Raw genomic sequence first — 51,766 nt, forward strand, 5'->3', positions numbered from 1 at the left:
TCCACTTTCTTCCCATCCTGCCCCACATATCTTTCCGGCCATATCACGCTCGGCTCCACTCCCAACGCCTCCGCAATCAAATGCTCCCCCTTAGGCCACGGACGCGTAAGCGCATTTGCCAGCGTGGAGGAACTCAATCCCGACGCGCGCGACAGCGCTGCCAGAGACGTCCCTTTTTTACGTAAGCCCGCGATGATGTCCGCCGAATGCCAACCTGTTGTCATAATCCCTCCTGACGTGTCATGTAAGTAAAACCGTTACCGCATAAATGCTACGTTATTCGTAGTATGGAGTCTAAATCTAAAACTACGAATTTCGTAGTTATGCGGATCGACCGAGGTTTTTATGAAATGGAGTGCAAAGGCTATGAGGTGTATGGGAGGCACTACGCAATATTGAATTTCTGCAAATCACAGCCTTTGCGCCAGACCTGCTAACTGCCTGAACTGAAATCAATACTACGATTATCGTAGTATCTGCCGACTGGTAAAACTACGACTATCGTAGCCATGAAAATTACCAGCAATTACTCCGACATCTTTTGCCAGCGGCTCAAAGCGGCGCGTCTTGCGAAAGGGCTATCACAAAAAAGTCTTGGCATACGTGCCGGGATAGATGAGTTTGTGGCGAGTACGCGCATCAATCGTTATGAGAAGGGCGTGCATCAGGCCAGCATTGAAACGGCGCAGCAGCTTGCCGCCGCGCTTGAGGTACCCCTCGCTTATTTCTACATGGCTGATGATGAGTTAGCAGAGCTCACACTTCATTGGGCTACGCTCTCTGGTGCCGACAAAGCGCAGATCCTTGCTTTGGTAAAGAGTAAGTCCGGTTAAACCTCCGTACGACTTTACCCCCGTTTCACCACCCCCATAATCATCACCGTCAGTTCCTCAACCGCCGCGTCCGCATCCAGTTCCCCGGTCTTCGCCGCATAGCTCAGTCCCTCGGCAGCGCCGAAAATCGCCCATAAACCGGCATCGGGCAGCGCCTTGTCAGGAGAGAAGGGCAGCAGAAGGTCGCGGCACAGGTTTACGAAATCCCGCGCGTATTCGAGCTTAAACACTTCCATCTCGGGCGATGCGCTCAGTGCGGCCAGCACTTCGGGGATCTCAATGCCCTGGGTCAGCACGCAGTTGATGTACGCCCGGGCGATGGCGCTGGCTTTGTCGTGCAACGTCGGGCCGCTGCGGGAAATCGATTGGGTAAAGATCTGCGCCTGACGCGCTTCAAAGTCCCGGTACAGCGCAATAAACAGCCCGGTACGGGAGCCGAAATGGTTATACACCAGCGGCTTGGTCACGCCGGCAAACTCCGCCAGTCTGCCGGGCGTCAGGGACTCGGTGCCCTCCTGGCCAATAAGTTTCCAGGCCGCCTCCAGTAATTGCTGAAAACGGTCTTCTTTGCTCATGCGCTTTTGCGTCATCGTCGGGCCTCCTGTTGACAACAGCATCGTCCATCGATAAGTTACTATTGGTAAGTTACTAAAGGTAACTTCAGCTTTAAGAGTAAAAGAGTTCCCCGGCAGAAGCAATGAGGAAAACCTATGCAAACTCTGATCGTCACCTCTCACCCGTCTCTTACCTCGCTCACCCGCAGCGTGGCGAACCATATTGCCGACGGCATCACCAGCGCCGACAGTGCGCATCGCGTGGAGATTGCCGACTTACATCAGGAGAACTTCACGCCAGCGTATCAGGAGATGGATTATCAGGCGTTCAGCGGCCAGCGTACGGTGCCTGACGACGTGCGCCGGGAGCAGCAGCGCATCGACGCCGCCGACAATCTGGTGCTGGTGTTCCCGATTTACTGGTGGTCGATGCCCGGCATGATGAAGGGCTGGATCGATCGCGTGTTTACGAATGGCTGGGCCTATGAAGAGTCGCCCGACGGTAAGCTGCTGAAAAAACTCGGTCGGCTGAACGTCTGGCTGGTGGGGCTGGGGGCGGCGACGGAGGACGTCTACCAGCGGCACAACTATTTTGAGGCGATGAAAACGCAGCTGGAGCACGGCATTTTTGGCTACTGCGGCGCACAGTTCCGGGCGGCGGAGTGGATGTTGCCCTCGCACTTGCCGCGCCCGGAGGATTATCTGACCGCCGCCCGCGAACTGGGGCAGCGTATCGGCAGTGGCGCGCGCTAAACGGCAGCCCCCGTCGCGGGACGGGGGCGTCGGGTTATTTTTTGCCGTTCGGTTTTAACTGCTCGCCCGGTTTGAGTTTAAACAGCTCATCGTCGCGGGTGGAGTAACGCACCGTGCCGTCCGCCAGCAGATACGCGCCCTCGGTGAAACCAGCACCGTTAAGGAAAGGGGCCACCGCGTCGGGTTGATTACGGAAGGCGGCTTCCAGCGCCAGTAGCGCGTAAGGCGCGATATTGTCGATGCTGGCGAACTCCGCCTGCGGGTCGTCGACGAAGAAGCCGTTCAGACGACGGGTATTCAGGATGTTGGTCGCCACGCGGTCCGCCAGCGTCAGATAGTCTTTATTGCCGGTGGACTGCCACAGATCGATAAGCGCGAAAATGGCGTATGGCTCGTTGTTATCGGTGTTCAGGTTCAGCTTAGTGTCCGTGCCGCCGGGCGCGCCGATGTCCCCCAGGCCCTGACCCTGCGCAATGCCGCGCGCCACTATCCACATCGCCGGATCCGGCTCCAGCGTCCAGGCTCTGGCATAAGAGAGCAGGAACTCATTGCCCGCCGGATATGGCTTCAGGATGCTGCCTTTTTTACCGTAGTAGCCGTCACGTTTTAGCTCGTAGCCTGACAGATCGGTGCCGTTCGCCAGCATCGGGCGGAAGGTGTTGGTCTGCGCGTCATAGGCATGAGTGGCGAAGGCTTTCAGGCCGTCGAGCGTCCATTTTTTGATGTCGTCGCCATCCTTACCGAGAGATTTTGCCAGCGCCAGCTGCATCAGCGCGTTCTCGGAGTAAAGCGTGCTGGTGCGGCCTTTCAGCATCATATTGCCTTCCAGCGCGTCGGCGCCCAGCTCAGGCCCGAACTGGCGCTGGGCGCGGTCACCGTATTTCGAGTTGGTGTCCGTGTCGTCGGTGGTTTCCGCGCGTTTGAGCGGCTGCGTGAACTGATAAACGCCCAGGCCGGTCTTTTTATCGCGCGGTAACACATACTGTTCCGCCAGACGCTTCGCCCAGCGCAGCGCCCCTTCATCATGATCGTACTGATAGAGCAGCGAGGCGGAGTAGATCAGATCGTTTCCGGCATTCAGGAAGCTCAGCCCTTTAGTGGCGAAAAACGGCGGCTGTTGCTCAAAATCGTTCTCCCAGAGCTTGCCCATCGCTTTGCCGTAAGCACCGTGGCGGCTGGTTTCCAGCGTTTTCCAGTCGTTAACGTGCGCATTCCAGAACGCTTTGATAAAGCGCGTGGTGGCGGGTTTATCCACGGCAAACATCAGATCGTAATAGGGGTAAGCGTTTTTCAGCTCATGAACCATCTCTTTTTCGCTCGGGCCTTCAGGCTGGAGCGTTTTCAGATCCACAAAACGGTGGCCGCCCCATAACAGCAGGCCACTGGCATCCTGATAATGGTCGAAGTAGTAGCGCACATTGTCTTCGGCGCGCTGTTTATATTTTGCGTCGCCGGTGAGATTGCTCAGGCCGACCAGCACGCGCATCAGGTTCTGCTGGGCAGAGAAGTTCGACAGCACGGCTTTTTTGCCGTCCGGGAAGATCCACTCCATCTGTTTGCCGGTGCGCGGATCGACGCCGTTTGCCAGCAGCGGCACATGGTGCCCGTATTTATCCCCCGCCTTATCAAAGACGGTGTCCGCGAACGTTTTAACGCTGTTCAGGCGTTCGCTCTCCTGCGCCATGGCGTGAGCAGAGAACAGACTCAGACAACTTATCGCCAGTGCTAATCCTGAAATTTTCATTATTTGCCTCTCAGTCAAATAAGGGTTTTATTTTTATGCTGCTGCCCGGATGTCATCAGAAGGAATATTTCACGCCGACGCGGTAACGGGTTTGTCTTTCATCGGTAAATTTGCTGCCGGAAACATTACCAATCGCCATATAAGGGGACCAGTTCTTATCCCATTTGTAGGTCAGCTTAAAATCGTGCGTCCAGTCGTGGCTATCGTTATCTGCCAGCACCACGCCTGCGGAATTCGCTTTTTTATAATCCAGCTCATAATCCAGCTGATAGTCTTTCAGGAATTTCCATGACAGTACGCTGGTCAGGTTGTAGCCGTTCTCTGAGGTGTCTTTCTGCGAGCCGATATTGCCGGAGTTACGCTTGAAGTAAGGCCGGTAGCGCAATGACGCGCTGACGTCATCGGTGAGGTTGGCTTTACCGCGCAGATACGGGCGGTAGTTATTTGATGACGAGCTGGTATCCAGCGAGAAGCCCGGCTCAATCTGAAAGGTTTTATTAATTTTATGAACGTAGCTTGCCACCACTTCGGTGCCATTACTGACGGTTTCGTCAAAGGCTTTGTCTTTATCCTGGGAACCTTTCCATTTCCCTTCCAGCGATAAGCCAAAACCATTGGCAAAACGGTGTGATACCGCCAGACGATCTTTATGATTATTTCCACCGCTGTCGTTCATTTCGTGACGATAATCAAAGGTCACTGCCTGAGCCGCAATACTCACGAAAGGTACAGTTAATAATAACAATGAGCGCAACATAGGATCCCCTATTTTTAGTAGTCCACAGGTATAAGATGTTCTCTGCCAGTCAGCAGTTTGAGGTTATTTTTATTTTGTGGAATAGACTTTTGCACAAAATGAAATGGCGTTTTGAGACTGCGATCAGAGTATTAAAAATGCGCCTAAATTAATTAATATGGCATTTATAAAGATATTCCTGGTGATTTATATTCAATAATATCAATGTGATAAGTTGCTGATCGTCTATTTTTACGAGCCGAATTAACGTGGTTTACAGTAGAGGTCATGTTTGACAATAAATTTATTCCTGGATAATAAGTTATTTCGCATTTGAAAATAGCGTGTCATGGCTGGAGGCATAATATTACTGGTATAGAGACAGCAAAATGTCATCCCGCGCTAACTTAAACAAAGCTTAAACAAGCAGGAACATCACGCCGATGGCCTGCACAAAATTCAAAAAAAGTCTTCCATGCAGAAGGCCAATAACAATATTACCTCTGGAGCCCGAATATGACCGTCTACGGAAAAGATCGTTTCTACATTTACGGAATAGAGAAAATCCTCAATCAACTGTACCAGGAGCGGGGCGGGGGGAGCCGCGCCAGTCCGTCCTGCATCTATGTCACCTCCGGCATGGATATTGTGGAGATCTACGCCCTGTATTTTTCTCACCCGCCCGTTCACCACGCTATTTTCATTACTGATGAGCGCCATTTCGACGCGATAAACCGTCTGTTTCCCGGACTGATAAAACTGAGTCTGGCGGAAAACCTCGGCGTGGAGGCGCTACGCCAGGCATTGACCATCATGCTCCTGCTGGCGGAGCAAAATCAGCGCGCGGGCTACCGTGCCGCGCCCTTTAAATTTACTGCCGCCGAGCAGCAGATCATGCGCTTGTTACTGCGCGGGCATTCGCTGGAGGAGATCGCCCAAATCCGCGGCGTCAGCCCGACCACCGTCAGCGTGCAGCGCAATGGCCTGATGAAACGCACCGGCACCAAAAGCCTGCTTGAGCTGTGTTCGCTGTACAGCGCCATGCGCATCGGGCAGCGCCACGCTAACCCTTGACCCATGACAAGGCGGCCAGGCCTGCGCCCTCTTTATAATCAGGGCCGTTTATCTTCTCGCAGGCAGGATCGTATGGCGTACCAACTGAATCTTAACTGGCCGGAATTTCTTGAAAAATACTGGCAGAAACAACCCGTTGTACTGAAAAACGCGTTGCCGAATTTTGTCGATCCCATCACCCCGGACGAACTGGCGGGCCTGGCGATGGAGCCGGAGGTGGACAGCCGCCTCGTCAGCCACAAGAATGGTCAGTGGCAGGCCAGCAACGGGCCGTTTGAGGATTTCGACGGGCTGGGCGAAACCGGCTGGTCGCTGCTGGCGCAGGCGGTGAACCACTGGCATGCGCCCTCTGCTGAACTGGTTCGTCCGTTCCGCGTGCTGCCGGACTGGCGGCTGGACGATCTGATGATCTCCTTCTCCGTGCCGGGCGGCGGCGTGGGGCCGCATATCGATCAGTACGACGTGTTTATCATTCAGGGGATGGGCAGCCGCCGCTGGCGCGTGGGCGACAAGCTGCCGATGCGTCAGTTCTGCCCGCATCCGGCGCTGCTGCATGTCGATCCCTTTGAACCGATCATTGATGAAGATCTGGCGCCGGGGGACATCCTCTACATTCCGCCGGGCTTCCCGCACGATGGCTTCACCCATGAAACGGCGCTCAACTATTCCGTGGGCTTCCGCGGGCCGAACGGCCGCGATCTGATCAGCAGCTTTGCCGATTATGCGCTGGAAAACGATCTGGGCGGCGAGCATTACAGCGATCCGGATCTGACCTGCCGCGAGCATCCGGGGCGGGTGGAAGAGTACGAGCTGGCGCGTCTGCGCGGGATGATGATCGACATGATCAACCAGCCAGAAGATTTCCGGAACTGGTTTGGCCGCTTTGCCACCACACCGCGCCACGAGCTGGACATCGCGCCTGCTGAGCCGCCCTATGCGGAAGATGAGGTTCTTGATGCCTTACAGGGCGGCGAAGTGCTCTCCCGCCTGAGCGGGCTGCGGGTGCTGAATATCGGCGGGCGGTTCTTCGTCAACAGCGAGCCGCTGGTCACCGTGGATCCCGTTGCCGCCGATGCGCTCTGCCGCTTCACGCTGGTGGGGCAAAACGAGCTGGGCGATGCGCTGAACAATCCGGCGTTCGTCGCCGAACTGACCGCGCTGGTTAATCAGGGCTACTGGTACTTCGACGAATAATCCCGCCATGCCCGGCGGCGCAGCCTTGCCGGGCCTACAGAAATGCTTTCCCCTGTAGGTCGGGTAAGCGCAGCGCCACCCGGCAAAAGATTTCACGACTCACGCCTCCAGCGCAATCTGCACCGCTTCGCCGAGCTGTTTAAGCGCCTGGCGGTGACGCTCGTCGGTGGGCAGGGCGCAGTTGATGCGCAGGCAGTTGCGGTATTTGCCGGAGGCGGAAAACAGCGAGCCGGGGGCGATCTGGATCTTCAGGCGGCTCAGCTGTTTTGCCACGCATACCATGTCGACCGTCTCGGGGAGTTCGATCCACAGCATAAAGCCGCCTTTCGGGCGTGTGACGCAAATTTCACAGGGAAAATACTGGCGCACCCAGCAGGTAAAGGTGTCCATATTATGCTGATAGAACTGCCGCATACGGCGCAGGTGACGATGATAATGCCCGTCGCGGATAAAAGCCGTCATCGCCATCTGCGTGGTGGGCACATTGGTGCCGCTGGCGGCGTATTTCATATGCAATACGCGATCGTGATAGCGGCCCGGCGCGATCCAGCCGATGCGCAGGCCGGGGGCGATAGTTTTGGTAAAGGAACTGCACAGCAGTACGCGGCCATCAATATCAAAAGACTTCAGCGTGCGCGGACGCGGGTAATCAAAAGCCAGTTCGCCGTAGACATCATCTTCAAAAATCACAATATCGTGCCGCTGCGCCAGGGTGAGCATCGCCCGTTTGCGCGCGTCGGGCATGACAAAGCCCAGCGGATTATTGCAGTTGGGCACCAGAATGACGCCTTTGATCGGCCACTGTTCAAACGCCAGCTCCAGCGCTTCCACGCTGATGCCGGTATCAGGGTCGGTCGGGATTTCAATGGCTTTGATACCCAGCCCGCGCAGCATCTGCATGGTGCCGTGAAATGACGGCGACTCCACCGCCACAATGTCTCCCGGTTTACACACCGCCAGCAGCGCAATGGCCATGGCGCTGTGACAGCCGCTGGTGATGATGATTTCGTCGGCGCTCAGCACCGCGCCGTTGTCGAGCATCAGCCGGGCGATCTGTTCGCGCAGTTCACGCCGCCCCGCCAGGTCATCGTAGCTGAACGCATCGTGCATATGGTGCTGCACCACGCGGCTCATCTCACGCCACAGCGGTTTCAGGGTGGCCTGGGCAATGTCCGGCGCGCCGCCGCCAAAAGAGGTGATGGCGGGATCGCTTCGCGCGTCCAGCAGCGTCAGTACTTCGTCCCACTGGGTGATCTCGACCGGACGCTGTACCGGGCGCGACATCGCCGGTACCGGCGGCTGTACTTTGCGGGGAGCCACAAAATAGCCCGAGCGCGGCTGCGGCAGGATCAACTGGAGATTTTCCAGCACCCGGTAGGCTTCCTGTACGGTGCTGATGCTGACGCCGTGCTCCTGGCTCAGGGCGCGCACGGAAGGCAGTTTTTCGCCGCTGCGGTATAACCCCTGCTCAATGCGTTCGGCCAGCAGATTGGCCAGATGTTGGTAACGCGTCATGCTGTATCCTTTATCAGACCCGTACAGATCGCAAGACCAGTACAGAGCAGCGGCAAAAATGCCATTCAACTGCTGTTTTAGCGGATCTGTATGGTTAAGAAAAGCGTTTTGTGCATCTGTATTGCTGGCCGGTGTTTCCCCATGATAAGGCTCTGTTCCGGCGTGGAGAGCAATCATGGAATTCTTTGAAAACCGACCCAAACGGCCTTTTATCGGCTTTGTTCTGATCTGGCGGGCGTTTAAGCAGTGGCGTCTTCGGGCAAGGACGCAGCGCATACTCAGCCAGATGAGCGAAGCCCAGCTGCGTGATGTGGGACTTAAACGCGACGATGTATGCTGATGACATAGCCCGGCGGCGAGCGCTGACCGGGCCTTTTTTTAACGTCTTTATGTGATCACGATCACTTTTTCGCATTCCATGCTCTCTTGTTGCCGCTTTCTTGATCCTTCCCCTGATAACCATTAGCTTAGCCGGCTGCCCGTCTGCACAGTAACCACGAAGATATAATGATGATGACGCCTGAACAAAAATTTGCCCGCTGGGTAAGGGTGAGTATTGCCTCTTTCCTGCTGATGTTTGTCTATTTTATTGTCGCGGACATCTGGATCCCGCTGACGCCGGATGCCACCGTGATGCGGGTGGTGACGCCGGTCTCGTCGCGCGTGGCGGGTTATGTCGCGCAGGTGCACGTGCATAATAACAGCCCGGTAAAGAAGGGCGATCTGCTGTTTGAGCTGGATCCCACGCCGTTCATCAACAAAGTGGAAGCCGCGCAAATTGCGCTGCAACAGGCGCGTCTCACCAATCAACAGCTGGACGCGAAAATCGCCGCCGCCCAGGCGAGCCTGAAAACCGCCACGCTGACCGCGCAAAACGATAAGGTCACTTATGACCGTTATCAGCGTTTAAGCGCCATGCAGAATGTGTCGCAACAGGATCTGGATAAAGTGCGTACCGCCTGGCAGAGCAGCGAACAGTCAGTGAATGCGCTGCGGGCGAACATCAGCGAGCTGATGATTGAGCGCGGCGAAAAGGACGACAGCCGCAACGTGACGCTGCAAAAATACCGCAACGCGCTGACCCAGGCAGAGCTGGATCTGGCGTGGACCAAAGTGCGCGCCGAAGCGGACGGCATGGTGAGTAACCTGCAATTAAGCCCCGGCTGGAACGCCGCTGCCGGATCCGCAGCGCTGGCGCTGGTCAGCGAGCAGACGGATATCATCGCCGATTTCCGGGAAAAGAGCCTGCGCCATACGCATCCCGGATCTGACGCGGCGGTGGTGTTTGACGCGCTGCCGGGCCAGGTGTTTCATGCGCACGTTACCAGCCGCGACGCGGGGGTACTGGCGGGGCAGGAAGCGGTGAATGGCGAGCTGTCTGCGCCGGAGTCCTCTAACCGCTGGGTGCGCGATGCCCAGCGTATGCGCATTCACGTCGCGCTGGATGAACCGCTGGATCAGCGGCTGCCGACCGGCGCGCGCGCCACCGTGCAGCTGTATAACAGCGAAGGTCCGTTCGCCCGCTTCTTCTCCGGGCTGCAAATCCATTTAGTCAGCCTGTTGCATTATGTCTATTAACAACACGCTGACCCGCGTTTTCACGCCGCACGATAAGATCGTCTTTACCGCCAACGATCTGCGTCAGACGATGCGTATCGCGGTGGCGGGGGTGATCGCGCTCAGCATCTCAAGCTTTTACAACACCCAGTACGGCGTCTTTTTCGTGGTCTATCCGCTGATGCTGATGGCGCTGGTGCCGATGTTTAACCGGCACGTGGCCAAACAGTTTATTTTGAGTTCCGCGATCAACTGCATCGAAATGGTGCTGATCATCGGCTATCTGTCACAGTGGCCGGTGATCATGACGCTGGTGGTGTTTGGCCTGTACGTGATCCGTTTTCGCTTTATGAGCCAGGGGCCGCTGTTCCTGTTCGGCTCCATGGGCGTGGTGTGCCAGAGCGTGATGCTCAATTTTATGAGCTACCCCACCAACGACTGGCATGTGCTGCTGTTCTCCAATATGGAGGCCAGCGTAATGGCGGTGTGCCTGAGCGCGGTGCTGCACTACCTGATCCCGGATGTCGAACCGCGCACGCGCCCGCCGCTGATCGAGAAAAACGCCGCCCGCGTGCGGCACGAATCGCTGTTGTCCGGCACGGTGGCGACGATGATTTTTATCGTCTTCCAGGTCTGTAATCTGAGCGATTCGCTGTCGGCGCTGATGGCGGGGATTTTGTCGCTGTTCCCGATGCATTATCGCGGCGCGGTGTTAAGTTCGCTGTGGCGCATCGTCGGCGTGGTGCTGGGCTGTATGTATGTGATGGTGGTGCAGCTGGTGCTCTACGATCACAGCAGCCATATGTTATTGATGATGCCGCTGATTGGCCTCGGCATGGCCTTCGGCGCGCGCCTGCACACCATGGAAAAAGTCGGAGCGGGCGTGGGCTTTGCCAGCGTCACCACCCTCGGCATTATGTTCGGGCAGAATATGCACCCGGATCAGGATCTGGTGTTCAGCGACGTTTACCGCATTGCCTCGGTAACCGTCTCACTGCTGGTCACCCTGACCATGGTTTTTCTGGTGCACCTGATCCTCAATCGCTTTGAGGCGACCCGTTACGTGATCGATCCGCCGCAGGCCGGAGTGTGACAAGGCGCGTTACAGGCTGAAAGAGAAGCGTGAAAACAGCGCCGGAAGCTGTGAAAGCAGGAATAATATCAGCCCGATAGTGCCGCCGACCAGCGTGCCGTTGACGCGGATAAACTGCAAATCCTTGCCGATGTTCAGCTCGATCTGCTGCGACATATCTTTCGCGTCCCAGCTTTTTACCGTGTCGCTGATATGGCCGGTGAGGAAGCGGGCGAACTCCGGCGCAACGCTGCGCGCGGCCTGCTCCAGATGCTGATTGAGCGACGCGCGCAGGGCGCTGTCGGCGACAAGGGTTTCGCCAAACCACAGCCCGGCTTCGGTGATGCGCTGTTTAACGCGGGAGTCGTCACTTTGCATATCCGCTTTCAGCCAGCCGCGCAGATCGCCCCACAGTTCCCCCAGATAGCGGTTAAAGGCCTCATCCTCTTTCAGATAGGTTTTGGTGCTTTCGGCTTTTGCCGCCATTTCCGGATCCGTTTTCAGCCGCTCGATCAGCCGTACCGTGGCGCGATCAAAGGCAAGGCGGATCTGGTGCGCCTGATCGGCGCTGATGTCTGCCAGCAGGGAATTTACCGCGCTGGTGACCAGTTCGGCGCTGTGCTCGCCGAGCCATTCCGTCGGCAGCAGCCGCGCTTTGTTCGGATGTTCGGTTTTGAGCCAGCGCACAATCTGCGCGGCGATAAAGGTGCGGGTGCTCTCGCGGCCTAACAGCGTGACCAGTTGCGCAATAAGCGCGTCCAGCAGCGCCTGATGACGATTGTTTTTGGTCAGGCTTTCCAGCACCAGCGCGGAGGTGCCGCTGAGATCCACCTTGTCGATGGCCTTATGTACTGCGCGTTTGAGCAACTGCTGAATGCGCGAGTCATCAGTCAAATCGAGAAAGCCGCTCATCACCTGCAAAAGGTTCTGCCCAATGCGCGCGGCATTTTCCGGTTTACTGAACCAGTTACCGATGATCAAAGCCGGTTCGTGACGCCGGATCAGATCAATAAGCGACTGGGTATCGAGAAATTTTTCCTGCACGAAAACCCCGAGATTTTCGCCGATGCGATCTTTATTGCGCGGGATGATCGCCGTATGGCGGGAAATGAACGGCAGCGGGACGCGGCGAAACAGCGCCACCACCGCGAACCAGTCCGCCAGCGCGCCGACCATCGCCGCTTCGGCCACCGCCTTTACGCCGCTGACCCAGATCGAGGGCGGCAGAAACAGAGTCGTCACAAAAGTCGCCGCTGCAATCAGCAGTAGCGACAGCGCCAGACGCTTGGCGCGTTTAAGTTCAGCGAGTTTATCCATGGTTTAAGAATAGATCTCCTGACCGTATCCAACAGATTAAATTCTCTCACATTTCTGTCGAAATAAAATCGTGCTGAAAAAACGCGGCATTACAGGTATCGTCTTTTTATGAAACGGAGAGTTTAAAAGATGAAAAAAAGAGTCCTGCTAATCGCCAGCGTCATCCTGTTGTGCTGGGTGATGATTTTTCCGATGTCGCTACTGTTTTCACGCTACAGCATCGGCGAGCCGACCATCAGTTTTTATAATATTTTTAATGTGCTGGTCAGTGCGCTGGCTTTTGCCGGGCTGGTCACCACACTGGTATTGCAGATTGAACAAACACGCCGCAGCAATATCGATAGCATCGAACGAAGCGTATTTGAACTGTTCAATACCTTTACCTCGGACAGTTTTCAGGCCGTCAAAAACGACGCGTTTTTATGCCTGTTAATTGCCGTAAGACATAAGCCTTACGGCATGTTTTTAACGAGCCGACTATTCCCGGTCGGGCGTTTGCCTTTTCCAGAAAAGGCACGGCAGATTTACACGCAATTCCGGCCAGAGCTGGCAACGGCGTCTGATAAAGAACTGGCGGATGTGGATCGTGCTGCCCGCCTTCACCTCGATAACATACTGAACTTTTTTTCAATGCTGGCGCAGCGTCAGGCCGCGCACTCGGTGATCAAACAGGTTAACTTCGCCTATGACTGGTGGCGGCCTACGTTATGGATCATTGCCCAGTTACAGTATGAAATCTGGACGGGATCCGAAACCGTGCGTCAGTCCTGCCGGACGCCGTTACTCCGGGAAACCCTGAAAACACTTGATGATATTTACGGATATGAGCCGCTGGAGCCGGGACCAGCAGTTTATGCTTATTTGCGAAGCCATCCGTGGCTGCGTGAAGAGAAGCTCGATAGCGCCTACTGACTCAGGGCTGCCAGCGGCGAAGCGCAGTGTGCTGTTCATAGGGCATCGGCGAGGGGCGGGTGATCATTTCGATAATGCCGCCCCAGGGCGTACGGCCATAGCAAAAGGCGTTGCCGTCGCCGCGCTCGGGGGGAAAGCTCAGCGCTTTCGGCCCGGTGAACATAGTGCCGCCCGCCTGTTCAAAGCTTTTAATGGCCGCCTCGATGTCATCCACATACACGGCAAAATGTTGCAGACCATAGTCATTCGCCCGGGGTGGCTCCCGTTGATCGTCGCCGTGCATTTCAAACAGTTCAATGCCGGGACCATGATGCAGTTTCAGCATACGCACCGCTTTCACCTGCGTACCGGGCGTTAAACGCAGCGTTTTCTGCTGCGCCTGCTGATCGATCTCATCCCCTGGCGCGACGGAGGTGTATATCACTTCTGCCCCCAGCGCGGCGCAGAAAAAGGCTGTCGCCTGTTCTATATCCGGGACGGTGATCCCGATGTGATCCATTCCCCGAACCGCTGATTGCGACATGATGCCTCCTCTGTTTTCTGCCTTTTTTCAAAGTAGTAAAGGTAGAAGGTAAGCCACGTAAAACGCCATACAGAAATGAAAAATCATAGGTTTATACGAAACTTTACGCTTAATCGCAGTCGTTGCGTCTACCATTAATAACCCAGATAGCATTTTTTACTGCCCATCAGGAGGTATTTGATATGGCGTACCAGACAATGAATCCTTTTACCAACGAGCTTGTAAAAGAGTATCCGCCCCACAGCGATGCCGAGGTTGAAAGCGCGCTGCAAAAAGCCGATGCGCTATATCACTCCGACTGGGCGAAAGGGAATATTGATCAGCGGCTGCCGATCCTGCACCGCCTGGCCGATCTGATGGAAGAGCAGCAGGAAGAACTGGCAAAAATTGCCACCCAGGACATGGGCAAGCTGATTGAACAGAGCCGTGGCGAAGTGGCGCTGTGCGCGAAAATTGCCCGCTATTACGCGGATAACGCCAAAACCTTCCTTGCGCCGGTGAAATATGACTCCGATCTGGGCGACGCCTGGGTTGAGCATCACCCGATTGGCGTACTGCTGGCGGTGGAGCCGTGGAACTTCCCTTATTATCAGCTGATGCGTGTGCTGGCACCAAACCTCGCCGCCGGTAACCCGGTGCTGGTAAAACATGCGAGTATTGTGCCGCACTGTGCTGAAGCCTTTGCGCATCTGGTGCGTGAAGCGGGCGCGCCCGAAGGGGCGTACACAAACCTGTTTATTTCATCCGATCAGGTATCAAACATTATCGCCGATGACCGCGTGCAGGGCGTGGCGCTGACCGGTTCAGAAAAAGCAGGTGGTATCGTCGCTGCGCAGGCGGCGAAGAAACTGAAAAAATCGACGCTGGAGCTGGGCGGTAACGACGTGTTCGTGGTGCTCGACGACGCCGATATGGAAAAAGCGGTGAAAGTGGGTGTCATGGCGCGGTTGCAGAACGCCGGGCAGGTATGTACCGCGGCGAAACGCTTTATCATCCATGAGGCGGTGGCGGATAAGTTCCTTGAAAAATACACCGAGGCGTTCTGTCAGGTGAAGATGGGCGATCCGCTGGATGAAAGCACTACTCTCGGCCCGCTATCCTCGAAAGATGCCGTCGAAACCCTGACCAAACAGGTGGACGAGGCGGTGAAAAATGGCGCGACGCTGCACTATGGCGGTAAGCCAGTCGACCACAAAGGTAACTTCTTTGAACCGACCATTCTCACCAACATCACCCGCGATAACCCGGCGTACTTTGAAGAGTTCTTCGGCCCGGTGGCGCAGATCTATGTGGTGAAAAATGATGATGAAGTGGTGAAGCTGGCGAACGACTCCCACTACGGTCTGGGCGGCGCGATCTTCAGCCAGAACATCGAGCGGGCCAAAGGTCTCGCCTCGCGTATCGAAACCGGGATGGTTTACATCAACTCGCTGACCGACACCGCGCCGGAACTGCCGTTCGGCGGCGTCAAGCGCTCCGGCTTTGGCCGCGAGCTGTCGGATCTGGGGATCAAGGAGTTTGTGAACCAGAAGCTGGTGGTGGTGAGTAAGTAATTACTGATTAGCATCATGGCCCTCCCGCAGGGAAGGGCCAGCCTCCTTCCGTTTTAAGCCTCTTATCCCCCTGATTCAAACGCCATATTAGCGATGTGCTAAAACTGTGAAATAATAACCAGCATCAAGAATGATACGGGAAAGAGCGATGTCGACTGAACTGCTGGGGCTGACCTGGGACGCAAGCGTGATCCCGGAGGTTAAAAACGTGGGTAACCGCGTGGCGTTATTTACCTTTAAAACCCATATGGCAGGTTTTGTGTGGGACGCGGCACAGCTGGAAAATAACCCCTATACCTATGTTGAAGTTAAAACCCTGCTGGATGGCGTTACCGTCGGCGGCCATAAAGTTAGTGATACCGAGCAGGTGTTAAACCTTGCTGACAGCAGCAAAAAGCTGATTGAGCTGGTGCAGACCGGGCGGTTTGATCTCGATAAAAAAACCTTCACGCTGCTACACAGTATTATTGCCCGTAACGAAGCGCTGGAATGGGGCGTTTTCCGGGGCGAAGGGGATGAGGTGCATTATCAGGCCCGCGTTCACCTGGGGGAACTGGGTACGCATTTTCCGCCCGCAACGGCAGCCGGCGCTCCGGAACTTAACCGGATATTTTCAGAAGGTGCCCGCCAGATCAAAACCCTGCCGCCTTTTGAAGGCGCGCTGGCCATGTTCCTTTTTGGCGCTTATTTCCAGTTTTTCTTTGACGGTAATAAACGCACCAGTCGTCATATGATGAATGGCTGGTTGATGCTGCACGGCTTCAACCCTATCAGCATCCCCGCTGCCCGTGCGCTGGAATTTAACGCCCGAATGGTGCGTTTTTATCACAGTAAAGATGCCACCGAAATGATGGAGTTTCTGGTGGAGTGTTATCAGGATTAACGTTATGCCGGATGGCGGCTGCGCCTTATCCGGCCTGGATTATTTCTTCAGCCCCGCAAAGGCCGCTCTGATCTCGTCTTCCGGCAACTGTACCCCGATAAACACCAGCTGGCTGTGCGGTGGTTCGTCGCCCCACGGACGGTCCCAGTCGGCGCTGTACAGGCGCTGCACGCCCTGGAACAGCAGGCGGTTTGGTTCGCCGTCGATCCACAGCATCCCTTTGTAGCGCAGCAGCTTTTCCGCGAAGCTCAGCAGCAGGTTTTCCATTACCCGCGACACTTCGCTGATGTCCACCGGGTAATCCATCTCCACCACAATAGACGCAATATCATTCTGTTTATCGCCCATAAAGTGGAAGCGCGGCTTCGCCGGGACGATGGTTTCTTCCAGCATAAAGCCATGAGTGTTAAACAGCAGCGCCAGATCGGTTTCGCCGTGGATCACGGTGTAGATGGGCGCGCGGGCGTTGATGCGCGCCAGCCGTTCGCGCAGCGGTTCGGCCTCGCCAGCAATATCGGTTTTGGTGAGCAGAATGCGGTCGGCATAGCCCACCTGCGACTGGGCCAGGGTGAACTGATTCATCTGCTCATCGGCATGTACCGCGTCCACCAGCGCGATCACGCCGTCCAGCAGGTAACGCTGGCAGATAATTTCATGATTAAAGAAGGTCTGAATAATCGGGCCGGGATCGGCCATGCCGGTGCATTCGATCACCAGCCGGTCAAATTCGATATCGCCTTTGTCGAGGCTGTCGAGCAGATCCAGCAGCGCGTCCTGTAATTCATTAGAACGGCTACAGCAGATACAGCCGTTGGTCAGGGTTTTGATCTGCGTGGCGCGATCGCCGATCAGCTGAGTATCGACGGAGACTTCCCCGAACTCATTTTCGATGACGGCAATTTTATAACCGTGCTGTTCATTGAGGATGTGGCGCAGCAGGGTGGTTTTTCCTGCGCCAAGAAAACCGGTGAGGAGGGTGACGGCAATCGGGGTCATGAGGTTTCCTTCTTAACAGCAGCTGCTTCCGCCGCTGCCATAGCGTGCTTCCTGACGTTCACGGAAGAACTCGTTATAGGTCATACAGGGCTTGTCCGGGTGATTGGTTTTCATATGCTCGACGTAGTTGTCGTAATCAGGAATACCAATCAGCATACGCGCGGCCTGGCCGAGATACTTTTTTGCTTCGCCTAAGTTACCAAACATTTTCCATCCCGATAAGAAAAAGCCCGGCGGCGCTACGCGTGCCGGACCTGAAGTATTTTGTAGGGCGGGTCAGCGCAGCGCCACCCGCCAGGCTACTTAGTGATGCGAGGAGGTTTTCACGCCGCCTTCCGGCACCGGCACGTACGGCGTTTCTTTATCCGTGCGTACCGTGCTGTTGCGGGCTTTCATCCAGGTTTTGAAACCGTAGAAAATGATGCTGTACACCACCACCAGGAACAGAATGCTCAGGCCTGCGTTGGTGTAGTTGTTCACCACGATGTGGTTCATGTTCGCCACTTCCTGCGCGGTCAGCTCGCCGCCAGCGGCAATTCGCGCTTTGTACTGGCTGGCCATGTAGAAGAAGCCTTCCATCTGCGGATTGTCGCTGAACAGCTTCAGGCCGAGCGCCCAGGTGGTGCAGATCAGCAGCCACACCGCCGGAACCACCGTCACCCAGATGTATTTAGTGCGCTGCATTTTCACCAGCACCACCGTACCCAGCACCAGCGCCACGGCAGCCAGCATCTGGTTGGAGATGCCGAACAGCGGCCACAGGCTCTTCACGCCGCCCAGCGGATCGACCACGCCCTGATACAGCAGGTAGCCCCACAGTCCCACGCAGCCCGCCGTACCGATAATACCGGCCACCAGCGAATCGGTTTTCTTCAGGAAAGGCACGAAGTTACCCAGCAGATCCTGCAACATAAAGCGGCCGGAACGGGTACCCGCATCCAGCGCGGTCAGAATGAACAGCGCCTCAAACAGAATGCCGAAGTGGTACCAGAAGCCCATGTCAGCCCACGGCAGGATCTTGTGGAACACATGCGCGATCCCCACCGCCAGCGTCGGCGCGCCACCGGCACGGTTGAGCACGGATGGCTCGCCGATGTCTTTCGCGGTTTGCAGGATCTGCTCAGGGGAAATCACAAAGCCCCAGGAACTGACGGTGGCCGCCGCGTGCGCGGTGACGTCTTTCAGCTGCGCCATGATCATCGGCCCGTTTTCGCCGCCCAGCTCATGCAGGTTTGGCATCACGATGCCCAGACCGGCAGGCGGGGTGTTCATGGCAAAGTACAGGCCCGGCTCGATAATGGACGCCGCCACCAGCGCCATGATGGCGACGAAGGATTCCATCAGCATTGCGCCATAACCGATAAAGCGCGCGTCGGTTTCACAGGCCAGCAGCTTCGGCGTGGTGCCGGAGGCGATCAGTGCATGGAAGCCGGATACCGCGCCACAGGCGATGGTGATAAACAGGAACGGGAAGAGCGCGCCTTTCCACAGCGGACCGGTACCGTCGATGTACTGGGTCATGGCAGGCATTTTCAGTTCCGGATTAAGGATCACAATGCCGATAGCCAGACCGACGATGACGCCGATTTTCAGGAAGGTCGCCAGATAGTCACGCGGCGCGAGGATCAGCCATACCGGCAGCAGCGCCGAGATAAAGGCGTAGCCAATCAGCGTAAAGGTGATGGTGGTGTCTTTAAAGGTCAGCGCCGGGCCCCAGTACGGATCGTGCGCAATCACACCGCCGAAATAAATCGACGCCACCAGCAGCAGGATACCGATCACCGACACTTCACCCACGCGACCCGGACGCAGGAAGCGCATGTAAATGCCCATAAAGAGCGCGATAGGCACCGTTGAGCAGACGGTAAAGACGCCCCACGGCGATTCCGCCAGCGCTTTCACCACGATCAGCGCCAGCACGGCGAGGATGATGATCATGATCAGGAAGCAGCCGAACAGCGCAATGGTGCCGGGTACCGGGCCCATTTCTTCTTTGATCATCTCGCCCAGAGACGCGCCGTTACGGCGGGAGGAGATGAACAGCACCATAAAGTCCTGTACCGCACCGGCCAGCACCACGCCCGCCAGCAGCCACAGGGTGCCCGGCAGGTAGCCCATTTGCGCGGCGAGCACCGGGCCGACCAGCGGGCCTGCCCCGGCGATAGCGGCAAAATGGTGCCCGAACAGCACGTTACGGTTGGTCGGCACATAGTTCAGGCCGTCGTTGTTAATGACCGCGGGCGTGGCGCGCGTCGGGTCGAGTTTCATCACCTTCTGGGCGATGTAGAGGCTGTAGTAGCGGTAGGCCACAAGGTAAACCGAAACAGAAGCGACGACGATCCACAGGGCGCTTACGCTTTCACCCCGTCGTAAGGCGACGACCGCCAGACAGAATGCACCGAGGATCCCCAGTATCGCCCAGGGTAAGTGCTTAAGTAGCTTTTTATTATCCATATCAGACCTGGCTTTAAGACCGAAAAGGTCAATGTGTAAGTAGTGAGTTGAAGAGACAGCTTGCCGGGCAGATCATGACAAAGAGTGCGCAAAAAACGGGCGTAATCTGGCTAAGCGGTAGTTAATCGGGGGTGAGCGGTCGGCGTGAGGAGTAAGCGGTTAATAGTCGCTGTGAGCGGCAGAAAATGTGTGATTGCGATCACGTGAAAATTTACGTTTCGTAGAAGCGTATGGCAGCAGACGCTTCTACGGAAGCACTTTAAATAACGATAAAGCAGTATGGCGTGTTATCGATAGGTTGCAGCAGTACGTGTCTGTCACGTGATTTTGTCTGGTAATACTTATCGTTAAGGTAACGATCAATGAGTTGGTCGAGCCGTTCGCGATCAATCAACGTAGTAATGCCCAATGTCCAGAAGCTGCGCAGATCGATTTCAGAACGTTTAATACGCGCGCTCTTTTCCAGATCCCGAATCATATTTTTCACACAACTTGTGGGATCACGGTTCTGTTTTACTTCCAGCGCGATATAAGTATCCAGTGCCCAGCCTTTTTTTCTCAGCAGAAAATCGGTGCGCAGACTATTGCGTACCGGATTTTTACGTAAATCACACCCCAACGTCTGTTCACGCCACCACTCATGCCCGGTAGAAACCAGCAGGTTAGCAAATTCAATCTGCATCCAGATTTCCCAGCCAGAGATATCGTACTGGTCGATAATGTTGAGCTTCTGGCGAATATCTTCCCGTTCAAAAAAAAGATGTAGCAAGGTCGTCAAATGGTCGTAATCGCGATCAATCATGGGGTTCTCCCGAAAAAATCACATTATATGCATGGTTTTTAGGATGAAAAACCATAGTGTGATAATTGTTGTTACATCGTAACTTAATGAAAATTATCGGGATATCGTGCTGAATTAGACGACTGCATGGAAGGGGGCTACACACTCATCGACTACCGCTTATGCGATTTACCGTAAAGTTTTTCTTATCCAGGCCGACAAAGTGTTATTCGTCCAAAGGAATGAAAAACATGTTAAACCGTATCAAAATTGTGACCAGTTTACTGCTGGTACTGTGTTTATTTGGCCTTTTACAATTAACCTCCGGTGGTCTCTTCTTTAACGCCCTCAAGCATGACAAAGAAAACTTCACCGTTCTGCAAACCATTCGCGCTCAGCAATCCACGCTGAACGGCAGCTGGGTGGCGCTGTTGCAGACCCGTAACACGCTCAACCGTGCCGGGATCCGCTACATGATGGATCAGAATAACATCGGCAGCGGCGCGACCGTGGCGGAACTGATGCAGATTGCGACCGCGTCCCTGAAACAGGCGGAAGTGCGCTGGAACGAGTATCAGGCGCTGCCGCGCGATCCTCGCCAGAGCGAAGCCGCAGCCGCCGAAGTGAAGCGTAACTACGACATCTATCACGGTGCGCTGGCCGAGCTGATCCAGTTACTGGGCGCAGGCAAAATCACCGAGTTCTTCGATCAGCCAACCCAGGGTTATCAGGATGGCTTTGAGAAGCAGTATGTGCAGTATCTGGAGCAGAACGACCATCTGTATGACGTGGCGGTCGCCGATAACGACAGCTCCTACAGCATGGCGGTGTGGATCATTATCAGCGTGCTGACCGTGGTGCTGGCGGTGATTATTGCCGTGTGGTTCGGCATTAAAAACGTGCTGATTGCTCCGCTGCAACGTCTGGTGGAAAGCATCCGTCACATTGCGGGCGGCGATCTGGAACAGGATATCAACGTACACGGCACTAACGAGATGGGGCAGCTGGCAGACAGCCTGCGCCACATGCAGAGCGAGCTGGTACGTACCGTGGGCGACGTGCGCAGCGGCGCGGACGCGATTTACAGCGGCGCCAGCGAAATCTCCGCCGGTAATAACGATCTCTCCTCCCGTACTGAACAGCAGGCCGCTTCCCTGGAAGAGACTGCCGCCAGCATGGAAGAGCTGACCGCTACCGTGAAGCAGAACGCCGAAAACGCCCGTCAGGCGAGCCATCTGGCGCTCAGCGCGTCAGAAACCGCGCAGAAGGGCGGCAAGGTGGTGGATAACGTGGTGCAGACCATGCGCGACATCGCCGGCAGTTCGCAGAAAATTGCTGACATTATCAGCGTGATCGACGGCATTGCCTTCCAGACCAACATCCTGGCGCTGAACGCCGCGGTGGAAGCGGCACGTGCCGGTGAACAGGGCCGTGGTTTTGCGGTGGTGGCCGGTGAAGTGCGTAACCTCGCCCAGCGTAGTGCCCAGGCGGCGCGTGAAATTAAGAGCCTGATCGAAGACTCTGTGGGTCGCGTTGAAATCGGCTCCACGCTGGTGGAAAGCGCCGGTGAAACCATGGATGAGATCGTCAGCGCGGTAACCCGTGTGACCGACATCATGGGCGAAATCGCCTCTGCCTCTGATGAGCAGAGCCGCGGTATCGACCAGGTAGGTCTGGCGGTCGCGGAAATGGATCGGGTGACGCAGCAGAACGCCTCGCTGGTGGAAGAATCCGCCGCWGCSGCTGCTGCCCTGGAAGAGCAGGCGAGCCGTCTGACGCAGGCGGTTGCCGTGTTCCGCACCCGTCGCGTCGCACGCCCGGCTTCAGCAGGCATCACCCCGGTGCAGACCATGGCGCCGACGGTGTTGACGCGTAAAGTCGCGACGACAGATGAGAACTGGGAAACGTTTTAAACTTTAAATGCCCGGTGGCGCTGCGCTTACCGGGCCTACAGGATCGCCTCTGTAGGCCCGGCAAGCCTGCGCCGCCGGGCATTAACGTTCAAATGGTTTGCTGATTGTAGGCCCGGCAAGCTTCGCGCCGCCGGGCATTAACGTTCAAATGGTTTGCTGATTGTAGGCCTGGCAAGCTTCGCGCCGCCGGGCACATCCAAATTTACCCGCCGACTTTCACCACTTTAATTTCCACCATCCCGATACCCAGCTGACGCGGTGAATGACCGAGAATATTGCCCTCGTTCGTGGACTGCGGATCAGGCGGGATAATCTCCAGCGTATTACTCTGCGCCGGATTACTGAAGCGCAGCGTGGTGGTGGAAAGATCGTGACCGAGCGTCAGCGTCTGTTCGCTGTTACCGACGCGCACCGGGATAGGGCGATCGGCGTTTGGGCCAAAGGCTTTGGCGGTGATCACCAGTTCAAACTCCGCGGGCAGCGGCGCTTTGTATTCGATTTTTACCGCCTTACCAAGCTGAGCGTTAGACCAGCGTCCCCAGGATTCCGGACGCGAAATACCGCTGAACTGCTTCACTTCCTCCGGCGCGCCGGCGACGTTAAACACAAAGCTGTCGGCTTTGTAGCGAATATCGTTATCCACCACTTTTAATTTATCGACGTTCGCCTTATAGCGCAGGGTGTCGATCATGGTCTCTTTGAAGGCCGTTTTGCCTTGCCACTGTGCGCGGTCAACGCGCTGTACGCGCTGCTCGCCGCCCAGTTGTCCCTGGGAGACGCACCAGTCGGTGGAGAGCGCCAGCTGCGGCGCCCACAGCTGCGCCATCTTGTAGCACTGATCGACCCACACGAAATTATCACGCGGCGCGAAATCCGCCAGCTGGAAGCGCAGCGGGGCGGAGTATTCACTCTCCGGCAGCGGCTCGACGCGCTGATCGGAAACACGCAACAGCAGCGGCAGACGGAAATGGCTGCCGGAAAAGGCGATCATCTTTTTGTCGGTATCGACGGTGAAATCCTTCATCTCTTTCGGGAAGTTCCACAGCCGGATGATGTCCGGCTTCCAGGACAGCACCTTCTCTTTCATATTCAGGAAGGATTCCGACAGCGACTGGCCGGAAAGGCTGCTGCGCCCGAGGCCGATAAAGTTATCGCCGCCGAGAATATCCAGCACAGTCGCGCCGTTATCCATGGTGTTGCGCTTGATGCCGGACACGTCCTGCTGCGGTTTATCGCCACGCAGCACAAAGAACAGGTTGTTGCGATCCTGCTTGCTGAGGTATTTCCAGGCGGTGTTATTCATCGCCAGATGATCGGACGAGACCACAATCACCGTGTCCTTGTACCAGGGCGAGGCCTGGATTTTCTGGATCAGCGCCGCAATATGCTGCTGGCTACAGGTGACCGCGCTGAACGACTGGTTAAGTTTGCCGTCCATCTCATAGCGTTTACGATCGCAGGTCCGCGAGATAAAACCGTCAGGATGATGGGTGTCCACCGTCAGGGTGAACAGCGAAAAACGTTTGCCGCTTTTGGACAGTTCTTCGTACTTTTTCCACACCTCATCCAGCACGGTGTCGTCGTAAAAACCCCAGTCATTACGGTAAGCAGGATCGGCAACCTGGCTTTTCAGCTCTTCCGCACCCACCAGATGATCGAAACCGTGGGATTTCAGGAACACGTCTTTACCGGCGAAACGCAGATTCGCACCCTGCACGAAATGGTTTTCATAGCCGGAGTTTTTCAGGATATCCCCCAGACACAGATTCTGCGGGAAGAAGCTCGACATGGACGCAGAGGCGTTGCCTTCAAAAGGCGCGAACAGCGGAATGCCGCACTGGGAGGCCACCATACCGGCAATGGTGTAATCGGTGCCGGGCAGCTGCGCGGTATGGGTAAAATCGATGCTGTTATTTTTGATTGCCCCCAGCTCCGGCGTCAGATCCGGGAAGGCGGCGTTATCGAAATAAGTGCGCTCAAGACTCTCGCCGTAGATATAGACGAGGTTGAGTTTGGGATCCGGAATGCTTTTGGCGGGCACTTTATACCAGGTGTCGAAGTCCGGCGAGCTTTCCCGCGACTGGGATTTCACCAGCTCGGTGATCTGGTGAAACGCCGGGCTGGCATCCACCGAGCCGAGCGCCAGCATCAGCGCCAGCAGGCTGTAGCCGAAATGAAAGGGCATATGGCGGCGACGGCGCAAAATCCAGCCGAGGGCGCTGAACACCGCAATCAGCGCGAGGATCAGGCCCGCGCCGGGCAGTATGTACTTACTGACGCCCGCGCCGGTCAGGCTGTTGGTCAGCGTGTAGAGCACCGCATCGTTGATACCGTCACCGGTAAAGTAATCGCTGGCGTAGAGGGTGATATTAAGAACCACAAAAAGGCCGAGCACAATCAGCGTGGCGGTAAACCACCACGTATTGCGGCCTGCTTTCCAGGCGTAAATCACCACGGAAGCAAGAAAAAGGGCAAGGGAAAGCAATTCCGACACAGCCTGTCCTCATCAGTCGCCAGTCGCGCGGCTGGCCATTGCTGTTATTTTTGAGCGATACAATGTAAATGGGATGTCATACTGCTGCAATTCTAGTGTCATTAAATCGTGCAGTGATTCAGATTTGGTTTAGATGTGTGACTATTTGAAGAGCGTCGCATCTTTAAATGAGGCGGGAATAATGGCGGGCAAAGATGGAAAGCGGCAGGCGACGTCGCGTCTGTCATGAACGCGACGTTTACGCCCCTCAGGACAGGAAGCCTATCCCCTGTTTCAGTACGATATCGCAGGCTTTGGTTTTGACTTTCTCCGCCAGCGGGGAGTTGCCGATATTACTCAGGCTGAGTTGTTCACCCTCTTTGGTGTTAAGCAGTCCCTGGAGGCCATCAAGATAGTTGGTATCCTGCTGCTGCGCGGCGGGCGTACTCAGGCCCAGTTTTTCCATCACCTGATTTTTCACGTTTTCCGCATTCGTGACTGACGCCAGCTTGTTTTTGGCGCAATACTGCAAAATGCCTGCGGCATTGTTCATGTTGTCGGCGCTTAACGCCTGGTTGCCGCCGTTAAGTAAGCCGCCCAGTGACGAGAGCGACAGGCCGCCCTGCTGTGAGTCATTGTTCTGGCTGAGCTGCGTGGCAGCGCTGGAGAGGGATTCCTGCCAGGAGGCGGCGTTGGCGGCGGTGGAGAGAAGGGCGCTGCCGACAAGGGCGCAGCAAAGCATACGTTGGGCTAATTTCATCTGGCGTACTCTTGGGTAATGCCCTGACGGGCAGGATCGGCCCATTATTACAGGGCCGACGCGCATTACGGGTTCAGATTGCTCTCAATACTCTTTTCCGGTGACGCGGCTGCGGTAGCTTTCCCAGTTGAATATCACCCACAGGCTGTTGCCCAGACGCATCCTGTCCATCACGCGCTCACCGAGCAGTTTGGTCATTTCGTCCATATTGCTGTTGGTCAGCATCCCGGTCGGGCGTTTGGAGGAGGAGCGGCGATCGACGATCTGATTGATGATCACTTTTTCGTAGCGCGATTCGGACTGCATGCCGATCTCGTCGATCACCAGCAGATCGACATTGCTCAGATCGTTGAGCAACTGCTCCTCGCTGATCTGGCGATTATTGAAGGTGTCTTTCATCGCCGACATAATATCCGCCACGGTAATAATCAGCACCGATTTGCCGCGCAGCAGCAGTTCGTTGCAGATAGCCGCCGCGAGGTGATTTTTACCGGTGCCAGGCTTGCCGGAAAAGATAAAGCTGGCGATGTTGCCGTCGAAGGCTTCCACGTACTGACGCGCTTTGGCAAGGGCGTTCATCTGGCCTTCGTTCTCGACTTTATAGTTATCGAACGAGCAGTTCTGGTGTAAAGGACGGATGCCGGAGCGGTTAAAGGTGCGCTGCATTTTCATGGCGCGGTTTTCACGCGCAAGGGCAGCGGCGCGGATCTCACCTTGCTCTTTTTGCCACGCCAGCAGCTCTTCGCCCGTTTTAAACGCGGGTTTAACGTGCTCTGGCATCATCTTTTGCAGACGTTTCATCAGTTCGCCGACGTTTTTCATCATCATCCTCTGAAACCGGGTGGAATTTGATTATCAGGCTCGCTCACCGTGTTCACATCACGCCTGAGCGATGCGCCCTGGCTGGCGCGGCTCATCTGAACGCTGCGCGCCAGCTTTTGCTGCCACTGGATATGGTGGAAGACTTTGCCTTCCGCCTGCCAGTAGGCCACGAATGACGCCAGTTCTTCCGGCGTAACCGGCTGCGTCAGGCCGATACCCCACAGCGCTGCCTGACGCTGAAAATCCGCGTCGGGCTGCCAGGCGGGATACATGGCAAATTTCCCTATCGGCACGCTCACCGGCGCGGCCGCAGGTTCTTCATAAAACTGTGCGTCCAGCGCCACATCGCTGGCCGGGCGTTCCAGACGGGCTTCCAGTTCCAGCAACTGCGCCAGCCGCGCAGGGGTGAGCGCGTAAAAAGCCGGTGCATTATTGGCAAACACGGCCACCGTGCCGTGCGGCGCTTGCGCCAGAACGGTGGCGTGCTGGCGCGTAAAATCATCGATGCCGATGACGTTCGTGGACAGGATTCTGGAGGACATTGTGCTATCTCAAACTGACTGGTACAGACATTGCGAAGGGATCCGCAACTGATATGTGCACATAGTAGCACAGAGCGCTGCCCGGAAAGCAGTGCAGAAAAGAAAGCCGGGTTTCCCCGGCCTTAAGTGTTGACTAATCAACAGGATAAAGGAGGCGGCTGCGCAAGCGGGCAGCCGTCTTGTCCTCCCGAAAAGCCCCCTGGTGAGGGTAATAAATCAGGAAATAATGTTCAGCGTAACGTCGATGTTGCCGCGCGTTGCGTTGGAGTAAGGGCAAACGATGTGTGCTGCATCTACCAGTTTTTTCGCTTCGCTGGCATCCATACCCGGCAGGTGGATGTTCAGTTTGGCTTCGATACCAAAACCGGTCGGCAGCGGCCCGATACCCACTTCGCCTTCAATGAACGCGTCTTTAGGCATGGTGATTTTGTCGCGTGCGCTGACAAATTTCATCGCGCCGAGGAAACAGGCAGAGTAGCCCGCTGCAAACAGCTGTTCCGGGTTAGTGGCATCACCGCCTGCGCCGCCCATCTCTTTCGGCACGCCCAGTTTCACATCAAGTACGCCGTCAGAAGAGGTTGCGCGGCCGTCACGGCCACCGGTAGCTTTGGCAACAGCGGTATAGATCACTTTTTCGAGAGACATAATGCGTTCCTTTTGTATGCTATAAAATAGCGTGCTATTTATCTGCGAGCATAATCACTCTGAATGAGTCATTATGCGCGGTGTAAGTTTTCGCGTAACTTTTCCAGCTCCAGCTTGAGCGACGTCAGCGTGGCGGTATCGCAGGCGGCGGCGCAGCCTACCTGTTCAGGAATATCCCGCGCCTGTTCCTGCAACGCCCGGCCGCTGTCGCTCAGCGTGACCACCACCTGCCGCTCATCCTGGCGGGAGCGCTGGCGGCTAATCAGCCCGGCGCTCTCCAGACGCTTAAGCAGCGGCGTCAGCGTGGCGGAATCCAGAAACAGGCGCTCGCCTATCTCCGATACCGTAACGTCATCCCGTTCCCATAACACCAGCATCACCAGATACTGCGGGTAGGTCAGCTGCAAGGGCGCCAGCAGTTGCCGGTACACTTTGTTGAGCGCCAGATTCGCAGAATAGAGCGCAAAACAGAGCTGGTTATCAAGTTCCAGCACGCGGCTGGATGGAGCGGTCTTCGTCTTCATGAGATGAATATAGATAGTGCACGATTTAATTGCAAGTTATTTATTTGCGACATGTCAGGGGCACAGATAACGCAGCACCACCTGCACCGCCATCGCGCGATAATGCGCTTCCTGGGCGGCGCTGTCGGCCCCGTCTTCAAACAGCAGGGTGAAGGTATAACTGTTGGCCACGAAGTGAAAACTGAAGCTGCTCATCAGGCGGTGGACGTCGCGCGCAGTGACCGTTTTATTAAACAGCTGTTTGCGCTGCCCGCGCTGCAAAATATCTTCCAGCAGATCCAGCGCGCTGCGGTTTACCGTGCGCAGCACCGCAGACTCTTGCATGAAGCGTCCCCGCTGCATGTTTTCCATGCAGATGATGCGAATAAAATCCGGATGGGCGGCATGATAATCAAAGGTGCTTTCAACAAGCTGCACCATGGCTTCCACCGGCGGCATACCGGCAAGGTTCAGCCGTTTTTCACTGGCGCGAATTTCCGTATAGACGTGTTCAAGCACGCGTAAGTACAGGTTTTCTTTGGTTTTGAAGTGATAGACCACCATGCGTTTGGTGGTGCCCGCTTTTTCCGCGATCTGCTCCATGCGCGCGCCGTTTAGCCCGTATTCCGCAAACAGCGTAATGGCGCTGTGAAAGATTTTATCTTTCAGACTGGCTTCGTCACTTTTCTCTGAGGGATTACTGCCATGGTGCTCCACGCTCACTCCTTATAGGCCAAAACGCAAAGGGGGATTATCACCACGGCAGCGGCAGAAAACAAATTTCAAACGCGCGGGCGCTTGCGGTAGATCCACAGCCCGGGCACCGACAGGCCAATCGACAGGGCGGCCACGATGGAAGTGGCCTTGAGGAAATTGGTCAGCAGCAGGATCATCAGATCCTCGCTGTAGCCCAGATGGCCAATTTTTACCGCTGAGATCATCGCGGTATAGGCCGAAATGCCCGGAAACATCGGGATCACCGCCGCCACGGTAAAGACTTTCGGGTGCGCCAGATACCAGCGCGACCAGCGGATGCCAATGGCCCCAACCAGCATCGACGCCATAAAGGTGGACCATTCGATATTGAAGCCTGCGGTGACCATCGTCATGCGCGACCCGTGACCAATCGCCCCCAGTAGCGCGCACCAGGGCAGAGCGCGGTGCGGAACGTTAAACACCATGGCAAAACCCACGGCGGGAATGGCCGACAGCGCCATGTCCTGCATCAGCGCCAGCAGAAAATCGATTATGCCCATCCGCGCAGCCCCCAAACTGTCATTGCCATCACCACGCCCACGCAGGTGGCGAGGGTCAGCAGGCTGGCGATCGCCCAGCGCGCCAGTCCGGTATTAATATGCCCTTTGAACATATCCGCCACGGCGTTAATCAGCGGAAAGCCCGGCACCAGCAACAACACGCTGGCGGCCATTGATACCGTTGAGGTAAGCGCGAAGGCGGGCAGCATCAGCAATAAACCTGCGACCGTGGTCGCCACAAAAGCGGTAATGCAGAAATTGATCTGCGGATGCATATGCCGCTGCGCCAGCGTCAGGCGGACGTACATGGCGATGCTGCTGGCGAAGAACGTCACCACCGCGCCATCCCACCCGCCTTTATTAAGTCTGCAAAAGCAGGCGCAGGAGAGGCCGACCATCAGCACCATCAGCCAGCGTGGATAACGCAGCGGCTTGACGTGATTGAAGCGCTTTTCAACGTCCCGATAATCGAGCAGTTTATGCTCGGCCATGATGACAATATGCTGTACCTCGGTCACCACATGCATGTTGATCCCGCGATCGCTGTTCTTGCGCGTCGAGGTGAGACATTCACCGTCTTTAATTGTCGTCAGCACGATAGCATTGGCTGAAATCGAACTTTCTACGCTGTCCATCCCCAGCGCCAGCCCAAGCCGGGTGGATAATTCTTCTACCAGTGCGCTTTCGGCACCGTGCTGTAATAGAAAAAGACCGCACTGAATACATAATCGCGTGATGGTCCGCTGTGACGCCTGCTCTGCTTGCATGTCGTGCCCTGGTAGTCAACGCCAAAACGCCTGAAGGCCAGGCGGAAAATCTATTTTTAGCACGAAGCGTCCATGGCCCGGTCAGGGGGCAGATCAATATTTATTCATTATCTTTGAGAATTATTATCTTTTACCGGATGCAGTGCGGACGGGGCCTGACGGCTACTCCTGACCGTTTTTATATTCACTAAATGAATAATTTAATTTTTACTTAATTTTTTTTGTATTTTTTAACCATCACCCTGGTTATTTATTTTTCACAATTTATGCGATATTAGCGCGGTGAGAGCAGGATGAAATAATCTCATGGTTAATCTCCCCAGAAGGAACAGACGTGCCAGGTGGCACGCTACGGTTAGTATCCAGGGAAAAGTGTCAGAAAAGTTAAGGATGAAATCAGCGCTTATTAAAAGCGTATGTTTTCTCCTGAGTTTCTGTACTTAAAAAAGGAGACGGATAAATTATGGTTACAGGAAGTTGTAAGTTCGGAATCGTTATTAGTAAAGCACCTATCATACAAAATGGCCTTGGCAATATTATTGCCCACCATTTTCCCGAATATGAACTCTCGTATTGCCGCGCATTAGAAGAGCTTACGTTACTGCAATTGCGGCGCGCAGATTTAGTGGTTGCCGATTTGTCAGGGGACATTCGTCATCCAAAAAATCTCTGCGAACAGTACTACAAGTTATTGACTCAGTATCTTGATATTCACTGGATTTTTATTGTCCCGCGTCCGTTATACCCGCTGGCGGTAGAAATGCTGCTGCGCCCGGAAAGTACCTTACTGTCTCAGGTTGATCCCATTGAGGTCGTGGTGAACGCCATTCGCGCAGGCAGCATCAGCGCCGAGCGGATCAGCCAAAGCCTGCTGTCCCCGGAGCCAGGTGAATTTGACGAAGAAGAGGAAAAATCAGCACTGCTGACGCTGTCTGAACGCCGGGTATTACGGCTTATCGGAAAAGGTTGGGGCATTAATCAGGTCGCCATGTTGCTCAAGAAGAGTAATAAGACCGTGAGTGCGCAAAAGAATAGCGCCATGCGCCGCCTTTCACTGCGCAGCAATGCTGAAATGTACGCATGGATTAACAGTGCACAGGGAATGAGAGAGCTGAATCTGGCTTCAGCCTACGGAGAGCAAACAGAATGGAAAAGAAATGTGCAAAGCGGCATGTTGCTGTCATCGAAAGTTGTGTAATGAGTGAGATCGGGCTGTCACATCTTTTCAGCACCTCAGCCTTGAGTATGTATAAGCTCCATTTTTTTAAAGATTACCCATCGTTTGAAGCGGCCGCGCTGAAGATGCCTTTTTTTTCTGTCATATTTTCACTTTCCGGACTGCGGGCAGAGCGTATTGACTGCCTGAAGAGTCTGCTAAAACTTGCAAAAGGGTATCCGTCCGCTCAGCGAATTGTGCTGGCGCAGGATGATACCGAAGTGCGTCTGATGAGTTTGCTTTCCCCTTCCAGTCTGCATGGCATCATCAGCAAAACGCTGGCGATTGGGCTGTTACAGGAGCAGCTTTCGATACTGCTCAACAATACGCATCGGCTTAATCAAAACGTGATAAACGACTGGTACGTCAGCAAAAATAATGGGCTGAGTCCGACGGAGCGCGCGATCCTGCACTACATGACCTATGGGTATTCGATGCCGGAGATCGCGCACTATTTGTCGCGTAATATTAAAACCGTGCGCGCGCACAAGTTTAACGCCATGACCAAGCTGGGCGTGCATTCGGATGCGGGACTGCTGGACGCGGCGGATATTCTGATGCACATCTCGGTTGACCGAAAACCGCCTGCGGTCCATATGGTTGCTTGAGTTTTGGTATCAACCTGCACAGCTGCGCCAGACGAGACTCTGGCGCAGTCTTTTATTCACAGACATCCACCCAGGTGGCAGACGTCAGTTGCGCCATGCGCGACGGTGAAATACGCACGGCGCTGTGGGTAGCGCCTGCGGCAGGCAGCACTTCCTGATACTGCTTAAGGGATACATCGCAGTAGACGGCCAGCGGGTTCTCCAGCCCGAAAGGGCAGACGCCGCCAACCGGATGACCGGTGGTGAGCACCACTTCATCGCTACTCAGCATGCGCGCTTTCGCGCCAAAGGTGGATTTCAGCTTTTTGTTATCCAGCCTGGCGTCACCTTTCGCCACGATCAGGATCACTTCATCTTTTACTTTCAACGACAGCGTTTTGGCGATTTGTCCGGGTTCAACATTGTGCGCCGCTGCGGCCAGTGCCACTGTTGCAGTACTCTGACTTAGTTCAATAATTTCAATATCGGGGGCCTGGCTTGCAAAAAACTCCCGCACAGAATGCAGACTCATTGTTATCTCCTGGGAACGACTGGCAGTAATCTGGCATAAGCCTTCGTGTGCTGTAAATATTAATTAATCACAAACGGATCTGCCGGATTTCTCGATCCTCTTCACAATCACGGAAACCGGTTACAGTAACCGGTTGCAGTGTCCGTGGCGGAGATTAATACTCGTTTTACCCTTCCTCTGTCTCAGATAAAAAGAGCCGTCTATGAAACGTATCCCACTGAGCTTTAATGCTGGTCCTGCGCCCGGCATGGTTGTAAACCCGCATAATGGATTGCCGCACAGCTCGCTGTTTACCGCTGCTGCGTTTAACTTGTTCGCCTGACAGGAGAGCTGCTATGTCTGATAACCATGCTGCGTTTAATCTGATTTTCCGCTTCGTTGAAAATTACGTCAGCCCGATTGCCGGGCGAATTTCTTCCCAGCGTCATGTGATGGCGATCCGTGATGGCTTTATTTCCGCCATGCCCTTTATGATCGTCGGCTCGTTTTTACTGGTCTTTGCCTATCCGCCGTTTTCACCGGATACCACATTAGGCTTTGCCCGCGCCTGGCTGGATATGGCCAAACAGTTCGAAGGGCAGATCCTGACGCCCTTTGATATGACCATGGGCATCATGTCGATCTACATCTGTGCGGCAATCGCCTATAACCTCGGCAAGCACTACGTGAAATCGCATCAGCTTGATCCCTTCATGTGCGCCATGCTGTCGCTGATGGCATTCCTGCTGGTAGCCGCCCCGAAAACCAAAGGCGCGATGCCGGTAGACAGTCTGGGAGGCACCGGCATCTTTACGGCGATCCTCGTCGCCATCTATTGCGTGGAGATGATGCGTTTTCTGAAGGCGCATAACATTGGTATCCGCCTGCCGGATCAGGTGCCGCCGATGATCAAAAACTCATTCGACCTGCTGATCCCGGTGCTGGTGGTGGTGGTAACGCTGTACCCGCTGAGCCTGTTTATCCAGTCGCAATTCGATATGTTGATCCCGCAGGCCATCATGTCGCTGTTTAAACCTCTGGTCTCGGCGGCGGATTCACTGCCGGCTATTCTGCTGGCGGTGCTGATTGGGCATCTGCTGTGGTTTGCCGGGATCCATGGCGCGGCTATCGTCTCCGGGATGCTGCAAATGTTCTGGCTGACTAACCTTGGCATGAACCAGAGCGCGCTGGCGCAGGGCGCGCCCTTGCCGCATATCTTTATGGAAGCCTTCTGGACCTTCTTTATTGTGATCGGCGGCTCCGGGGCCACCATGGGGCTGGTGCTGTGCTATTTGCGCAGCCGTTCAGTGCACCTGCGTTCGATAGGTAAACTGAGCGTGGTGCCGAGCTTCTTTAACATTAACGAGCCGGTGATCTTCGGCACGCCTATCGTGATGAACCCGGTATTCTTCATTCCGTTCCTGCTCGCGCCTATGGTGAATGCGGTGATCGCCTGGGCCGCCATGAAAATGGATCTGATTGGCCGGGTGATTTCCGTCGTGCCCTGGACTGCGCCTGCGCCAATCGGTGCGGCATGGGGGCTGGGCTGGGATTTCCGTGCGGCGATCCTCGTGGTAGTACTGGCCGTGGTGTCCGCCATCATCTATTACCCGTTCTTTAAAGTGTATGAGAAGCAGTTGCTGGCGCAGGAAGCCGAAGAGGCATTGCGTGCAGAGGAAGAGCGTCAACAGGTGGCGTAAAAGAGGATGGTTTTTGTAGGCCGGGTAAGCGAAGCGCCACCCGGCAAGGAAATCTGAAGGGGCGAAAGCCCCTTTTTTATTTCAGCGTGCAATCACCGCACTGCTGCACGTCCGGCAGACGGTAGCGCTGGCAGCAGGTGCGGCGCACCAGTAACCCATCACGCAGCACCACGGTGCGCCATAACGGATTATCCTGACCATCAGAAAGCTGTTTCTCAAAGAAGCAGAACTGACGCAGCGCCGCGACGCGCTCCTCGCCGAGCAGGGGTTTCATCTCATTGAGATACCAGTTGATCAGATAACCGGTGTTGCTCCAGATAAGCTTGCCGTTGATGTCGCCGGTCGACTCCAGCGCCTGCACCACCGGCACCATCGCCCGGACAATCAGCCGCTCAATACGTTGCTGATCGGAAAGACGGGTGGTGACGTGATCCGCATGCACATCCATCCAGAAGCAGGCGGCACGTCCGGTTTCATGGAACTCAACGTGAAAATGTTCCGGAGAAACATCCGGCGCGGTTTTCTGGGTTAACAGCGCCAGCAGCAGCGGCGGCACCATCAGGCCCAGATACCACTGCGCCCATAACGACAGCAGCGGCTTATTTTCCCGCAGTTGCGTTGGCTGATTACGGTAGATGTGATCGGCATAGATAGCCTGCAACGACTGAAGCGTTGACGGCTGTGACCATTCGGCCAGCGTCATGGCCTGGTGAGGATAAGCCTCATCAAGTTTTATCACATCCAGGAAGTGCGCACGGTGCGTGGCAAACGCATCACGCAGGGCATCGGCCAGCGATACCGTTTCAGGACGAAGCGGGATACGCCAGACAGCATCTTCAGTGATCGGAGCGAAGCGATAGGCCATAGTGCGCAACTGAAATGGAATCTAAATGATAATGATTGCCAATCCTAACTATAGATAAAACCGATCGCAAGATCTTTGTCCGGAAAGTGGAGGGCGATCGCGCTTCAGGCGACCTTTAGCTCGCCGCTGAACAGGATATTGTTGCGGCCCAGGTGCTTGGCTTCATAAAGCGCCTTATCCGCCTGATCCAGCGCCGCTTCAATATTGGTGTCCGTCAGCGGCGCGATACCGATGCTGACCGTCACGTTGGTCGCCACGCTCTCGTTAAACATGTGCGGAATTTTCAGATCGTAAACCTGCTGGCGAATGCGCTCGGCGGCCATGCGCGCCCGCTCCAGATCAACATTGCTTAACAGGATCATAAATTCTTCGCCGCCGAAACGGGCGACAATATCCCGCGAACGCACGGCATCGCGGATAGCCGCCGACACGCGGATCAGCGCCTGATCACCCATCATATGACCATAGTGATCGTTGTAGGCTTTGAAATGGTCGATATCAAGCAGCAGGACATAGCGAACGCCGCTATCCAGCGCCAGCAGGTTATCGATTTTGTTTTGCAGGCCGCGACGGTTGTACAGACCGGTAAGCGGATCGAGCATGCTTAAATCGTTCAGCGTCTCTCTTTCTTCCAGCAACCGGCACATCAAATCAAGGGCAAACTTATCATTGCGCGACTGGATCACGTTCTGAATAGCAATACCTGCCATCGGCAGGGCGAAGGAAAATATCATCCGCACCATGTTCTCACCCTCGCTAAACCACAGGCAGCATAAAAATACCGGCAGCGAATGCAGCGTGAATGCGATGATATTATTGGAAAAAGCTATTGAGCCGATAAATAACACGCTAATTAACGCAATCAGCAGATAAGGCGAGCCGGGATCGGCAAGCAGCGAAAATTTAATGGCGACATGCCACGCCCATAATGCGCCAAATAAAACTGAGATCGGCGACACATTTAATTTCTTCGCCGGAAAGCGCCAGTGCCACGCCAGCAGCGTCACGCTGATAGTAAACAGCAGACACAGCGGGATCGTCAGCGACCGCGCATTATAGAGCGGAAGCAGAAAGGAAAAAAGCGCCGAAGCTGCATTGAGAAACAAGAACAAACGCAGGGATAAACGGTATTTCTTGTTACAAAGGGAATGCCATGAGTGTGCTGTCATCTTTAAACTTAAAGTCGTTATTAATCTGCAATTTAAAATGTAATGGTTGCCAAAACGAAAAATAACGCGGGGAATAGTTAATCGCGAAAATATTATAAAATTGTTATCTACTTTTTCTGGGTGAGCAATTTATCACCTTAGTGAATGTATGTCATCAGGCGATGCGTAAAGTTCATGCAATCCTCATTATACCCGCTGACAAATGAGAAAACTTATCATATGATATTGGTTATCATTATCAGTGTGAGAGGCGAAAGCATGTTGCAGCGGGCGCTGGGAAGTGGATGGGGTCTTTTATTGCCGGGTATTATCGTGTCCGGACTGGCGTATGCCGATCTTTCTCTTAATGCATGGCGAGTATTGATCGTGCTGGGGCTGGTATTGACGCCAGTGATGCTTTATCACAAGCAGTTACGGCACTTCGTGCTGTTGCCGTCAGGCATTGCGCTGGTCAGCGGGATGATGATGCTGCTGATGAATCTCAAGCGGATGATGTAAGCAGGAAGGACAGCGGGAAGAAACAGAAGAAAACAAGATAATTGGTGCGAGGGGGGGGACTCGAACCCCCACATCCTGAGGACACTAACACCTGAAGCTAGCGCGTCTACCAATTCCGCCACCTTCGCACAGTTATCTTATTTTTTGATATTGCCTCGTTGGTGCGAGGGGGGGGACTCGAACCCCCACATCCTGAGGACACTAACACCTGAAGCTAGCGCGTCTACCAATTCCGCCACCTTCGCCCAGTGCGAGCAATATCATGTGATTTATGGTGCGAGGGGGGGACTCGAACCCCCACATCCTAAGGACACTAACACCTGAAGCTAGCGCGTCTACCAATTCCGCCACCTTCGCATACCATCGATACTCTTGAAGTATCGTAACCACGGAGGCGCATTCTAGATGTTTTAGGATTTTCGTCAACAATTAATTGCGTGCCGTTTCTTCATTTGCTGCAAAAAACGGCACGTTGGCAATTAGCGTTTTGCCTGGCGCGTCATAACCGTGCGGTAAACTTTAAAACGACCGGTTTGTGCGATCACTTCGTGGAAGCCAAAGGTTTCGTCCAGCGCCTGCGGATAAGGCAGGAAGGCGTTGGCGACAATACGCAGCTCGCCGCCGCTGTTCAGATGGCGCACCGCGCCGCGGATCAGGGTTTGCGCGGCTTCAAGGCTGGTCTGCAAACCATCGTGGAATGGCGGGTTAGAAATGATCATGTCATAACGCCCGGTCACTTCCGAGAACACATTACTGGCGAACACTTCGCCTTCAATAGCGTTTGCCGCCAGTGTCGCGCGGCTGGCTTCCACCGCCGCAGCGCTTACATCGCACAGGCTCAGACGCACTTTTGGCGAATGGCTGGCCAGCGCCACGGATAACACGCCTGCGCCACAGCCCACGTCCAGCACTTTACCTTTGGTGTGCGGCGTCAGGGTGGAGAGCAACAGTTTACTGCCGACATCCAGACCGTCGCGGCTGAACACGCCCGGCAGGGTTTTGATGGTCAACGCGTCCAGTGGGTATTCATCCCAGAAGCTTTCGGCATCGAAAGCAGGCTGTTTTTCCAGGCGACCATGATACAGGCCACAGCGACGGGCGCTGTCAACTTTGGTCAGCGGGCAGTATGCTTCCAGCATTTGCTCGGCGCTACGCACGCCGCTGCGGTTTTCGCCAATCACGAAAATATCGGTGCCCACCGGCAGCAGCGACAAAATGTTCATCAGCTGGAACTGGGCTTCCGGCTTGTTTTTCGGCCAGTAGTAGATCAGGGTATCGCTGTCCGCCACGTCAGAGGCGTCGGCGACGAGGCTGAAACGCACGCGATCTTCCATCTGACGGCTCAGCACCTGCCAGTGATGGAACTGCTGGGTGTGCGCACGGCTTGCCGCCGTCTCCAGGCGAGCAGGCAGGTCATCCTGCATATCTCCGGCAAACAGAATACGGCTCTCTTCGAAATCATCACTGTGGCGCAGCAAGACTTCACTTGCCGGGGTAAACGCAGACATTAAACACTCCTCATTAAACTCAGGCGGCGATTATAGTAGTTTGTTGGCGCAGATACGACGAATTTGCTATATTTGCGCGCCTGACAGACAGGAGTGATCCGCTATGACATCCCGACGCGACTGGCAACTACAGCAGCTGGGCATTACCCAGTGGGCTTTGCGCAGGCCCGCGGCGTTGCAGGGCGAAATTGCGATTTCGCTGCCGGCGCACATTCGTCTGGTGATGGTGTCCTCTGCGCTGCCGGCATTAACCGAACCGCTTATCAGCGACGTGCTGCGGGCACTGACCCTCTCGCCCGACCAGGTTTTACAAATTACGCCGGAACGGATCGCGATGTTGCCACCGGGCAGCCGCTGTAACTGCTGGCTGCTGGGCGCTGACGAAACCGTGGCGCTTGAAGGCGTGAAGGTAACGTCCCCGCTCTTCGATGAATTACGGGTTAACCCTGCGGCTCGCGCCGCCCTATGGCAACAAATCTGCGAACATGAACACGATTTCTTCCCTCACCACGACTGATTTGGCAGCGGCTTTTCAGATCGAAACCCGCGCGCACGCCTTTCCGTGGAGTGAAAAAACCTTCGCCAGCAATCAGGGCGATCGCTATCTCAATTTCCGGCTGATGGCGGGCGACACCATGGCCGCATTTGCCATTACGCAGGTGGTGCTCGACGAAGCCACGCTGTTTAACATTGCGGTCGATCCCGCTTTTCAGCGCCAGGGGCTGGGCAAAATGCTGCTTCAGCATCTGATTGTCGAGCTGGAAAAACGCGATGTGCTGACGCTGTGGCTGGAAGTACGCGCTTCAAACGCCGCCGCCATCGCGCTGTATGAAAGCCTGGGCTTCAACGAAGCCACCGTCCGGCGTAACTACTACCCGACGGCAACAGGCCGCGAAGACGCAATCATTATGGCGTTGCCGATTTAACAAGACGTAAGGTGATGTAATGAACTGGGACTGGATTTTCTTTGACGCCGACGAAACGCTGTTTACCTTTGATTCGTTCGGCGGCTTACAGCGGATGTTTCTTGACTATAGCGTGACCTTTACCGCTGACGATTTCCAGGACTATCAGGCCGTTAATAAACCGCTATGGGTGGAATACCAGAACGGCGCGATTTCTGCCTTACAGCTTCAGCACCAGCGTTTTGAAGGATGGGCGGCGAAGCTTAATGTTCCGGCGGGCGATCTGAATGACGCCTTTCTTAACGCGATGGCGGAGATCTGCACCCCGCTACCGGGCGCGCTATCCCTGCTGAAATCGCTGAAAGGTAAAGCGAAGCTGGGCATTATCACCAATGGCTTTACCGCTTTGCAGGAAATCCGCCTTGAGCGTACCGGACTGCGGGACTATTTCGATCTGCTGGTGATTTCCGAGCAGATCGGCGTGGCGAAGCCGCATCCGAAGATTTTTGATTATGCGCTGGCGCAGGCGGGTAACCCGGCGCGTGAGCGGGTATTAATGGTGGGGGATACCGCCGAGTCGGACATTCTGGGCGGCATGAACGCCGGATTGTCCACCTGCTGGCTTAACGCCCATCAGCGCGCATTACCGGACGGTGTGACTCCCACCTGGACCGTGACCTCCCTTGGCGAACTGGAGCAGCTGCTGTGTAAACATTGATTGTCTGTCCTCTATTGATGGGTAAAATAGCCGCAATTTGAATTTCATGCTGCGTGGCTTTGCGCCGCGCATTGACTAAGAAGAATATCATTATGACGTTGTCTCCTTATTTACAAGAGGTGGCGAAGCGCCGCACGTTTGCCATTATTTCTCACCCGGACGCCGGTAAAACCACCATCACCGAAAAGGTGCTGCTGTTCGGACAGGCAATCCAGACCGCCGGTACGGTAAAAGGCCGTGGCTCCAACCAGCACGCCAAATCCGACTGGATGGAAATGGAAAAGCAGCGTGGGATCTCGATCACCACCTCCGTGATGCAGTTTCCGTATCACGACTGCCTGGTGAACCTGCTGGATACCCCCGGCCACGAAGACTTCTCCGAAGATACCTACCGCACGCTGACGGCGGTGGACTGCTGCCTGATGGTAATCGATGCGGCAAAAGGCGTTGAAGATCGTACCCGTAAGCTGATGGAAGTGACCCGTCTGCGCGATACGCCGATCCTCACCTTTATGAACAAACTTGACCGTGACATCCGCGATCCGATGGAGCTGCTGGATGAAGTGGAAAACGAGCTGAAGATTGGCTGCGCGCCCATCACCTGGCCGATTGGCTGCGGCAAGCTGTTTAAAGGCGTCTACCACCTCTATAAAGATGAAACCTATCTGTATCAGACCGGTAAAGGCCACACCATTCAGGACGTGCGTATTGTTAAAGGGCTGAACAACCCGGAGCTGGACAGCGCCGTGGGCGAAGACCTGGCGCAACAGCTGCGTGACGAGCTGGAGCTGGTGCAGGGCGCATCCAACGAATTCGATCAGGATCTGTTCCTCGCCGGTGAAATCACCCCGGTGTTCTTCGGTACCGCGCTGGGTAACTTCGGCGTAGACCATATGCTCGACGGTCTGGTGGACTGGGCGCCTGCGCCGATGTGGCGTAAAACCGATACCCGCACCGTGGAAGCGAAGGAAGAGAAGTTCAGCGGCTTCGTGTTTAAAATTCAGGCCAACATGGATCCGAAGCACCGCGACCGCGTCGCCTTTATGCGCGTGGTGTCCGGAAAATATGAAAAAGGCATGAAGCTGCGCCAGGTGCGTACCGGTAAAGATGTGGTGATCTCCGATGCGCTGACCTTTATGGCGGGCGACCGTTCGCACGTTGAAGAAGCCTTCCCCGGCGACATCATCGGTCTGCATAACCACGGCACTATCCAGATTGGCGATACCTTCACCCAGGGCGAAATGATGAAGTTCACCGGTATCCCGAACTTCGCCCCTGAACTGTTCCGCCGTATTCGCCTGCGCGATCCGCTGAAGCAGAAACAGCTGCTGAAAGGGCTGGTGCAGCTCTCTGAAGAAGGGGCGGTGCAGGTGTTCCGTCCGATCTCCAACAACGATCTGATCGTGGGCGCGGTGGGTGTGCTGCAGTTTGACGTGGTGGTAGCGCGTCTGAAGAGCGAGTACAACGTGGAGGCGATCTACGAATCCGTCAACGTCGCCACGGCGCGCTGGGTTGAAAGCACTGACGTGAAGAAGTTTGAAGAATTCAAACGGAAGAACGAAATCCAGCTGGCGCTGGACGGTGGCGACAACCTGACGTATATCGCCCCGACCATGGTTAACCTCAACCTGACCCAGGAACGTTATCCTGACGTTCAGTTCCGTAAAACACGCGAACACTAATCCCGGCCCCTCAGAGCGCGGCAGCCGCCGCGCTCAATGACTTTCCCTGTCTTATTAGCCTCTTGCGGAATGTTCTTAATTACCCCGCTTTTTCAGTTTGTTGCTTATTTTTTAGTCTTTCGCGCAAGCGCTTTTAATTTTGTTAGCTATATTTAACAAAGTGGTTACCGAAGGGGTGGCTGAAAGCACTGTTCAATGCGTGAATACTGACCTTTCATCCTGGCTTAACGGATAACCATAATATTAATAACTGGAGCAGGCCAGTGCGCCACGGGACATCATGATTATGTGACCGATGCCATTGAAATCTGCATTTGGTGAGCTTCACCACAGCAACGAAGCAGCCAGTAGGGCCGCTTGACGCCCCGGTGCGGGCAAACTGAAAGGAATAAATCGATGACTATGACAAGACTGAAGATTTCTAAAACTCTGCTGGCAGTGATGCTGGGTTCCGTGCTGGCAAGCGGTTCTGCACTGGCAGAAACCAGCGCCACCGATAAAGCGCAATCCACCGCAAGCGACGCAGGGCAAAAAATCGATAGCTCTATGAATAAAGTCGGTAACTTCATGGATGACAGCGCCATTACCGCCAAGGTAAAAGCGGCACTGGTGGATCATGAGAGCATCAAGAGTACAGATATTTCGGTGGAAACGGATAAAGCGGTCGTAACGCTGAGCGGTTTCGTCGAAAGTCAGGCCCAGGCTGAAGAAGCGGTTAAGGTTGCCAAACAGGTTGAGGGCGTAGCTTCTGTAAGCGACAAACTCCACGTTCGTGATGGCAAATCCGAATCCGTTAAAGGGTACGCAGGCGATACTGCGACCACCAGCGAAGTGAAAGCCAAACTGTTGGCTGATGACATCGTCCCGTCACGTAAAGTGAAAGTTGAAACCACGGATGGCGTGGTACAGCTGAGCGGTACGGTGGATTCCCAGGCACAAATTGATCGTGCGGAAAGTATCGCCAAAGCGGTCGATGGTGTGAAAAGTGTGAAGAACGACCTTAAAGCGAAGTAATGCATTGCCCGGTTAATGCCGGGTCTTGCAGGCAGGATACCGAAAAAAATCGCAGTGAGTAGCCTGAGCGCTCACGAGCAGCGGTCGACATTAATTATGGTAAAGGAGAGTCATATGTTTCGTTGGGGCATTATATTTCTGGTTATCGCGCTAATCGCCGCCGCCCTGGGCTTCGGTGGTTTAGCAGGTACCGCAGCGGGTGCAGCAAAAATCGTATTTGTTGTTGGTATCATTCTGTTCCTGGTCAGCCTGTTCATGGGCCGCAGACGTCCATAGCAGTTTGACACACCCCGATACATCGCAAAGCCAGTCCTCGTGACTGGCTTTCGTTGTTTAAGCGGCGTTAAAATTGCGCTACTTTGTAAGCCACAATAATTTAACAGGGTGACAGGGTGGGACAGCGAATTCCGGTAACGCTTGGTAATATTGCACCGTTAGCGTTACGTCCATTTCGCCCGGGTCGACTCGCGCTGGTGTGTGAAGGCGGCGGTCAACGGGGCATTTTCACAGCAGGCGTGCTGGACGAATTCATGCGCGCAAATTTCAACCCTTTTGACCTGTACTTCGGCACCTCCGCCGGGGCGCAAAATCTCTCGGCGTATCTCTGTAACCAGCCTGGCTATGCGCGAAAAGTCATTATGCGCTACACCACATCGCGGGAATTCTTTAACCCGGTGCGCTTCGTGCGCGGCGGGAATCTTATCGATCTGGACTGGCTGATTGAATCCACCGCCAGCCAGATGCCGCTGGCCATGGACACCGCCGCCCGGCTGTTCGACAGCGGTAAATCCTTTTACATGTGCGCCTGTCGCGGCGATGACTTCACTCCCGGCTACTTTTCGCCCACCAGCCAGACCTGGCTGGATCTGATCCGCGCGTCGAGCGCCATCCCCGGCTTTTACCGTCCCGGCGTGATGCTGGAAGGCATTAACTATCTGGATGGCGGCATCAGCGATGCGATCCCGGTGCAGGAAGCGGCGAATCGGGGGGCGCAGACAATTGTGGTGATCCGCACCGTGCCATCGCAGATGTATTACACCCCGCAATGGTTTAAGCGTATGGAGCGCTGGCTGGGCGACAGCAGCCTGCAACCGCTGATGGCGCTGGTGCAGCATCATGAAACCAGCTATCGCGCCATTCAGCAGTTCATCGAAAAGCCGCCGGGAAAACTGCGCATCTTTGAGATCTACCCGCCGCGGCTGCTGAAAAGCATGGCGCTGGGCAGCCGTCTGCCTGCGCTGCGGGACGACTACAAACTGGGTCGTCTTTGTGGACGCTACTTCCTGGCAACGGTGGGTAAACTGCTGGCGGAAACGCCGCCGCTGTTGCGCCATGCCCCGCGCATTGTGACGCCGCCAGCCGTCACCGTACCGCCTACCGTCGTGGTGCCGCCCGCCGCGGTCGCCAACGATGCCATTACCACACCGCTGGTGGATGCGCCTCAGGCTAACGATGACACCAGCTTTAACAGTGAGGGGACGGCGTGACACTGCGTTTTATCGACACCCACTGCCATTTTGATTTTCCGCCCTTCACCGGCGATGAAAACGCCAGCATTGCCCGTGCCGCCGGAGCTGGCGTGGAGGCAATTATCGTGCCCTCAACGGAAGCGGCGAATTTTGAACGCGTGCTGACGCTGGCCCGCGAGCACGAGGTGCTTTATGCCGCGCTGGGTCTGCATCCCATAGTTATCGAGCAGCATACCGACCGCTGTCTGCAACAGCTGGAGGCGCACCTTGCCGCCCCTGATCCACGGCTGATCGCCATCGGCGAAATCGGCCTTGATTTGTATCGCGACAACCCGCAGTTTGATCGTCAGGAACAGATACTGGACGCCCAGCTGGCGCTGGCGAAACGCTATGCTTTTCCGGTGATCCTGCACTCCAGGCGCACCCACGATAAGCTGGCGATGCACCTGAAGCGCCACGCGCTGCCGCGTACCGGCGTGGTGCACGGCTTTGCCGGTAGCCTGCAACAGGCGCAACGGTTTATTGAGCTGGGCTATTACATCGGCGTCGGCGGTACCATCACTTACCCGCGCGCCAGTAAAACCCGCGATGTGATGGCACGGCTGCCGTTATCGGCGCTGCTGCTGGAAACCGACGCGCCGGATATGCCGCTGAATGGTTTTCAGGGCCAGCCCAACCGCCCGGAGCGGGTGGCACAGGTGTTCGACTCTTTGTGCGAACTGCGTCCGGAAGCACCGGAAGCGATCGCCGAAACGATATTTGCCAACACCCGCCGTCTGTTTTTCACAGATAAAGCGCAGGCAGAATAATCTTCTCCACGCCCCTTTCCCGCAGCGCCGCCGCCAGCGGTTCCACATCCGCCGGGGTGGCGCTGCGCCATTGTGCCGCCTCGCCATAAACGCCGTGGGCATGAAAAGCGTTCAGCCGCACGCTGACGTTGCCGAGGCTGACAATAAAATCGCTCAACTCTGCCATGTGTGGCAGATAATCGCTGTGACCGGGGATCACCAGCAGCCGCAGCTCGGCCAGTTTGCCGCGCGCCGCCAGCCAGCGGATGCTCTCTTTCACTTGTGCGTTGTCCCGCCCGGTCAGCTGGCGGTGAGCGTCATTGTCCCAGGCTTTCAGATCGATCATCGCGCCGTCAAACAGCGGCAGCAGTTTTTGCCAGCCGGTTTCACTCAGCAGGCCATTACTGTCCACCAGACAGCTCAGCGCCGACAGCGCCGGATCGGCTTTTATTGCCGCAAAGAGTTCCAGTAAAAAGGGCAGTTGCGTGGTGGCCTCGCCGCCGCTGACGGTAATACCGCCGATAAACGCGCGCACTTTTTTGATCTGCGCGATAACCTCCGCCACGCTCATGCGCTGTGCCATCGGCGTTGCCCGCTGCGGGCAGCGCCGTAAGCAGGTGTCGCACTGCTGGCAGACGGTTTCATCCCATGTCATCTGTCCGTTTACTATCGACAGCGCCTGATGCGGGCAGTGCGGCACGCAGTCACCGCAGTGATTGCAGCGCCCCATGGTCCAGGGGTTATGGCAGTTTTTACAGCGCATGGAGCAGCCCTGTAAAAACAGCGCCAGCCGGCTGCCCGGCCCGTCGACGCAGGAGAAAGGGATCAGCTTACTGACTAAAGCGCATCTGCTGTTCATGGCTGACCACGCGCGGTTGACGTTCCAGCATGCGCGTATTGCGCGCGGCCTCTTCACCCAGCCAGGTGGTGTTGGTGCGCGATCCTTCCGCGCGGAATTTTTCCAGATCCGACAGCCGCACCATATAGCCGGTAACGCGCACCAGGTCGTTACCGCTGACGTTGGCAGTGAACTCCCGCATCCCGAGACTGAACGCCCCGAGACAGAGTTGCATCACCGCCTGCGGGTTGCGTTTGATGGTTTCGTCGAGGGTTAAAATGTCGCTGATGCCCGCCGCATACCAGGCATGATGCGGGGCAACCGTCTGCAAGTGGGTGATGGGATCCGGCTCCTCGCCGTACGGCAGGCGCGCCCCCGGCGTGGTGAGGGTATCGCTGCTGATGCCGGACTGCGCATGCAGCATCGCGCGCTGCTGCCAGCCATGCTTCACCGGCGTGCGGGCGACAAAATCCGCCAGATATTCGCTGATGCGGTAAGCCAGTTGATTCGCCGCCTCGTCCTGCCCGTAACGGCCCGCGCTGCCGCTTTTCTCACACAGCGTGTTCACCGCTTCCGCAAGGCCGTAGATGCCGAACATCGGCACAAAACGTTGCGCATCGATCAGCCCCTCTTTTACCAGGAAGCTATGCTCAAAGAAACGGGACTGCTGATAAAGGAAGTCGCAGCGGGCATCAATGATGGCGATCTGCTGTGCGCAGTAGTGCGCCAGCGTGCGATTAAAAAAGTCGTCCACCGAGGCGCTGCGTTCGGCAACGGCCTTCAGGTTCAGCCTGACCAGCGTGCTGCCGCCCCCCGCCAGCGGCAGGGAATTGTAACAGCTGACGACGCCGTAGCCGCCTTTTGTGAAAATTCTATCATTTACCGGGCCGTTGGAAATATGCGGTTTACTGCACTCGCAGATGTTTTCCGCCACCTTCAGCAGCAGCGATTCGGGGGTGACGTCAGGGTCGTAAATAAAGGTCAGATTCGGCGAAACCTGCTTTAACTCTGCGTCAGCGCGTAAAGTGGCGCGGGTGACCGGTGTATCCTGCGGGCCGATATTGGCATGCATAAAGGCATCCGGCAGGGTACGATCCAGATAGCGCCAGAAACGTTTTATGCGACTATCGATTTCGTCTTGTGTTAGAATTCTAACATAAGGTTGCAGCAGGGCATCGAGGTGGCCGAGGAACACCGGCATCGAGGTGACCGACGGCACATGGTGATAAAGAATGGTGAGCATCGACAGCGCATCGTCGAAATCTTTTGCCGGTTCCAGCTCCAGCCATTCCGAACCCTGCGCCAGAAATTTCGCGTAATCGGGCAGCACATAGCGCGGTTTGTAAGGCGCGTTGCCCTCGAACATATCGCATATCACGCCGTCATCCAGCGACGCACGCGCGGCCTGGGGTAAGGCGGGATAAGGCAGAGCGTTTTCCGCCTCCAGCGCCAGAAAATGTCGCTTTTGTGCGGATGAGAGTACAGGGCTTGTCACAATTTGCTGGCAACGTTGCAGCATCGTTTGGGGCGCAGACGCGGGCATGGGCTTTCCTCGGGTTCCCTGAGTGAGGCGGGCAGTGTAAGAAATGCCGGATGCGCGTCTTTTGATCCTGATGGGTGCGCAGCGGAAAAACCCTGGCCCTGGTGCTGAAAAAGTTGATCTGAATCTCATATCAGTTATGCAAATGTGAATGCCGTTTTCATTAACTGTGATGAATGTCGAAGTGTCGTGGCGGGTGAATGTTAGAATACTCACACACCCGCCGGAATAAATGTTAACCGGAGAATGTTATGACTGATTTAACCGCAAGCAGCCTGCGCGCGTTGAAACTGATGGATCTGACCACCCTGAACGACGATGACACCGATGCGAAAGTGATCGCCCTGTGTCACCAGGCGAAGACCCCGGTTGGCAACACCGCCGCGGTTTGCATCTATCCGCGCTTTATCCCGATTGCGCGTAAGACCCTGAACGAGCAGGGCACGCCTGACGTGCGCATCGCCACCGTGACCAACTTCCCGCACGGTAACGACGACATTGAGATCGCGCTGGCCGAAACCCGCGCCGCCATCGCCTACGGCGCGGATGAAGTGGACGTGGTATTCCCGTACCGCGCGCTGATCGCCGGTAACGAGCAGGTCGGTTTTGACCTGGTGAAAGCCTGTAAAGACGCCTGTGCCGCGGCGAACGTGCTGCTTAAAGTGATCATCGAAACCGGTGAGCTGAAAGAAGAAGCCCTGATCCGTAAAGCCTCTGAAATCGCCATCAAAGCGGGCGCTGACTTTATCAAAACCTCCACCGGTAAAGTGCCGGTCAATGCCACGCCGGAAAGCGCGCGCATTATGATGGAAGTGATCCGTGATATGGGCGTGGAAAAAACCGTTGGCTTCAAACCGGCGGGCGGCGTACGTACGGCTGAAGATGCCGCGCAGTTCCTGGCGATCGCCGACGAGCTGTTTGGCGCTGACTGGGCTGATTCCCGTCACTACCGTTTTGGCGCGTCCAGCCTGCTGGCAAGCCTGCTGAAAGCGCTGGGCCACGGCGACGGTAAAAGCGCAAGCGCGTATTAAGTAGTTATTTGCCAGACCACAGGCCGGGTAAGGCATCACCGCCACCCGGCATGTCATCGTAACGCCGGGTGGCGCGTTGCTTACCCGGCCTACAGAATGGCCTTCGACTCTTTTTCCTCAGGGGGTTCCCTTGTTTCTCGCTCAAGAAATTATCCGCAAAAAACGTGACGGCATCGCATTAAGCGATGAAGAGATCCGCTTTTTTATTAACGGCATTCGTGACAATACCGTTTCCGAAGGCCAGATTGCGGCGCTGGCAATGACCATTTTCTTCCATGACATGGCGATTGAAGAGCGCGTCTCGCTCACCATGGCGATGCGTGATTCCGGCAGCGTGCTGGAGTGGAAAAGCCTCAACCTTAACGGCCCGATTGTAGATAAACACTCCACCGGCGGCGTGGGCGATGTCACCTCGCTGATGCTGGGGCCGATGGTCGCCGCCTGCGGCGGGTACATTCCGATGATTTCCGGGCGCGGCCTGGGGCATACCGGCGGCACCCTCGACAAGCTGGAAGCCATTCCGGGCTTCGATATTTTCCCGAACGATCAACGCTTCCGCGAGATCATCAAAGACGTGGGCGTGGCAATCATCGGCCAGACCAGCTCGCTGGCACCGGCGGATAAACGTTTTTATGCCACCCGTGACATTACCGCCACGGTTGACTCCATCCCGCTGATCACCGCCTCGATCCTCGCCAAAAAACTGGCGGAAGGTCTGGATGCGCTGGTGATGGATGTGAAGGTTGGCAGCGGCGCCTTTATGCCAACTTACGAACTCTCTGCGGAACTGGCGCAGGCGATTGTCGGCGTGGCGAATGGTGCAGGTGTTCGCACCACCGCGCTGCTGACGGACATGAACCAGGTGCTGGCCTCCAGCGCCGGTAACGCCGTGGAAGTACGCGAAGCCGTGCAGTTCCTCACCGGCGAATACCGCAACCCGCGCCTGCTGGAAGTGACCACCGCGCTGTGCGTGGAAATGCTCATTTCCGGCAAGCTGGCAAAAGATGACGCCAGCGCCCGCGCCATGCTGCAAACCGTGCTCGACAACGGCAAAGCAGCCGAAATCTTCGGCCGCATGGTTGCCGCGCAAAAAGGCCCGACCGACTTCGTGGAAAACTACGACAAATACCTGCCGACGGCGACGCTGACCAAAGCGGTTTATGCTGATAACGAAGGCTTCGTGTCAGACATGGATACCCGTGCCCTCGGCATGGCGGTGGTATCGATGGGCGGCGGTCGCCGTCAGGCCTCTGACGCCATTGATTACAGCGTCGGCTTTACCGATATGGCCCGACTGGGCGGCAGCGTGGACGGTCAGCGTCCGCTGGCGGTCATTCATGCCAGAGACGAAAACAGCTGGCAGGAAGCGGCCCGCGCGGTGAAAGCCGCCATCCGCGTTGACGACAGCGCACCGGCGCAAACCCCGGTGGTGTATCGCAGAATTACCGAATAACCGCCCGGCGAGCTTCCCGTTACAGGAAGAGTTCGGGTATACTGATCTGATCGCTTTTTTACAGCGCGCAAGGTACGGAGAAACTATGAAACGTGCATTTATAATGGTGCTGGACTCATTCGGCATCGGTGCGACTGAAGATGCGGAGCGCTTTGGCGACGTAGGTTCAGACACACTTGGCCACATCGCAGAAGCCTGCGCAAAAGGTGAAGCTGACCAGGGTCGTCAGGGTCCGCTTAATCTGCCTAACCTGACCCGTCTGGGTCTGGCGAAAGCCCACGAAGGTTCCACCGGCAAGATTGCGGCGGGTCTGGACGGCAACGCGGAAGTGATCGGCGCGTATGCCTGGGCACATGAACTCTCCTCCGGGAAAGACACGCCGTCGGGCCACTGGGAAATCGCCGGTGTGCCTGTGCTGTTCGACTGGGGCTATTTCAGCAACGAGACCAACAGCTTTCCGCAGGAACTGCTCGACAAGCTGGTGGAACGCGCAAACCTGCCGGGTTACCTCGGTAACTGCCACTCCTCCGGTACGGTGATCCTCGACCAGCTCGGCGAAGAGCATATGAAAACCGGGAAACCGATTTTCTATACCTCTGCCGACTCGGTGTTCCAGATCGCCTGTCACGAAGAGACCTTTGGCCTGGATAAGCTGTATGAGCTGTGCGAAATCGCCCGTGAAGAGCTGACCGAAGGCGGCTACAACATTGGCCGCGTGATCGCACGTCCGTTTATCGGCGACAAGCCGGGCAACTTCCAGCGTACCGGTAACCGTCACGATCTGGCGGTAGAGCCACCGGCGCCAACCATCCTGAAAAAGCTGGTTGAAGATAAGAACGGCCAGGTGGTTTCCGTGGGTAAAATCGCGGACATCTACGCCAACGTCGGTATCACCAAAAAAGTGAAAGCGACCGGTCTGGACGCGCTCTTTGACGCCACCGTTAAAGAGATGAAAGAGGCAGGGGATAACACTATCGTGTTTACCAACTTTGTCGATTTCGACTCCACCTGGGGCCATCGCCGCGACGTGGCAGGCTATGCCGGTGGTCTTGAGCTGTTCGACCGCCGTATGCCGGAGCTGCTGGAGCTGGTGGGCGAAGATGACATTATTATCTTCACCGCTGACCACGGCTGCGATCCGACCTGGAAAGGCACCGATCACACCCGCGAACACATTCCGGTACTGATCTACGGCCCGAAAGTGAAACCGGGCTCGCTCGGTCACCGTGAGACCTTCGCGGACATCGGTCAGACGCTGGCGAAATACTTTGGCACGTCCGATATGGAATATGGCAAAGCCATGTTCTGATACCCGTTGCCGGATGGCGCTACGCTTATCCGGCCTACGAGGAAGCGTTTGTAGTTATGTAGGCCGGGTAAGGCGCAGCCGCCACCCGGCAAAATTTTAAAAAGGAATGAAAGATGGCTACCCCACACATTAATGCAGAAATGGGTGATTTCGCTGACGTTGTACTGATGCCGGGCGATCCGCTGCGTGCCAAGCACATCGCGGAAACCTTCCTGGAAGACGCGCGCGAAGTAAACAACGTGCGCGGCATGCTGGGCTACACCGGTACTTATAAAGGCCGCAAAATTTCCGTAATGGGTCACGGCATGGGTATCCCGTCCTGCTCCATTTACACCAAAGAGCTGATCACCGATTTCGGCGTGAAGAAAATCATCCGCGTCGGCTCCTGCGGTGCGGTACGTGCCGACGTAAAACTGCGTGACGTGGTGATTGGTATGGGTGCCTGCACCGATTCCAAAGTGAACCGTCTGCGTTTTAAAGATCACGACTTCGCGGCCATCGCGGACTTCGACATGGTGCGTAACGCGGTTGACGCCGCCAAAGCGCTGGGCGTTGACGCGCGCGTCGGTAACATTTTCTCTGCCGACCTGTTCTACACCCCGGATCCGTCCATGTTCGACGTGATGGAAAAATACGGCATCCTCGGCGTGGAAATGGAAGCCGCGGGTATCTACGGCGTGGCGGCGGAATTCGGTGCGAAAGCGCTGACCATCTGCACCGTGTCCGACCATATCCGTACCCACGAGCAGACCACTGCCGCTGAGCGTCAGACCACCTTCAATGACATGATCAAAATCGCGCTGGAATCCGTTCTGCTGGGCGATAAAGAGTAA

At 55.7% G+C, this 51,766-nt stretch carries 53 protein-coding genes and 3 tRNA genes; 27 read left to right on the forward strand and 29 right to left on the reverse strand.

Annotation, left to right across the window (positions count from 1 at the left end; translation table 11 throughout):
* Positions 1–227 (reverse strand): helix-turn-helix domain-containing protein (locus QRD42_RS07540; RefSeq protein ID WP_415877739.1); only part of this gene is annotated, 227 nt, incomplete at its 3' end.
* A gap of 282 nt (positions 228–509) precedes the next feature.
* Between QRD42_RS07540 and QRD42_RS07545 the strand changes: the two genes are divergently transcribed.
* Positions 510–833 carry a helix-turn-helix domain-containing protein gene (locus QRD42_RS07545; protein WP_321988539.1) on the forward strand — a complete coding sequence of 108 codons (324 nt, stop codon included), beginning with the start codon at positions 510–512 and terminating at the stop codon, positions 831–833.
* A 14-nt stretch (positions 834–847) separates the two neighbouring features.
* On the opposite strand, the gene QRD42_RS07550 is transcribed toward QRD42_RS07545, so the two are convergent.
* Positions 848–1,423: a TetR/AcrR family transcriptional regulator gene (locus QRD42_RS07550; RefSeq protein ID WP_321988540.1), complete on the reverse strand. Its 576-nt coding sequence runs from the start codon at positions 1,421–1,423 to the stop codon at positions 848–850.
* Positions 1,424–1,543: 120 nt separating this feature from the next.
* Between QRD42_RS07550 and QRD42_RS07555 the strand changes: the two genes are divergently transcribed.
* Positions 1,544–2,140, forward strand: coding sequence for an NAD(P)H-dependent oxidoreductase (locus tag QRD42_RS07555; protein ID WP_321988541.1), 597 nt, complete (start codon positions 1,544–1,546; stop codon positions 2,138–2,140).
* A 34-nt stretch (positions 2,141–2,174) separates the two neighbouring features.
* Here the strand turns inward: QRD42_RS07555 and QRD42_RS07560 are convergent, their stop codons facing one another.
* Both QRD42_RS07560 and QRD42_RS07565 read right to left on the reverse strand, forming a co-directional pair.
* On the reverse strand, positions 2,175–3,884 hold the full coding sequence (locus QRD42_RS07560) for a pectate lyase (RefSeq protein WP_321988542.1): 1,710 nt from the start codon (positions 3,882–3,884) through the stop codon (positions 2,175–2,177).
* A gap of 55 nt (positions 3,885–3,939) precedes the next feature.
* Positions 3,940–4,641: an oligogalacturonate-specific porin KdgM family protein gene (locus tag QRD42_RS07565; RefSeq protein ID WP_321988543.1), complete on the reverse strand. Its 702-nt coding sequence runs from the start codon at positions 4,639–4,641 to the stop codon at positions 3,940–3,942.
* A gap of 495 nt (positions 4,642–5,136) precedes the next feature.
* Here QRD42_RS07565 and QRD42_RS07570 point away from each other — a divergent pair, with 495 nt between their 5' ends.
* Positions 5,137–5,694 carry a helix-turn-helix transcriptional regulator gene (locus QRD42_RS07570; protein ID WP_321988544.1) on the forward strand — a complete coding sequence of 186 codons (558 nt, stop codon included), beginning with the start codon at positions 5,137–5,139 and terminating at the stop codon, positions 5,692–5,694.
* Positions 5,695–5,766: 72 nt separating this feature from the next.
* Positions 5,767–6,888 carry a cupin domain-containing protein gene (locus tag QRD42_RS07575; RefSeq protein ID WP_321988545.1) on the forward strand — a complete coding sequence of 374 codons (1,122 nt, stop codon included), beginning with the start codon at positions 5,767–5,769 and terminating at the stop codon, positions 6,886–6,888.
* A gap of 99 nt (positions 6,889–6,987) precedes the next feature.
* Here QRD42_RS07575 and QRD42_RS07580 read toward each other — a convergent pair whose 3' ends face one another.
* On the reverse strand, positions 6,988–8,403 hold the full coding sequence (locus QRD42_RS07580; RefSeq protein ID WP_321988546.1) for a PLP-dependent aminotransferase family protein: 1,416 nt from the start codon (positions 8,401–8,403) through the stop codon (positions 6,988–6,990).
* A 175-nt stretch (positions 8,404–8,578) separates the two neighbouring features.
* Between QRD42_RS07580 and QRD42_RS07585 the strand changes: the two genes are divergently transcribed.
* The 3 genes from QRD42_RS07585 to QRD42_RS07595 all read left to right on the forward strand — a co-directional run bounded on the left by QRD42_RS07585 (position 8,579) and on the right by QRD42_RS07595 (position 11,053).
* A complete protein-coding gene (locus tag QRD42_RS07585) occupies positions 8,579–8,743 on the forward strand; it encodes a DUF1127 domain-containing protein (RefSeq protein ID WP_072570405.1) in 165 nt (54 codons plus the stop codon).
* 170 nt (positions 8,744–8,913) lie between these two features.
* Positions 8,914–9,981, forward strand: coding sequence for an HlyD family secretion protein (locus QRD42_RS07590; protein ID WP_318364119.1), 1,068 nt, complete (start codon positions 8,914–8,916; stop codon positions 9,979–9,981).
* Complete coding sequence (locus QRD42_RS07595; RefSeq protein ID WP_321988547.1) at positions 9,971–11,053, forward strand: DUF2955 domain-containing protein; 1,083 nt, start codon at positions 9,971–9,973, stop codon at positions 11,051–11,053. The genes QRD42_RS07590 and QRD42_RS07595 overlap by 11 nt, the downstream gene beginning before the upstream one ends.
* Positions 11,054–11,062: 9 nt before the next feature.
* Here the strand turns inward: QRD42_RS07595 and QRD42_RS07600 are convergent, their stop codons facing one another.
* On the reverse strand, positions 11,063–12,349 hold the full coding sequence (locus QRD42_RS07600; RefSeq protein ID WP_072570407.1) for a DUF445 domain-containing protein: 1,287 nt from the start codon (positions 12,347–12,349) through the stop codon (positions 11,063–11,065).
* A 129-nt stretch (positions 12,350–12,478) separates the two neighbouring features.
* On the opposite strand from QRD42_RS07600, the gene QRD42_RS07605 reads away from it, so the two are divergent.
* Positions 12,479–13,261, forward strand: a complete 783-nt coding sequence (locus QRD42_RS07605; RefSeq protein WP_318364069.1) for a hypothetical protein — start codon at positions 12,479–12,481, stop codon at positions 13,259–13,261.
* Position 13,262: 1 nt separating this feature from the next.
* Here QRD42_RS07605 and QRD42_RS07610 read toward each other — a convergent pair whose 3' ends face one another.
* Positions 13,263–13,784, reverse strand: a complete 522-nt coding sequence (locus tag QRD42_RS07610) for a VOC family protein (protein ID WP_321988548.1) — start codon at positions 13,782–13,784, stop codon at positions 13,263–13,265.
* Positions 13,785–13,966: 182 nt separating this feature from the next.
* Between QRD42_RS07610 and QRD42_RS07615 the strand changes: the two genes are divergently transcribed.
* Positions 13,967–15,337 carry an NAD-dependent succinate-semialdehyde dehydrogenase gene (locus tag QRD42_RS07615; protein ID WP_321988549.1) on the forward strand — a complete coding sequence of 457 codons (1,371 nt, stop codon included), beginning with the start codon at positions 13,967–13,969 and terminating at the stop codon, positions 15,335–15,337.
* A gap of 148 nt (positions 15,338–15,485) precedes the next feature.
* Positions 15,486–16,220 carry a Fic family protein gene (locus tag QRD42_RS07620; RefSeq protein ID WP_321988550.1) on the forward strand — a complete coding sequence of 245 codons (735 nt, stop codon included), beginning with the start codon at positions 15,486–15,488 and terminating at the stop codon, positions 16,218–16,220.
* 39 nt (positions 16,221–16,259) lie between these two features.
* On the opposite strand, the gene yjiA is transcribed toward QRD42_RS07620, so the two are convergent.
* From yjiA to QRD42_RS07640, 4 genes are all read right to left on the reverse strand, one after another.
* Entirely contained in the window at positions 16,260–17,216 is a 957-nt protein-coding gene (yjiA, locus tag QRD42_RS07625) for a GTPase (RefSeq protein WP_321988551.1), read from the reverse strand.
* Positions 17,217–17,228: 12 nt separating this feature from the next.
* Positions 17,229–17,423 carry a YbdD/YjiX family protein gene (locus tag QRD42_RS07630; protein WP_072570412.1) on the reverse strand — a complete coding sequence of 65 codons (195 nt, stop codon included), beginning with the start codon at positions 17,421–17,423 and terminating at the stop codon, positions 17,229–17,231.
* Positions 17,424–17,519: 96 nt separating this feature from the next.
* The gene (locus QRD42_RS07635) at positions 17,520–19,670 is read right to left on the reverse strand and encodes a carbon starvation CstA family protein (protein ID WP_321988552.1); all 2,151 of its coding nucleotides are present in this window, start codon (positions 19,668–19,670) and stop codon (positions 17,520–17,522) included.
* A gap of 259 nt (positions 19,671–19,929) precedes the next feature.
* Positions 19,930–20,472: a hypothetical protein gene (locus QRD42_RS07640; protein WP_072570414.1), complete on the reverse strand. Its 543-nt coding sequence runs from the start codon at positions 20,470–20,472 to the stop codon at positions 19,930–19,932.
* 230 nt (positions 20,473–20,702) lie between these two features.
* Here QRD42_RS07640 and tsr point away from each other — a divergent pair, with 230 nt between their 5' ends.
* Positions 20,703–22,364 (forward strand): methyl-accepting chemotaxis protein, encoded by a 1,662-nt coding sequence (gene tsr, locus QRD42_RS07645; RefSeq protein ID WP_072570415.1) that lies wholly within the window; start codon positions 20,703–20,705, stop codon positions 22,362–22,364.
* A 202-nt stretch (positions 22,365–22,566) separates the two neighbouring features.
* Here tsr and opgB read toward each other — a convergent pair whose 3' ends face one another.
* The 9 genes from opgB to QRD42_RS07690 form a co-directional block, all read right to left on the reverse strand.
* Entirely contained in the window at positions 22,567–24,858 is a 2,292-nt protein-coding gene (opgB, locus tag QRD42_RS07650) for a phosphatidylglycerol--membrane-oligosaccharide glycerophosphotransferase (protein ID WP_321988553.1), read from the reverse strand.
* Between the two features lie 247 nt (positions 24,859–25,105).
* Positions 25,106–25,597, reverse strand: a complete 492-nt coding sequence (locus QRD42_RS07655; protein ID WP_072570417.1) for a DUF2501 domain-containing protein — start codon at positions 25,595–25,597, stop codon at positions 25,106–25,108.
* Positions 25,598–25,681: 84 nt separating this feature from the next.
* Positions 25,682–26,419 (reverse strand): DNA replication protein DnaC, encoded by a 738-nt coding sequence (dnaC, locus tag QRD42_RS07660; RefSeq protein WP_072570418.1) that lies wholly within the window; start codon positions 26,417–26,419, stop codon positions 25,682–25,684.
* A 2-nt stretch (positions 26,420–26,421) separates the two neighbouring features.
* Positions 26,422–26,961 carry a primosomal protein DnaT gene (gene dnaT / locus QRD42_RS07665; protein ID WP_072570419.1) on the reverse strand — a complete coding sequence of 180 codons (540 nt, stop codon included), beginning with the start codon at positions 26,959–26,961 and terminating at the stop codon, positions 26,422–26,424.
* 216 nt (positions 26,962–27,177) lie between these two features.
* On the reverse strand, positions 27,178–27,606 hold the full coding sequence (locus QRD42_RS07670) for an organic hydroperoxide resistance protein (RefSeq protein WP_072570420.1): 429 nt from the start codon (positions 27,604–27,606) through the stop codon (positions 27,178–27,180).
* A 71-nt stretch (positions 27,607–27,677) separates the two neighbouring features.
* Complete coding sequence (locus QRD42_RS07675; RefSeq protein WP_072570421.1) at positions 27,678–28,130, reverse strand: MarR family winged helix-turn-helix transcriptional regulator; 453 nt, start codon at positions 28,128–28,130, stop codon at positions 27,678–27,680.
* A 54-nt stretch (positions 28,131–28,184) separates the two neighbouring features.
* A complete protein-coding gene (locus tag QRD42_RS07680) occupies positions 28,185–28,826 on the reverse strand; it encodes a TetR family transcriptional regulator (protein ID WP_072570422.1) in 642 nt (213 codons plus the stop codon).
* Positions 28,827–28,891: 65 nt separating this feature from the next.
* Positions 28,892–29,365: a threonine/serine exporter gene (locus tag QRD42_RS07685; RefSeq protein ID WP_072570423.1), complete on the reverse strand. Its 474-nt coding sequence runs from the start codon at positions 29,363–29,365 to the stop codon at positions 28,892–28,894.
* A complete protein-coding gene (locus tag QRD42_RS07690; protein ID WP_318376389.1) occupies positions 29,356–30,132 on the reverse strand; it encodes a threonine/serine ThrE exporter family protein in 777 nt (258 codons plus the stop codon). The genes QRD42_RS07685 and QRD42_RS07690 overlap by 10 nt, the downstream gene beginning before the upstream one ends.
* 463 nt (positions 30,133–30,595) lie before the next feature.
* On the opposite strand from QRD42_RS07690, the gene QRD42_RS07695 reads away from it, so the two are divergent.
* Together QRD42_RS07695 and bglJ are read left to right on the forward strand one after the other, a co-directional pair.
* Complete coding sequence (locus QRD42_RS07695; RefSeq protein ID WP_072570425.1) at positions 30,596–31,330, forward strand: helix-turn-helix transcriptional regulator; 735 nt, start codon at positions 30,596–30,598, stop codon at positions 31,328–31,330.
* Positions 31,330–31,956: a DNA-binding transcriptional activator BglJ gene (bglJ, locus tag QRD42_RS07700; protein WP_318376388.1), complete on the forward strand. Its 627-nt coding sequence runs from the start codon at positions 31,330–31,332 to the stop codon at positions 31,954–31,956. Before QRD42_RS07695 ends, bglJ begins: the two co-directional genes overlap by 1 nt.
* 52 nt (positions 31,957–32,008) lie before the next feature.
* Here the strand turns inward: bglJ and QRD42_RS07705 are convergent, their stop codons facing one another.
* Positions 32,009–32,467, reverse strand: a complete 459-nt coding sequence (locus QRD42_RS07705) for a YbaK/EbsC family protein (protein WP_072570427.1) — start codon at positions 32,465–32,467, stop codon at positions 32,009–32,011.
* 335 nt (positions 32,468–32,802) lie between these two features.
* Here QRD42_RS07705 and QRD42_RS07710 point away from each other — a divergent pair, with 335 nt between their 5' ends.
* Positions 32,803–34,146 (forward strand): PTS sugar transporter subunit IIC, encoded by a 1,344-nt coding sequence (locus tag QRD42_RS07710; protein WP_072570428.1) that lies wholly within the window; start codon positions 32,803–32,805, stop codon positions 34,144–34,146.
* Positions 34,147–34,222: 76 nt separating this feature from the next.
* Here the strand turns inward: QRD42_RS07710 and fhuF are convergent, their stop codons facing one another.
* The gene (gene fhuF, locus QRD42_RS07715) at positions 34,223–35,011 is read right to left on the reverse strand and encodes a siderophore-iron reductase FhuF (protein WP_318364077.1); all 789 of its coding nucleotides are present in this window, start codon (positions 35,009–35,011) and stop codon (positions 34,223–34,225) included.
* A gap of 104 nt (positions 35,012–35,115) precedes the next feature.
* Positions 35,116–36,180 (reverse strand): GGDEF domain-containing protein, encoded by a 1,065-nt coding sequence (locus QRD42_RS07720; RefSeq protein WP_318364078.1) that lies wholly within the window; start codon positions 36,178–36,180, stop codon positions 35,116–35,118.
* A gap of 219 nt (positions 36,181–36,399) precedes the next feature.
* Between QRD42_RS07720 and QRD42_RS07725 the strand changes: the two genes are divergently transcribed.
* Positions 36,400–36,678, forward strand: coding sequence for a DUF1435 domain-containing protein (locus QRD42_RS07725; protein WP_083580985.1), 279 nt, complete (start codon positions 36,400–36,402; stop codon positions 36,676–36,678).
* 42 nt (positions 36,679–36,720) lie between these two features.
* On the opposite strand, the gene QRD42_RS07730 is transcribed toward QRD42_RS07725, so the two are convergent.
* The 4 genes from QRD42_RS07730 to rsmC all read right to left on the reverse strand — a co-directional run bounded on the left by QRD42_RS07730 (position 36,721) and on the right by rsmC (position 38,186).
* Positions 36,721–36,806, reverse strand: a tRNA-Leu gene (locus QRD42_RS07730).
* 31 nt (positions 36,807–36,837) lie between these two features.
* A tRNA-Leu gene (locus QRD42_RS07735) sits at positions 36,838–36,923 on the reverse strand.
* Positions 36,924–36,950: 27 nt separating this feature from the next.
* Positions 36,951–37,035: transfer RNA gene (locus QRD42_RS07740), tRNA-Leu, on the reverse strand.
* A 122-nt stretch (positions 37,036–37,157) separates the two neighbouring features.
* Entirely contained in the window at positions 37,158–38,186 is a 1,029-nt protein-coding gene (rsmC, locus tag QRD42_RS07745) for a 16S rRNA (guanine(1207)-N(2))-methyltransferase RsmC (protein WP_072570432.1), read from the reverse strand.
* A 103-nt stretch (positions 38,187–38,289) separates the two neighbouring features.
* Between rsmC and QRD42_RS07750 the strand changes: the two genes are divergently transcribed.
* The 8 genes from QRD42_RS07750 to QRD42_RS07785 all read left to right on the forward strand — a co-directional run bounded on the left by QRD42_RS07750 (position 38,290) and on the right by QRD42_RS07785 (position 44,783).
* The gene (locus QRD42_RS07750) at positions 38,290–38,703 is read left to right on the forward strand and encodes a DNA polymerase III subunit psi (RefSeq protein WP_072570433.1); all 414 of its coding nucleotides are present in this window, start codon (positions 38,290–38,292) and stop codon (positions 38,701–38,703) included.
* Positions 38,672–39,112, forward strand: a complete 441-nt coding sequence (rimI, locus tag QRD42_RS07755; protein WP_321988555.1) for a ribosomal protein S18-alanine N-acetyltransferase — start codon at positions 38,672–38,674, stop codon at positions 39,110–39,112. The genes QRD42_RS07750 and rimI overlap by 32 nt, the downstream gene beginning before the upstream one ends.
* 19 nt (positions 39,113–39,131) lie before the next feature.
* Positions 39,132–39,809, forward strand: coding sequence for a pyrimidine 5'-nucleotidase (gene yjjG, locus QRD42_RS07760; protein ID WP_318374658.1), 678 nt, complete (start codon positions 39,132–39,134; stop codon positions 39,807–39,809).
* Between the two features lie 92 nt (positions 39,810–39,901).
* On the forward strand, positions 39,902–41,491 hold the full coding sequence (gene prfC, locus QRD42_RS07765; RefSeq protein WP_072570436.1) for a peptide chain release factor 3: 1,590 nt from the start codon (positions 39,902–39,904) through the stop codon (positions 41,489–41,491).
* Positions 41,492–41,887: 396 nt separating this feature from the next.
* On the forward strand, positions 41,888–42,505 hold the full coding sequence (gene osmY, locus QRD42_RS07770) for a molecular chaperone OsmY (protein ID WP_072570437.1): 618 nt from the start codon (positions 41,888–41,890) through the stop codon (positions 42,503–42,505).
* A 114-nt stretch (positions 42,506–42,619) separates the two neighbouring features.
* Positions 42,620–42,781: a DUF1328 domain-containing protein gene (locus QRD42_RS07775; RefSeq protein ID WP_002437547.1), complete on the forward strand. Its 162-nt coding sequence runs from the start codon at positions 42,620–42,622 to the stop codon at positions 42,779–42,781.
* A gap of 116 nt (positions 42,782–42,897) precedes the next feature.
* The gene (locus QRD42_RS07780) at positions 42,898–43,992 is read left to right on the forward strand and encodes a patatin family protein (protein ID WP_072570438.1); all 1,095 of its coding nucleotides are present in this window, start codon (positions 42,898–42,900) and stop codon (positions 43,990–43,992) included.
* Positions 43,989–44,783, forward strand: coding sequence for a TatD family hydrolase (locus tag QRD42_RS07785; RefSeq protein ID WP_321988556.1), 795 nt, complete (start codon positions 43,989–43,991; stop codon positions 44,781–44,783). The genes QRD42_RS07780 and QRD42_RS07785 overlap by 4 nt, the downstream gene beginning before the upstream one ends.
* Here QRD42_RS07785 and QRD42_RS07790 read toward each other — a convergent pair.
* Together QRD42_RS07790 and QRD42_RS07795 are read right to left on the reverse strand one after the other, a co-directional pair.
* Positions 44,758–45,621: a YjjW family glycine radical enzyme activase gene (locus QRD42_RS07790; protein ID WP_321988557.1), complete on the reverse strand. Its 864-nt coding sequence runs from the start codon at positions 45,619–45,621 to the stop codon at positions 44,758–44,760. The two genes, QRD42_RS07785 and QRD42_RS07790, sit on opposite strands and share 26 nt — an antisense overlap.
* Complete coding sequence (locus QRD42_RS07795; protein ID WP_321988558.1) at positions 45,593–47,143, reverse strand: YjjI family glycine radical enzyme; 1,551 nt, start codon at positions 47,141–47,143, stop codon at positions 45,593–45,595. The genes QRD42_RS07790 and QRD42_RS07795 overlap by 29 nt, the downstream gene beginning before the upstream one ends.
* A 248-nt stretch (positions 47,144–47,391) precedes the next feature.
* On the opposite strand from QRD42_RS07795, the gene deoC reads away from it, so the two are divergent.
* The 4 genes from deoC (at position 47,392) to deoD (ending at position 51,766) form a co-directional block, all read left to right on the forward strand.
* The gene (gene deoC / locus QRD42_RS07800; protein ID WP_072570442.1) at positions 47,392–48,171 is read left to right on the forward strand and encodes a deoxyribose-phosphate aldolase; all 780 of its coding nucleotides are present in this window, start codon (positions 47,392–47,394) and stop codon (positions 48,169–48,171) included.
* Positions 48,172–48,301: 130 nt separating this feature from the next.
* Positions 48,302–49,624: a thymidine phosphorylase gene (gene deoA, locus QRD42_RS07805; protein ID WP_321988559.1), complete on the forward strand. Its 1,323-nt coding sequence runs from the start codon at positions 48,302–48,304 to the stop codon at positions 49,622–49,624.
* A gap of 85 nt (positions 49,625–49,709) precedes the next feature.
* Positions 49,710–50,933 (forward strand): phosphopentomutase, encoded by a 1,224-nt coding sequence (gene deoB / locus QRD42_RS07810; protein WP_321988560.1) that lies wholly within the window; start codon positions 49,710–49,712, stop codon positions 50,931–50,933.
* Positions 50,934–51,046: 113 nt separating this feature from the next.
* Complete coding sequence (gene deoD, locus QRD42_RS07815; protein ID WP_072570445.1) at positions 51,047–51,766, forward strand: purine-nucleoside phosphorylase; 720 nt, start codon at positions 51,047–51,049, stop codon at positions 51,764–51,766.

Origin of the sequence: Enterobacter sp. PGRG2, from assembly GCF_030291195.1 — a bacterium.
In the GTDB taxonomy this organism is placed as follows: Bacteria; Pseudomonadota; Gammaproteobacteria; order Enterobacterales; family Enterobacteriaceae; genus Enterobacter_D.

Coding starts and splice junctions, on each gene's coding strand:
- QRD42_RS07545 (WP_321988539.1), top strand. CDS start 510: ATGAAAATTACCAGCAATTACTCCGACATCTTTTGCCAGCGGCTCAAA.
- QRD42_RS07550 (WP_321988540.1), bottom strand. CDS start 1,423: ATGACGCAAAAGCGCATGAGCAAAGAAGACCGTTTTCAGCAATTACTG.
- QRD42_RS07555 (WP_321988541.1), top strand. CDS start 1,544: ATGCAAACTCTGATCGTCACCTCTCACCCGTCTCTTACCTCGCTCACC.
- QRD42_RS07560 (WP_321988542.1), bottom strand. CDS start 3,884: ATGAAAATTTCAGGATTAGCACTGGCGATAAGTTGTCTGAGTCTGTTC.
- QRD42_RS07565 (WP_321988543.1), bottom strand. CDS start 4,641: ATGTTGCGCTCATTGTTATTATTAACTGTACCTTTCGTGAGTATTGCG.
- QRD42_RS07570 (WP_321988544.1), top strand. CDS start 5,137: ATGACCGTCTACGGAAAAGATCGTTTCTACATTTACGGAATAGAGAAA.
- QRD42_RS07575 (WP_321988545.1), top strand. CDS start 5,767: ATGGCGTACCAACTGAATCTTAACTGGCCGGAATTTCTTGAAAAATAC.
- QRD42_RS07580 (WP_321988546.1), bottom strand. CDS start 8,403: ATGACGCGTTACCAACATCTGGCCAATCTGCTGGCCGAACGCATTGAG.
- QRD42_RS07585 (WP_072570405.1), top strand. CDS start 8,579: ATGGAATTCTTTGAAAACCGACCCAAACGGCCTTTTATCGGCTTTGTT.
- QRD42_RS07590 (WP_318364119.1), top strand. CDS start 8,914: ATGATGACGCCTGAACAAAAATTTGCCCGCTGGGTAAGGGTGAGTATT.
- QRD42_RS07595 (WP_321988547.1), top strand. CDS start 9,971: ATGTCTATTAACAACACGCTGACCCGCGTTTTCACGCCGCACGATAAG.
- QRD42_RS07600 (WP_072570407.1), bottom strand. CDS start 12,349: ATGGATAAACTCGCTGAACTTAAACGCGCCAAGCGTCTGGCGCTGTCG.
- QRD42_RS07605 (WP_318364069.1), top strand. CDS start 12,479: ATGAAAAAAAGAGTCCTGCTAATCGCCAGCGTCATCCTGTTGTGCTGG.
- QRD42_RS07610 (WP_321988548.1), bottom strand. CDS start 13,784: ATGTCGCAATCAGCGGTTCGGGGAATGGATCACATCGGGATCACCGTC.
- QRD42_RS07615 (WP_321988549.1), top strand. CDS start 13,967: ATGGCGTACCAGACAATGAATCCTTTTACCAACGAGCTTGTAAAAGAG.
- QRD42_RS07620 (WP_321988550.1), top strand. CDS start 15,486: ATGTCGACTGAACTGCTGGGGCTGACCTGGGACGCAAGCGTGATCCCG.
- yjiA (WP_321988551.1), bottom strand. CDS start 17,216: ATGACCCCGATTGCCGTCACCCTCCTCACCGGTTTTCTTGGCGCAGGA.
- QRD42_RS07630 (WP_072570412.1), bottom strand. CDS start 17,423: ATGTTTGGTAACTTAGGCGAAGCAAAAAAGTATCTCGGCCAGGCCGCG.
- QRD42_RS07635 (WP_321988552.1), bottom strand. CDS start 19,670: ATGGATAATAAAAAGCTACTTAAGCACTTACCCTGGGCGATACTGGGG.
- QRD42_RS07640 (WP_072570414.1), bottom strand. CDS start 20,472: ATGATTGATCGCGATTACGACCATTTGACGACCTTGCTACATCTTTTT.
- QRD42_RS07655 (WP_072570417.1), bottom strand. CDS start 25,597: ATGAAATTAGCCCAACGTATGCTTTGCTGCGCCCTTGTCGGCAGCGCC.
- dnaC (WP_072570418.1), bottom strand. CDS start 26,419: ATGAAAAACGTCGGCGAACTGATGAAACGTCTGCAAAAGATGATGCCA.
- dnaT (WP_072570419.1), bottom strand. CDS start 26,961: ATGTCCTCCAGAATCCTGTCCACGAACGTCATCGGCATCGATGATTTT.
- QRD42_RS07670 (WP_072570420.1), bottom strand. CDS start 27,606: ATGTCTCTCGAAAAAGTGATCTATACCGCTGTTGCCAAAGCTACCGGT.
- QRD42_RS07675 (WP_072570421.1), bottom strand. CDS start 28,130: ATGAAGACGAAGACCGCTCCATCCAGCCGCGTGCTGGAACTTGATAAC.
- QRD42_RS07685 (WP_072570423.1), bottom strand. CDS start 29,365: ATGGGCATAATCGATTTTCTGCTGGCGCTGATGCAGGACATGGCGCTG.
- QRD42_RS07690 (WP_318376389.1), bottom strand. CDS start 30,132: ATGCAAGCAGAGCAGGCGTCACAGCGGACCATCACGCGATTATGTATT.
- QRD42_RS07695 (WP_072570425.1), top strand. CDS start 30,596: ATGGTTACAGGAAGTTGTAAGTTCGGAATCGTTATTAGTAAAGCACCT.
- bglJ (WP_318376388.1), top strand. CDS start 31,330: ATGAGTGAGATCGGGCTGTCACATCTTTTCAGCACCTCAGCCTTGAGT.
- QRD42_RS07705 (WP_072570427.1), bottom strand. CDS start 32,467: ATGAGTCTGCATTCTGTGCGGGAGTTTTTTGCAAGCCAGGCCCCCGAT.
- QRD42_RS07710 (WP_072570428.1), top strand. CDS start 32,803: ATGTCTGATAACCATGCTGCGTTTAATCTGATTTTCCGCTTCGTTGAA.
- fhuF (WP_318364077.1), bottom strand. CDS start 35,011: ATGGCCTATCGCTTCGCTCCGATCACTGAAGATGCTGTCTGGCGTATC.
- QRD42_RS07720 (WP_318364078.1), bottom strand. CDS start 36,180: ATGACAGCACACTCATGGCATTCCCTTTGTAACAAGAAATACCGTTTA.
- QRD42_RS07725 (WP_083580985.1), top strand. CDS start 36,400: ATGATATTGGTTATCATTATCAGTGTGAGAGGCGAAAGCATGTTGCAG.
- rsmC (WP_072570432.1), bottom strand. CDS start 38,186: ATGTCTGCGTTTACCCCGGCAAGTGAAGTCTTGCTGCGCCACAGTGAT.
- QRD42_RS07750 (WP_072570433.1), top strand. CDS start 38,290: ATGACATCCCGACGCGACTGGCAACTACAGCAGCTGGGCATTACCCAG.
- rimI (WP_321988555.1), top strand. CDS start 38,672: ATGAACACGATTTCTTCCCTCACCACGACTGATTTGGCAGCGGCTTTT.
- yjjG (WP_318374658.1), top strand. CDS start 39,132: ATGAACTGGGACTGGATTTTCTTTGACGCCGACGAAACGCTGTTTACC.
- prfC (WP_072570436.1), top strand. CDS start 39,902: ATGACGTTGTCTCCTTATTTACAAGAGGTGGCGAAGCGCCGCACGTTT.
- osmY (WP_072570437.1), top strand. CDS start 41,888: ATGACTATGACAAGACTGAAGATTTCTAAAACTCTGCTGGCAGTGATG.
- QRD42_RS07775 (WP_002437547.1), top strand. CDS start 42,620: ATGTTTCGTTGGGGCATTATATTTCTGGTTATCGCGCTAATCGCCGCC.
- QRD42_RS07790 (WP_321988557.1), bottom strand. CDS start 45,621: ATGAACAGCAGATGCGCTTTAGTCAGTAAGCTGATCCCTTTCTCCTGC.
- QRD42_RS07795 (WP_321988558.1), bottom strand. CDS start 47,143: ATGCCCGCGTCTGCGCCCCAAACGATGCTGCAACGTTGCCAGCAAATT.
- deoC (WP_072570442.1), top strand. CDS start 47,392: ATGACTGATTTAACCGCAAGCAGCCTGCGCGCGTTGAAACTGATGGAT.
- deoB (WP_321988560.1), top strand. CDS start 49,710: ATGAAACGTGCATTTATAATGGTGCTGGACTCATTCGGCATCGGTGCG.
- deoD (WP_072570445.1), top strand. CDS start 51,047: ATGGCTACCCCACACATTAATGCAGAAATGGGTGATTTCGCTGACGTT.